We start from the raw sequence: 57,671 nt of genomic DNA, 5'->3' as shown, positions 1-57,671 counted from the left end.
TCCTTCGGCTGGGTCGATTTCTCGAAATTATGGATCAAACAATTCCCCCGTTAGTTGAGATAAGGCAGCCAATAATGGCTGCCTTATTTCAAGAAGTTGAACAGAGTCGACCAAGAGTAAAATAGCTGTCAGCCCATTCGAATATTTGGATGCAGCTTGACCAATCCCATCTCCATTCCTCCCTAGTAAGAAACAAACCAAAACTTCACCTTTTATGTAATGGAGGCTGGAGAGTTCCCTCCTGTAATCTCCGCCATCCGGTTAGATAATCTGCTTAGTAATTCACCGCCTTCTTCTCAATATTATTTCGAATAAATAGTGAGACCTGAGGAGATAATTTGGATATGGTTTATAGGTTTATTTTAAATGAATAGAGGCGGTTATATTTGTTGAGTATCATTGTTGGTTTGGTGTTATTAATGGCTCTAGCCTATTTTGGATGGTCGATTATTTGGGTAGCACCATTGGCAGCAGCCGTTGTAGCGATCATGAGTGGATTAGATTTTTTTGACATGTATACTCTGACCTATATGGATGGGTTGGTTGATTTCGTTAGGAAGTGGTTCCCTATATTCTTGTTGGGAGCAGTATTTGGTAAGTTAATGGAAGAAACCGGAGCAGCAAGTTCTGTTGCTAAGAAGGTAACCCAGCTCATAGGTAAAAAAAGAGCCATCCTGGGAGTAATCATTGCTTCAGCTTTATTGACGTACGGTGGGGTTAGTCTATTTGTAGTCGTCTTTGCTATTTATCCCATTGCACTGCAATTATTTCGTGAAGCCAACATTACGAGAAAATTACTCGTACCAGCATTTGCACTGGGAGCCTTTACCTTTACAATGACATCCGTGCCAGGTACACCACAAATACAAAATTTAATACCAATGGAGTATTTCCATACTTCCCCTACATCTGGGTTCCTTATTGGGATTGTAAGTACATTGATTATGGCAGTTGGCGGGTATCTCTGGTTAGCTTACAGAGCGAAGAGGCTTTCTGCAAAAGGTGATGTATATACAGAGCCTAAAAATGAATCTGCAAAGGATGCAAAGGAAGAAGATCATGTTCCTAACTGGATATTATCTATCATTCCGCTTGTCGTTGTAGTTGTGTTTCTGAACATTGTTAAATTAGAAGCTATATATGCTCTATTACTTGGAGTATTAAGTATTATGATTATTAATTTCAAAGATTATAAAAAGTTCGTGTTCTCTATTAATGAGGGCGGAAAAGGCTCGGTTATGGCAATTCTGAATACAAGTGCTGCTGTTGGTTTTGGGGCTGTTATAGCCGTGGTACCTGCTTTTGATCATATCACGACTTGGTTACTGAATATTTCAAGTAATCCATTAATTGCTGAGGGTCTATCCGTACAAATTATGTCAATCATTACGGGTTCTGCTTCAGGTGGTATGGGAATTGCACTTAGTACACTTGGCGATACTTTTTACAACGTTGCTCAAGAAACAGGAATTAGTCCGGATGCTTTACATAGAATAGCCGCTGTTGCTTCTGGTGCGTCAATATTCCCTAATAACGGTGCTCTATTAACGCTAATAGCTGTTACAGGACTATCTCATAAAGAAACATATAAAGATGTGTTTGTTGTTGCTTTTCTCATACCTACGATTGCATTAATAGTTAGCGTCATTATGGGTATTATAGGTCTAGTCTAAATGCAGCACGAGTGCAAGTGAAAATAATAAGGAGGAATTTTACATGGTTAACGATAAAGTTGTCATTATTACAGGTTCTGCTCGAGGTATTGGATTTGAGATTGGTAAAGAATTTGCTGCAAATGGAGCCAAAGTCGTTCTATCTGACATTAATGAAGAACAGGTTAAGGAATCGGCTAAGTCTCTTGGACAATTAGGTTTTGAAGCTATAGGCATTAAAGCCGATGTTACAAAAGAGGAAGACATCGAAAATTTAGTCAAAGTTGCGAAAGAAACGTACGGTACAGTAGATATTGTCATTAATAATGCTGGTTTACAATTCGTGTCTCCAATTGAGGAATTTCCAACAGCAAAATTTGAAATGATGCACAAAATTATGCTGATTGCACCGTTCATTATGATTAAAAACGTGTTCCCATTGATGAAGGAGCAAGGATTCGGTCGCATTATTAATGTTGCTTCGATTAATGGTTTAGTCGGATTCGCAGGAAAAGCGGCATATAATAGCGCTAAACACGGTGTAATTGGTTTAACAAAAGTGGCTGCATTGGAAGGTGCGGAACATGGTATTACCGTTAATGCATTATGTCCAGGATATGTAGATACACCACTTGTTCGTGGACAAATGGCAGATCTAGCTAAGACTCGTAATGTACCCCTTGAAGATGTGCTAGCAGAAGTTCTTCTTCCCTTGGTTCCTCAAAAGAAATTGTTAGAAGTTAGTGAAATTGCTGATTATGCTTTGTTCTTAGCAAGTGATAAGGCTCGAAGTGTCACAGGTCAAGCTGTTGTCATTGACGGTGGCTATACAGCTCAATAATAACTTTGATAAGGGCGCCTCCTCGGTGTCCTTATTTTTTTGCGTTAAGGGTATCAAACGGATAAAGAGAGTTGTATATGACCCCGTATTCAAGTCCGCGTATAGAGGGATTTACCTCCTCCCTGTCGAAAAAATGAGGAGTTGCCTGTGACGCTGATGATCAGGCAAGAAGGGAGCCATCATGTCTACGTACAGATTCTTTGAATCGTTCCTCTTTCCACCGCCATTGTTCAATGAGCACAAGTTGGAGCATCAATTGGAGGGGAAGACCGTTCTTATTACGGGCGCTAGCTCGGGTATTGGAGAGCAACTTGCATATTTATTAGCTGATATAAAGGTTCATTTAATCCTAGTGGCAAGGCGAGAAGACAAGCTTGTAGCTATGAAAGGTGTAATAGAGTCAAGAGCTGCTCAAGTTAGCGTGTTCTCAGCCGATCTACGAAATGAGGATGAATTGAATGGATTGGTTCACTTTCTTCATGGACTACCGGATGGGCTCGATATTGTTGTAAGCAATGCGGGACATTCCATTAAACGGTCGATTCATCATTCCTTGGATCGTTATCATGATGTTACGCGTACGATGGCGATTAACTTTTCGGCACCTGTTCAATTGCTTTTGTCGACGATTCCTCTTCTTGAGCAGAAGCAAGGGCATATCATCAACGTCTCGACAGTCAACGTTTTGTTGTGCCCGCTCCCCGAATGGGCAGCATATCAGGCATCCAAGGCAGCCTTCGACACGTGGTTTCTGTCGGTTGCTCAAGAACTGAACATGACGGGAATTTCCACGACTTCTATATACCTTCCCTTAGTTAGAACACCTATGATCTTGCCAACGACCTCTTATCAGAAGCTGCCCGCAATGTCCCCACAGCATGTTGCAAGAATCATAGGGAAGTCTCTCTATACCCATAAGAAAACCTACAAGCCTTGGTGGTTAATTTGTGGACAGTTGGCTTCCATTCTCTTCAGAGGTTACTTCGAATTCTCGTTGCCGCGAAGACTAAGAAAAGGGGAGAGATGATAGTGAGGATCTATAAGCTTCTCTATATTCTTTTTAAAATCAGACTGTTATCGCCCCTAGCCTTGTTTCGTCTGGCTGCTGCAATTTACATAAATGGAATCAATCTGATAACCCTTCTTCATTTCTCGGCTAAAACTTACGGAGACGCAGTCGCCCTTGTAGATGAGCAAGAAACGCTAACTTATAACCAACTCTTCGTGCAATCGAAAGAGCTTTCGGTATCTTTACGCGAAAGCTACCAGCTTGGGAGCGGAAAGAAAGTCGGCCTGATATGCAAAAATCACGCTTCATTAATAAAGACTATCTTTGCGGTTTCTGCAACGGGAGCGGATATATATCTGCTAAATGCCGAAATGAGTGAGATCCAGCTGAATGGTATTCTTGAGCATCATCATTTTGACCTCTTGGTTGTCGATGAGGAACGAAGCCATCTTCAAGAGCATTGTACACATACACAAGCGGTACTAATGAGTTATCATCATACGGCTCCAGCGATTAACAACATGACCCCTGCAACCTATAGCAGCAAACAGAAACGACGTAAGGCTACAGGGAAGCTAGTCCTTATGACGGGGGGAACCACTGGTCGTGCCAAGGAAGCGGTGCATAAGCCCTCGCTTTTCAATTATTTAGACCCATTCTACGATTTCCTTATTCGATTAAAGATCCTCAATTATGATACTGCGTATATTGCAACGCCCATCTATCACGGTTATGGTGTAGCGGTATTGCTTTTATTCAGCGCCTTAGGGAAAAAAGTGATTGTACGCCGTGGGTTTAATGCAGAAATGGCATGCGACCTGATTCGCGAGCATCAAGTGGAAGTTATAACGGTTGTACCACTCATGTTGCGTAGAATGTTACGAACGAATGTGAGTGATTTGAAATCACTAACTTGTATTGCTTCAGGGGGTGCTGAACTCAGTCCAAAGCTTACCCAAGAGACATTAAGTGAGTTGGGTGAGGTACTTTACAATTTATATGGGACGTCGGAAGCGGGCCTAAACATGATAGCAACACCACAAGATTTGTCCCATTCCGCAGGTACAATTGGAAGAAAGATTAAGGGTGTCGACCTCCAAATACTAGATGAGTACAAGAACGAAGTTAAGCTCGGAACAATCGGCCAATTCTGTATAAAAAACAGGTGGTCTATGAGAAACGGAGTGCAAACTTGGATCGAAACAGGTGATCTAGGTTACCAGGACGAGAAGGGCTATTACTATCTCTCTGGAAGGGAAGACAGTATGATTGTTTCTGCGGGTGAAAATGTGTATCCTCTAGAAGTAGAGCAGGTGCTTCTCACGCATCCCCAAGTAGAGGATGCGGGCGTGATAGGGGTTAGTGATGAGCATTATGGAGAGCGATTGAAAGCTTTTGTCCTTCTTAAACAGGACGTCGAAACGAATACAGAGGAGCTCATGGAATGGCTACGTCCTCGACTGGCAAGATTTCAGCTACCCAAGGAAATTGTTCTTGTCGACGATTTACCGTATACCTCATTAGGTAAACTGAATAGAAAGCTACTTAGATAGAGTCTTATCCGTTAAGTACATTAAAGTATGAAGGCTACCCCCTGTCATCTTTAAAGGACGACAACGTCGTTTCTTCTTGTTAAGCAGGATTGTATTGTTGTTTCTTTTTTATATTCGTTAGGAGGAAGGCCTACCTCTTGTTTGAAAAGTTTCGAAAAATAGGAGTAGTTGTTATATCCAACTTTGTTCGCGACGGTATATACAGACATACTCGTTGTTTCCAATAAATGCTTCGCAGCTGCGATTCGGACTTGGATGACATAGCTGCCTAATGAAACACCTGTCTCTCTCTTGAATATCCTTGCCAGATAATCAGGATTGAGATAGACAATTTCAGCCAAATCATTTCGTGTCAGATTATCTCCGTAATGCGAATGAATGTATTGTTTTATTTCTTCTGTGATGGAATTTGGTTGTGCTGCGAAATCCCGGTATTTCATTGCTGTATTTATTAAATATTCAAGGTATTCTTCCATATCCTCAATAGAATTTAAAGAATGCATAAATAATTTATCATTGGCTGTGCCGGAGTACAATTTGTGTGACCGTATTCCTTTCATGTTGAGAAACGAATACACAAGCTGAACTACATCTAATCGGAACAAGCTAAGAACGGAGGTTTCTAGTGATTTATTGTTAAGCATAACTTTTAAATATTGTGTGACTTCTTCAAGAAAAGCGGCAAGTTTATTTTGGTTAAGCAGTTCCTCTAAATGGGCAAGATCCGGTGGAATGTATACCGTTTTATTTTGACAGAGGTATGTTTCCACCAAAAAGGTTTGATTTCTGCATTTAGTAATATCTTCATCCATAAGAAGTGATTGTTTTAAAGTATTGCTGACATTATTTAGTTTGTCGTATAAACCGATATTGCAGCAGACGTCACATTTTAAATAAGGATTCGCCTTTTGAATAAATGAAGAACACAATTCTTTAAGTACTTGAGAGTCCGGTGCATGATTCCATTTTAATATGGCTATCCAGTTGTAATCTTTATATTCCAGAATACTCTCGATGGTAAAACAAGGATTCTGAAACAATTCGCACAGTACATTAACTAGGGCAAAATCATAAAGTCCCTTTTCTTCTTTACCCATACTACCATTATAGGGAAATAAGTTGAATATCAAAGGCTGTAGTGTATCGTTCATTTGATAGGACAGGTTTTGTTCTTCAATGGCATGAGTGATGTCTGCCGGTTTAATCGGGAATGATGTACTACCACTAACCAGCCTGCGCCAAAAATGCTCGAGATTTTTCGACTGATTTTTTTTCCAAAAGTATCCTCCTTGTATGGCTTTCTCGTTACTTTGTTGCTCCTTTGCCTGTATAACAGCCTTTTGAATGATAAGCATCAGCTTATCAAATTCGATAGGTTTGAGAAAATATTCAAAGCTTTGCAATTCAATCGCTTTCTGTGCATAGTTGAAATCTGCGTAATTGGTAAGGAGAATAGTCTGAATACTATAATTCCCCTCCCGTATCCACGCTAGAAGTTCGAGCCCGCTACCTTGAGGCATTTCAATATCTGAAATAAGAATTTGTATAGAATGGTTTTCTATGAGTTCACGTGCTTGAGCGACATTATTAGCGGTATAAACTGTTTCAATGTTTAGTAATTCCCAATCTATTTTCTTTTGCAATGCGGATACAACATAAAAGTCATCATCAACAAGCAGTACATTCATAAGTCGCACTCCATTCATATTGATTTATTCGGAAGATCCGGAAGATATAAGAGAACACTTGCGCCACCTCCCTCCAAATTGGAGAAGGTGACTGTAGCTCTTTTAAGATAGAGGTATTCCAGCCTTTTAAGAGTATTCATAATGCCGATTTGCGTACCTTTGGTTTGATCCAAGGGCTCTCCATGATTAAGTTTCTCCAGTATATTTGGTGGAAAACCGGGCCCGTTGTCAAAGAGATGGATAACGGTCACTTCGTCTTCCTCGATCTGGCAGCGTTTTACTGTAAGCCTGATATGTACTTCGTGTTCTCTGGATATCGCGTATTTAATCGAATTTTCGATGAAGGTTTGAAGTACCAGAGGTGGAATTTCCACGCTGCTTGCCTGATCTTCTTGTTCGATAAGGTAAATAAATGCATCCTGATAACGTTGTTTTTGAATCTCGAGATAGGTTCGGACATGCTCGATCTCATCCTCCAATCGGACAAAATTCTCACCGTTCTGAAAAATATATCGGAAATATTTAGACGTCGACATCGCCATATTTTCAATTTCTTTATACATTTGAATTTGTGCCATGCTGTAAATGCTAGTCAGACAGTTCAAGAAAAAATGGGGCTTAATTTGCAGTTTCATAAAATCGAGCTGTATTCTCTGTTTCTCCAGTTCCTGTTCGTACATAGCGATTTTGAAGGTTTTGATTTGTTCAACTAGGCTTTTAAACTGTGTATTCGCCTGTTCCAGTTCTATAATCTTACTGCTTTTGAAATCCGCCGGTTGCCCTTCCTCATTAATGAAGACAAGGTTTTCGGAGAAGCTTTGAATAGGGCTCAGTACCCTTCTTTTGAAAAACAGCATAACGATGCATAAAGTGGATGTAACGATGAAGAACAGAAGCATGATAAGCAGTTGGGCAATCATGATTTTCTCAAATATACCATATTTAATGACCATCTTGGTGCTGAACGTCGTGCCCGAAAACTCGCTGCTGATCGTTGTAGGGGATTGGAAAAGATTTGAGAGCCCCCCCTTGTCCTGTAACAACTTTTTATTGTTAGATATCGGACTGGTTAAAGTATGTTCATTCTCATCTACTAGAGAAACATAACCGTTGACCCCAAGGTTAATTTGGTTTAGGGGACTTATCAGGTTATCTGCCGAGATCAGTCCAATTAGATAGCGGTTGTGATAGGGAACGATGTTAATGACATAATAATGGTTGTTTACTAGAATAGGCGTCCATTTGGAATAAAATTTCTCATAAATCTCTTTGTCGTCTATATAAGAAATAATCTTCTTTTTTAGCTCCCTGTAATCCGTATAGGTTACGCTGATCGGTGCGCAATTCAGAAAATAGGACTCATTTTTTAAATAGTAAAAGAAGTTATACTCCTGTCCGTAATTTTTTTGCAGTTCGGTAAAACGTTTATGCAGGCTCTCATTCGACTTTAAGAACTCGATGCTGTCGACTCCGTAAGTATTCATCGTAAGTAGATTCTCATCGTTCGCAAGCGTCCAGCCCATATAGTGATTAATGTATGCAAAATCATGATCAATACGGTTGATGTAGAGTGACGCCGTATCCTGCAAATTTCGAGTAGACTGTTGCTTGACGATGGAAATGGAAGCGATACTGATTATTAAGTCCACAACAAGCACTGTGAATGATACCAGAATCATGACTTTTACATAATGACTAATAGGGTAGATTTTTTTTTCTGTTGTTTTTTTTTCCATAGCTTCTTGGTGCCGAGTCCTTTCCTGCGCATTCAGATCATGAATACGTTTTTATAGGTAACAAAATCATTATAAAACCTCTGCGTGAAAAAAACATAAGAACTCAGCACCGATTCACTTCAAAGTCCGGAAAGCGCAAAGAAAAGTCGGAATACTGTTACTAAATTTTCCACAGAGATAAATTTGGCCCCTTCATTTATTGTAAGCGGATTCAAAAGTCTGGATAACAGTCTTGAAGTGTCCGGAATGCGAAAAAACAAAAAGTTAATATAAAGATATTCAGATTCGCGTTCCACATATAGAAAGTGGATGAATCAAACGATTTGTATAAATGAAATGGGGGATTATGAAATGAGTGAACTCAGCAAGAAAATGAATGCAAAGAAATGGACTGTGGGTCTTCTGGTAGCAACGATGGTATTTGGAATCACCGGCTGCGGCGGAAACAATGCAAACAATGCCGCGACAAGCGAGACGAGCAGTTATAACAAAGAAGGCTTGCCGATTGTCAATGAGCCTGTGACGCTGAAGGTGCTGACCGTACGCTGGGGAAGCATGGGGGACACTTTTACTCAGAACCAGTGGTTGAAGGATCTGGAAAAGAATACGAATGTCAATATTGAATGGCAGGTAATGTCCTCCAATGACTGGGCAGAGCAGAAGTCCATTATGCTAGCAAGCGGTACACTTCCGGATATTATCTTAGGAAATCAGACCTTCTTAGATTCGGATATCGTCAATAATTTAAGCTTTTTCCGCCCGTTAGATGACTATATTGAGCAAAACATGCCTAATCTTAAAGCGGCCATGGAAGAAACGCCTGAAATGAAAAAAATCAGTACCTTTCCTGACGGCAAAATCTACTCTCTGCCAACAAGACTTCCAGCACGACCAAAAAGTTCGCGCCAGCCTGTAATTAACAAAACATGGTTGGATAAATTGGGTTTGGAGGTTCCTGAAACGATTGATGAGCTGTACAACGTACTTAAAGCTTTCAAAGAGCAAGATCCGAATGGAAACGGAAAGCAAGATGAAATTCCATTTATCGAAATAGGTAATGACTTGATTAGTCCCTTCGGGATTGCCGACTTGAATAATAACAGTATGATAATCAAGGACGGAGAAGCGATATACTATCCTGTTTCAGAGGAGTACAAAGAAGGTCTCAAATGGGAAAATAAGTTGTATGAAGAAGGCTTACTCGATAAAGAGGTGTTCACTCAGGATGAAACGATGAGATCGGCCAAGTTCCAAAATCCGGATGCTCCAATCGTAGGCTTCTCGTACCAGTGGACACCAGATGCTGTATTTGGCAAATGGAGTGATCAATATGTGACTATTCCACCGATTTCCGGACCGGATGGTAAGCGTTACACCATTGGAAATCCGATTGGTATGAGTGTTAACCGCAACGAACTGCTCATAAGTACTTCCGGCAAATACCCGGAGGTTGCCGCACGCTGGGCCGACCAGTTCTATACCAATGAAGCAAGTATTCAGAATTTCTGGGGAGCGATTGGCACCGTTATCCAGAAGAACGATAACGACACCTTTACTTTGATGGATCCACCAACCGGAACCAGCGCGGATGCATGGTACTGGGATCAGTCGCTCCGTGATTTCGGACCGAAATATGTGAGCCCGTCTTTTGAAGAGAAAATTGTTCTGAACACGGAGAGCGGAGATGGACTGAAGATACAGCTTGATAAGCTGGGCAGCGAATATGTAACAGAGCCTTTCCCTAACGTTATGTACACCGCAGAGGAGTTCCAAGAGCTTCCGACTTTGACCACGGATATCGACAGCTACATGAATACAGCGCGTGCCCAATTTATAAGCAAAGGCGGCATTGACGAAGGCTGGGATGCTTATGTCAAGCAGCTTAATAAAATGGGTCTTGAAAAGTTAGTCAAGATTCGTACCGATGCTTACAGCCGTTATGTGAGTGTGAATTAACTTATTTGTCTCCCAAAATGTGCTGCCCTGCAAATTGCTGTTGGGCAGCCTTTTCTCTATACTGCATTTCATCTCAAAATTTTCCTACATGATGCATAAGTTCACAAAACTTTAGGAGTGTACTAAATGGCAAAAACAATGTGTATTTCGCCTACAAGCAAGAGGTATGGTTAGCTTGTCTGACTCTGAAATCCTGCAGGTATTTGACGTCTGCTACGATTACGATGTCTACCCTTATTTCACGGGATATCTGGCCTGAAATAACACGCTGGCATGCTATATGAATAAGATCAATGCGCAAGAATCTATTTATCCGGACAACTATGTTAAACTGCGTTTTCTTGAAAATCACGACCGACCTCGTGCCAAAGCGCTTTTTCCAGATGAAAATGACCTTATCAACTGGACTGCGTTCTTATATTTCGAAAAGGGAATGCCTCTTATTTACGGCGGACAGGAAATGGGAAATGAGATTTGTCCTGATCTGTTCAACAAGAATACTGTCAATTGGAGTACGGGGAAGGACTTTCATGGCTATTCAAAGCCCTCTATCTCATCAAGAAAAAAGAAATCATGGCTCATAGTGTCTGCAATCTGAGAACCGTTGATGAGGCTGACATTATTGTGGGAACTCACATCTGGGGAGAACAAAGGCTGGTTGGTGTGTTCAGCATGAAAGGGAAGTCAGCAGAAGTAGAGGCTGATCTTCCTGATGGCGTGTACCTAAACCTGATTGACGGTAGTGAAGTCACAGTTACACAGGGCAAGCTGCACTGCAAAGCCGAGCCTATCATTATTGGTATTGAAAAATAAAGAAACGATCTGTTGGCTTTTAAAAAATGCCGTCCGGTGCTTCTGTCTTTGCCGGACGGCATCTCTTTGTAAAAGTCCGGAAAACGTCAATTAAAGTCCGAATAGCGTATTGTAGGCTGTTGATGGGGGGATGGTTCTGTATTTAGCCCCAGAACCGGACCCTAAAAGTCCGATTAACGCTTTTATAATGTCCGGTAGACGCGGAATCGAGACGATATACTAAAGATGTTCAACGGCCGGTATAACATATGGAACAATTAACAGATACGTTTATGCTTCAGAAGCCAGTTTTGTACGAAGCTGATCCAAGAAGCAGATGCTAACAAAACTTTTAGGAGGGGATGTCATGAAATCTGGTCGATTTAATTTAGGGCGGACATTCGGACAAATGAAACAAAATTGGGGTCTATATATATTGCTTTTTCCCGCTGTGATACTTACGTTATTATTCGCGTATAAACCGATGTACGGGGTGCTCATTGCATTCAAAGATTACAGCCCGGCGTTGGGAATTGGCGGCAGCCCATGGGTGGGATTCAAGTACTTCGAGAAGTTCTTTAATTCCTATCAATTTTCATCAACAATTAAGAATACACTGATCATCAGCGGGTACAGTCTGATTACGTTTCCGATTCCGATTATACTGGCGTTAATGGTTAACCAGATGAGACCCAACCGGTTTAGACGGTTTTTCCAGACTGTATCGTACATGCCTCATTTTATTTCTACGGTTGTAATGGTGGGTTTGATGATGATTTTGTTCTCCCCTAGCACCGGTTTGCTAGGGAATTTATATAGTCTGTTTGGAAAAGAGGCTCCCGATCTGATAGGCTCCGCTGGTTTATTCAGTAGTGTGTATGTCTGGTCGGATGTGTGGCAGCATGTCGGATGGGACAGCATTATCTTTATCGCTGCACTCTCTGCGGTCGACCCTAGCTTGTATGAGGCCGCAACCGTGGACGGAGCAAACCGGATGCATAAAATTCGTTATATCGATATTCCTATGCTGATGCCGACAGCGATTACACTACTTATACTGCGGGTCGGAAGTCTGCTCGGAGTTGGATTTGAGAAGGTATATCTAATGCAGAATGATCTGAATATAACTTCAAGCGAAATTCTTTCCACATATGTTTACAAAATTGGATTGCTCAGTAGTCAGTACAGCTTTTCATCGGCTATCAACTTGTTTAACACCGTCATCAGCTTTATTTTATTAATTATTGTCAATCAGATTTCTAAAAAATTAAGCGAAAACAGCTTGTGGTAGAAGGGAGGAAAATTGAAATGGGAGTATTAGAAACAGTGACAAAAGGGAATGTGGGGAAAATAAAGAAAAACCGTTCATCGGATACTGTTATGGAAATTATAATGTATGTAATATCAGCAATTTTTCTAGTTATCCTGATTTACCCGCTGTACTTTATCGTTATTGCTTCGTTCAGTGATCCTTCCGCAGTGGCAGGCGGCCAGGTATGGCTGTTTCCTAAAGGATTCACGTTCGATGGCTACAAAGAGCTGCTTCGTCATGAAAATATCTGGATCGGGTACCGGAATACCATCCTCTACACGGTGGTGGGGACCGCGATCGGTTTAGTAGTAAATATCTCGGCTGCCTATGCATTGTCAAGAAAGGACCTTGTGGGACGTAAATATATTTCGCTGTTTTTCATCTTTACGATGTTCTTTAACGGGGGGTTGATTCCAACTTTTCTAACGATCCGGGATTTTCATCTGTACGACACATTCCTGGTTATGGTACTGCCTTTCTCCGTTGGAGTTTTCAATATTATCGTCGCACGAACTTTTTTTCAGAGTAGTATTCCCGGAGATTTGTGGGAAGCGGCGCAGATTGATGGCTGTGGCAATCTTCGTTATTTTGTTCAGATTGTTTTACCGCTGTCGAAGGCAATTATCGCAGTGATCGGTTTATGGATCGCCGTTGGTTATTGGAATTCATATTTTAACGCCTTGATTTATTTAAAAGATACAAATATGTATCCTTTGCAGTTGATACTTCGTAATATTCTGATTACCAATCAGATGCAGTCTGGTATGGGAACAGGTGAAGCTGCGCAAATCGCGCTACGTCTTTCCAATATGATGCGCTATTCCGTCATTATTGTGGCAACAGTTCCAATTATGTGCGTCTATCCCTTTGTACAAAAGTACTTTAACCAAGGGGTAATGATTGGCGCTGTTAAAGAATAATGCTTTTACACTAAAAATGTGGGGGATCAAGAATGACAAATCAGCAAAGAAAGGGTCTACATAAAATACTAACTGTCACTCTTCTGGTAACAGCAATGCTGGCAAGCCTTACAGCGTGTAGTGGAAACAATGAGGATAACACCGTCGTAAGCGAAAAGAGCAATTTTAACACTGAGGGCCTACCGATTGTAAACGAGCCCGTGACATTGAAGGTGCTGACTGTCCGCTGGGGAAGTATGGGTGATACCTTTAGTCAGAATCAGTGGCTGAAGGATTTGGAGGAGAATTCAAATGTCAAAATCGAATGGTAGGTGATGTCCTCCAACGACTGGAGCGAACGGAAGCCCATTATGCTGGCAAGCGGTACGCTCCCGGATATCATCCTTGGAGATCAAACCTTAGGGGATTCTGATATTGTCAATAATCTAAGTTATTTCCGTCCGCTGGATGATTATATTGAACAATATATGCCTAATCTCAAAGCAGCCATGCAAGAAACGCCTGAAATGAAAAAAATCAGCACCTTTCCTGACGGGAAAATCTACTCTCTGCCCGCAAGATTGCCGTCGCGCTCTAAAAGTTCACGCCAGCCTGTGATTAACAAGATCTGGATAGATAAGCTGGGACTAAAGGTCCCGGAGACGATCGACGATCTTTACAACGTGCTTAAAGCTTTTAAAGAGCAAGATCCAAACGGAAACGGAAAACCAGATGAAATTCCTTATATTGAAATGGGGAACGACCTTATTAGTCCCTTCGGAATTGCTGACTTGAATAACAATCATATGCTGATCAAGGACGGAAAAGCGGTATATTACCCTATTTCAGAGGAGTACAAAGAGGCTCTCAAATGGGAGAGCAAATTGTTTGAAGAAGGATTACTTGACAAAGAATTATTCACTCCCGACTTTTGAGAAAAAGATTGTTCTGATCCCCGAGAGTGGGGACGGATTGAAGCTGGATCTTGATAAGCTGGGTAGCGATTACGTAACTGAGCCTTTCCCTAATGTTATGTACACCGTAGAGGAATTTCAGGAGCTGCCGACGTTGACCACGGACATCGACAGTTATGTGAATACAATGCGTGCCAAATTTGTGATCTTAGGCGAAATTGACGAAGAATGGGATGTCTATATCAAGCAGCTGAACGACATGGGTCTTGAACGGATGATTAAGATTCGTACCGATGCGTACAGCCGTTATATGAGCGTGAAATAAACTTCTCTTCGTAACCATCTAATAACAAGAAAAGAGGTTTATCGATGAAAAATGAAATTAAAGAGCTGAAGCCATTGTCGAAACACTTCGAGTTTCATTCCGAACCATACGCTAATGCTGACGCGATCATACAGGGAGAACGCTATCGTTTCACTGTATTAACCCCAGAGCTCATCCGGATGGAATACAGCGAAGAGGGCTCTTTTGAAGACCGGGCGTCACAGACTGTAGTGAACCGCAATTTTACGGTTCCAGAGTTTCGCGTGATAGATCTGGGAAACAAGCTTGAATTGATTACGGATCGTCTACACTTAACATATGACAAGAAGCCTTTCTCCAGGCATGGCCTCAGTGTGCGGGTGAGCAACATATCGGGTCACCTAATGAGTGTTTGGAATTAGCCGGCGGACCCAAAGACGGGCGTCGCAGAATTCAAAGCCTGGCTACCTGAGGGCGTTTGGATTGATTTATTTAATGGAAGCGTGTACGACGGTGGAAGAAAGCTCTCTCTATCGTAATATGGAAAATATCCCTGTACTAGCTAAAGCGGGTGCCATCGTTCCCTTGGTGGACCTGACGGTATATACCCCTTCGGTGGATAATCCTAAGCATATGGAGGTTCGTGTGTTTGCTGGGGGATGTGGTCATTTTCATCTCTGGGAGGACGAAGGCGATACTGCGGAGGACCGGGACGATCAATGGTGCGATACGGAAATGATACTGGATATGGGGGATGTAGCCAGCTTCAAGATTCTCCCTGCCCTAGGTAATACAAAAGTTGTGCCTGAGCGCGGTCATGGAAGTTATCCTTTGTCGGCTTTGCGGATACGATGGTCAAGGTATTCGCTGGCGGCGCAGAAATCGCAACAGACATGGGATATGACGGAAATACGCATACGCTTACGATCATTGTCCTGGATCAGGCAGTGGATAAGTCCCTGGAAGTAATGTTCACTGATGTTCGGATGGCTGTGAATTCGGTAGAAGCGGAGGTGTTTGCACTTCTGAACCGAGCGCAAATTCTTTTTCAATTGAAGGAACAAATTTACCATGTGGTCAAAGAATCAGCAACGCCGATGGCGGCACTCTCCTCTCTTGCCTCAATGAATCTTGAACATACGCTTTACGGAGCGCTATGCGAAATACTGACGGCAAGGCTTTAGAAGCTGTTTATCATCATTATATAAATTAGTGACGAGCATTATGGACAGCGATTGAAAGTATTTGTCCTTCTAATACCCGATGCCGAAACGAAAACAGAAGAGCTCATGGAATGGCTGCGTCCTCGACTGGTAAGATCTCAGCTATCCAAGGAAATTATCTTGTCGACAATTTACCGTATACCTCATTAGGTAAACTGAATAAAAAGCTACTCAGATAGAGTCTTATCCGTTAAGTACATAAAGTATGAAGGCTACCCCAATGGGAGGAAACAAAAAAAGACACAAGAATCTGGCTGCTCTAGTGTCTTTTTACTTGTTGTTCGATCTTTGTTTATTACCAGTTCACCCCTATTTAAGAAGTGTATTCATCATTAACATGATATCGACCTTTCGGTACCACCAAAGGAGATCCCGAAATGGGGTCTTCAATCACTGTAGAATTAAGCCCGAAAATGTCTTTAATCAATGTATTTGTAATAACCTCTGCTGGCTTACCCTCAGCGACCAGTTTTCCCTCTTGAAGCGCAAAAATATGGTCTGCATAACGAGCCGACAAATTGATATCATGAAGAACCATGACAATCGTAGTTCCGCGCTTTCGGTTAAGGTCTGTGAGCAGATCAAGAATTTCAACCTGATAGGTAATATCAAGAAAGGTCGTCGGTTCATCGAGAAATAGAATGTCCGTTTGTTGTGCCAGAGCCATTGCAATCCAGACGCGCTGTCTTTGACCGCCTGAAAGCTCATCGATATTATGATTAGCATACTCGATAATATCCATCGTGCTCATTGCTTCGGCAACAGCCTCATAATCCTTCTTTGTCCATCCACTGAGAAGTGATTGGTGTGGGAATCTGCCTCGACCAACCAAATCCGATACAGAAATCCCCTCAGGAACAATGGGTGATTGAGGTAACATGCCTACTACTCGAGCCAATTGTTTGGATGGGATTTTACTAATTGGTCTACCGTCAAGAGTTATATTTCCAGATGTTGGTTTGATAAGTCTGGCTAGCGTTTTAAGTAATGTAGATTTACCACAGCCATTGGATCCAATGATTACGCTTATTTTATTGCTAGGTATAACAAGATCTACACCATGGATAACTGTCTTATTCTCATAGCCTGCTACGAGTTGTTCGGCTTGAAAAGTATGTGCTGGTTTCATCATAGTTCCCCCTTTCGATTCATTCGGATTAACAAGAAGATCAGATAAGGTGCTCCGAGTAATCCGGTAATGATACCTACAGGGAATCTGTACTCAAAAGCAAATTGTCCAATTAGATCTGACGCCAGGACTAGATTAACGCCAACAAGGCCTGCCGGAATGGCGTTCGAAGAGCCAACTCCGACGAGTCTAGTTGCGATGGGTCCCGCAAGGAAGGAGACAAAGGCAATCGGACCCGTTGTAGCGGTAGCAATAGCAACCATACAGACGGAACTTACAATCAGTGCAATTCTTGTTTTGTCCGTGTTCACGCCGAGAGATGAAGCAGATTGTTCACCAAGTTCTAATATACTTAGATGTTTTCCCAGCACGATTAGGATAGGCGAACAGATCACCACGATGATGACAAGAGGCGGAAGCTCATCCATTTGAGAACCATTAAGGCTGCCAGTGAGCCAAGTGAGCGCGGATGGAATATCTCGCTCAGAACTAACTACCATGAGATAGGAGATTACAGCATCAAGCATAGCTTGTATACCTATTCCGATAAGGATTAATCGCCCAATTGAAAATGACTTCCCTCTGGATAGTATATAAATGACTAGGACCGTAACAAGACCAGCAATCACCGCAGCAAGGGAAACAATAGCTCCGCTTGTCTGAAGCACAAGTATGCAAAAAACAGCTGCCGCACTTGAGCCAGACGTAATCCCAATGACATTTGGGTTCGCAAGGGGGTTACGCAACATGGTCTGGAAGGTGTAACCTGCAATACCAAAAGCAAACCCTGCAAAAAGACCTGCAAGCATTCTTGGTAGACGGATAGTACTAACGGCAAAAGAAACGCCTTGGATTTGCTCTCCCGAAAGAGCTCGTAGTACATCTTGAACGGGATAAATGGTGTTCCCTAGTATAAGCATGGCACAGCAAAGAATGATTGCAAGTGCTGTAAGGAGGCTAGTAACAAGTATCCAACGGCGGCGTCTTTGACGTCTGCCCGCCATAATAAATTCAATAGATTGATTTCTCATAATGAACGCACTTTCGATCGCATAGCTAATATAATTAGGATTGGAGCTCCTATAAATGCTGTAACGATACCAACTTCAAGCTCTCCAGGGTTAGTAATAAGTCTGCCAGCTACATCGGATAAAGTCAGAATAATTGCTCCAGCGATGGCTGACATAGGAATAACATAACGTAAGTCGGGTCCAAGAATCAGGCGAACGACATGAGTAGATAACAGTCCGATGAAACCAATAGGCCCAGCCAGAGCCGTAGCCGCACCGCACAATATAACACCTGCAAAAGCGGCTATAAACCGCAGTATTCCTGTTCGGACGCCTAGGCCCGTCGCAACTTCGTCCCCGAGTGCTAGCGCGTTAAGTGCAGGGGCAGTAATAAAAGCGATAAGTATTCCGATAATCAGAAATGGAATGAAAGTACCAATAGCGCTCCACGTTGCGGAGCCTACGCTACCTACTTGCCAGAATCTGAACTGATCCATGACATAAGACCGTGGAATCATGATGGCTGTGACCAGAGAAGAAAGAGCAGCGCTTATAGCGGCTCCGGCTAGAACGAGCTTAATGGGCGTGGCTCCGCCACGCCCCATTGAGCCGATTCCGAATACAAACACTGCCGTAATCGCAGCCCCAGCCAAAGCTAGCCATATATATTGACTCGCGCTACTTATGTTCAAGAACGCAATACCGAAGACCACAAACAATGATGCACCTGTGTTTACTCCCAATATACTTGGGTCAGCAAGAGGGTTGCGAGTGACGGATTGCATAAGCGATCCGGAAACTCCGAGTGCTGCCCCACAAAGTAAACTGAAAACAGTTCGGGAGATACGTTTACGAACCACATTTGCACCGTAGGAGTCTACTTCCTGGTGAAATAAGCCGTCTATCAGTTCGTGAAATCTCACGGGTCGAGAGCCGTAGACCAGTGAGACAAACACGCTTATGCCTAACAGGATGAAACAAATGATTAGAACCAAGGTGAAATTCTTCGGAGTATGTGATTTTGTATGGTCGGTGTTCGGAATCGCTGAATTATTCATTGATCTTGTCAATAGCTCCAACGATTAACTTCAGGTAATCGTCTATGGTATAAGAAATGGACAGTGGATTTGGCGTTCCAGCAGCTACCAATGGTGTATCGCTCTCAATAAACGCTACAGAACCTCTTTGGACCGCAGGGATTTTGCCAAGTAGTGGATCAGCTTTAATAGCTTGATACAACGCATCATCACCATATCCAACGATTAAATCTGCATCGTTAAGGGCCTCAGCATTCTCAGCACTTAAATTTAATGAGTAGCTGTTAGGATCTGTAATTAGTTTAGTAATACTTTCAGGATCAACCATTCCCAACTCATGCAGGAAAGAGACACGAGAGTCTACAGGTGTATAAATATGTAGTTTAGACATATCTTCAGCAGAGAAGTTAACCCAAACCACCTTCTTACCTTTAATCTGAGGATATGCGCTTACCTTTTCGTTAATCATGTCCTCGGTGTCTTTAATAAGTTGCTCACCTTCGGATGCCATACCCATACCCGTTGCATTTAAAGTGACTTGCTCGCGCCATGTGGTTGTCCAAGGAGCAGTCGGATATGCTACAACTGGAGCGATTTGAGTCAGAAGATCGTAGTCTTCCTGAGTTATACCGGAGTAAGCCGCAAGAATAACATCCGGTTTGGAATCTGAAATAGCCTCGAAATCAAGACCATCTGTATCCATGAAAACATTTGGGTCCTTTACGTTAAGTTCATCTAGCTTCTTGGATGTCCAAGGCAATAGTCCGCTATCATCCTGAACCCCGAAGTTTGCCGCTGAGAAACCTACAGGAACAACACCAAGAGCGAGAACAACGTCGTGATTCGCCCATTGAATCGTAGCTACACGTTCAGGCTTGCTCTTAATAGTCGTCTCGCCAAAAGCATGCTTAATCACGATCGGATATTGGACATTGTTATCCGGAGTAGCAGGAGTTTCTGTTTGAGTAGTTTCTGTACTTGCTGAATTGCTCGCAGTCGGAGAGGGTGTAGGATTTGCATTGGATTGCTGATTAGAACAACCAACTAGTGTGATTGCAAGTAAACCGGAAATGAATAATGTAGCGAATGAGTACTTTCGTTTTGTGTTCATGTGTATACACTTCCTTATATGTAATATATTTTTTATTAATATTATGATAATGATTATCAATGTCATTAAATATATATCGTATTTAGATAGGTTGTCAATGAAAAAATTGGGAATTTCCTTTATAATGAAAGTTTACAGTCGCCTGGTGGCATTGGATTAACCTTATTTTATGATATATTCGAATGAAGAAGGATTTCATCCTGACGGATAATCTATCAAAAAGGAGTGCGAATAATGAATCTAGAATCAGTCATGCAAGAGCTTGAGGTTCTTGGAAAGGAACGAACCAAGAAGATATATCAAACCAACGGCGCGCATGAACCGCTCTTTGGCGTGGCTACTGGCCAGATGAAACCGATCTTCAAGAAAATAAAACGAAATCAGCCATTGGCTGAGCAACTCTATGCAACAGGGAATTATGATGCCATGTACTTTGCGGGGATGATCGCTGATCCGATGGCAATGTCTAAGGCGGATTTCGAACGGTGGATGGATGGAGCTTATTTTTATATGTTATCGGATTATGTGGTAGCGGTAACTCTGGCAGAGACGGATATTGCACAAGAGGTTGCCGATCAATGGATTACAAGTGATATCGAGCTGAGAATGTCGGGGGGCTGGAGCTGTTACTGCTGGCTGCTTGGCAGTCGTCCAGATCGTGAATTTGACGAAGAGAAAATCGCTGATCTATTGGAACTTATAAAAAAAACCATTCATGATGCCCCCGAACGCACGAAATACGCGATGAACAACTTTATATACACTGTGGCGATATCCTACCTACCACTTCATGATAAGGCGGTCAAAGTTGCGAAGGAAGTAGGGCAGGTAGAAGTGAATCAAGGTACCGCCAAAAGCAAAATTTTGAACGCTTCCAATAATATAAAAAAGGCAGTAGAAAGAGGGCAACTTGGCTTCAAACGGAAGCATGTAAGGTGCTAGTAGAGGAATAGAATGACTCTAACCAATACAACTTTAGTTGCTTGATAACCATCGTCATCCCCGTTAGATTAATATTAAGACTAATGGAGATGAGGTGATAACAATGCTAGAGAAGAACAATCAAGAAGTGAAACTGTGCTTCGTTGAATTGCAGGAGATAGGTAAAACGCTAACCGAACAAGAGATGAAACAAGTCTTGGGAGGTAACGGGCATTCGAGACAAGGTATTGCAACTACTACCCAAAGTCGGAACACCCCGATCTGTGGAAAAAAGGCCTATGCCCCATAGATTAGCTTAACTTATTTTTGATTTTTACGATCACCCCAAGATGTTGTTGAGGGGTGATTTTTGGTTCTATCCTATGAATATAAATGAGGTTGTGGATATGTCTCTACACAAGATAATTGCGATTACAATGGATGGACAGTCCATTAGCCTGAATGAAGTATTACGTCATGCTAAGAACCATCAGACATTTGATGTGGTACAGAGTAAAGTGAGACAAGTAATCATTGAACGATATGCTTCAGCTAATGCTATTTCGGTCAGTGGAGATGAGCTACAGCAGGGAATCGACGATTATCGGAGGAGTCATGGGCTATTACAAGTAGCCGCGGCAACGGAATGGTTACAGCGTAACAAGATGACTCTTGATGATCTTGCGGAATCGATTCGAGATCAGTTGATTGAATTCAAAGTGATGGAGAACGTTTGTCGAGATCAAGTTGAACAATATTTTTACGAGAATCGCCTTTCTTTCGATTCAGCCATCCTATCGCAAATCGTCATGAAGGAGTATGGAGCAGCGCGAGAGTTAATGTATCGGATTGAAGAGGGTAGTGACTTTTATACATTAGCCCGGCGCTATTCTATAGATGAAACTACGAGACGATCGGGTGGATATGCAGGCGAAGTGACACGATCATCCATGTCTCCGGTGGAGGCTGCTGCTGTGTTTGGTGCGCGGGCTGATGAGGTTGTTGGACCTATTCAGACAATCCAAGGATTTCATGTAATTAAAGTAGAGGAAATAAAGAGTGCCCGTCTCGATGAGCGATTGAAGAGGGACATAAGTTCTATTGTGTTCGAGGAGTGGGTCGATGAGCAACTGAACAAAGCCGCAATTGAGATTCCACTTTGGGATCAAGTATAATTCAACTCAAATTGGGATGAGAAGTATGGTGGACACGCTGTTAAATCAGATATCAATTTTGGATGTATTGAATGCAGAGGAGAAGAAACGCTTAGGGCAGAGACTTGTTTCTGAACAATATGAAATGGGTCAGACGATCGTTCGCACTGGTGAACAGATGCATGCCTTTTATTTCATCGTGTCCGGTAAAGTTAGAAGAATCAAAGAAAAGGCAAATGGTGATGAGATAAATCTGGGTCTACTCCATCCCGGTGAGCACTTTGGCGAAAGCGGGTTATTGAACAACTCAATCATTGATTTCACGATTAGGGCATCTACGGAACTGCAATTATTGAAGATGTCGAAGGAAGATTTTGTTCAAATGCTGACATTACACCCTGAGCTGGACAGATATATAAATCAATATGTAACTATGTATTCTAAGCGATTATTCTTGCAAAGCTCCACTGTGTTTGCCAATTTCGAAAACAAGGTGATAACTTCACTGATAGATAAAATAACGATTTGCCCCTATACAACGGGATCGTCTGTAGTGACGGAAGGAGAGCCCGGGAACGCTTTTTATATATTGAAGTCTGGGAAAGTGGATGTTGTAAAGGAAAGTAGTGGGGAATTGCTTAATAGATTGCAAGCGGGTGATTTCATTGGTGAAATGGCATTGCTGAATGGAGAACCACAGAAGGCTACTGTTAGAACGACAATGGATGCTATCCTATTTCGCCTGTCAAAGGAAGACTTTGACGAGTTGATTGGTAAATATCCACAAAACAAGGAAGCGATGCTTTCGATTTCCTCGAATGACAGTTTGAGAGGTAGGCATATTCCCGAAAAGAAGGACAAAGTTGTGGCTGAACCAAGTGTAGAACCGGTGAAGTTGTGAAGGGAAATATGACAGCAAATAAACGATTCCATGTTAAGAGAAGCATGCCGTGGAGAAGATATCCGGTCATTTTGCAGCAAAGCGAAACGGACTGAGGACCCGTATGTTTGAGCATGATATGTAAATATTACGGCGTATCGATTCCGATTAATCATATTAAGTCGATTACTCGTACCTCCAGATCAGGAACTTCGCTCCAAGGATTGAAGGAAACCGCAATAACGCTAGGGTTCGAAGTAGAAGGTATGAGAACGGATATTACGAATCTGCACGATGTTCATTTACCAGCGATTGCGCATTGGAAAGGAAATCATTATATAGTCGTGTACCAAGTTACGAAAGAGTATGTGTATGTGGGAGATCCTGCAATCGGCGTCGAGAAGCTGACCCATGAACAATTTGCTAAGAATTGGAATGGGTTGCTCCTAACGCTTATCCGAACGGCGGCATTAAAGGAATCAGGTTCTCGGGGTTCGACGTTGCAAAGATATGCTGCCTATTTGTGGCCGTATAAACGAATGCTGGTTTTCATTTTGTTGTTGTCTGTTGGAATTCAGCTTATCTCACTTTCTTTGCCTATTATTACTCAGATGGTCATTGATAACGTACTGGTTAATCGAAATGACCGCCTACTTACAGTTCTAATGTTAGCGATGCTGTCGATTTCATTGGTTAACGGTTTTTTTGTGTTCATTAGACAATGGATCACTTCGAAAACGGCGCTACAGATCGATATGAACATGGTTCATGCGTTTTACAAACATTTACTTGTCTGCCCTTATCTTTTTTCAACGAACGGACTGTGGGTGACATCCTCACACGGGTGAATGAAAATGAGAAAATACGTCAAATTCTCACTTCTGGGGCTACGAATTTCATTTTGGACCTGGTTACGATAGTCGTGTATGGATCGTTAATGTTGTATTACAATGTGGAATTGTTCTTCATGGCTTCTGTCATTTTCCCTCTATATGTAGTCTTGATTTATGTTATTTCTCCACGCATGCGAAAGAATAGCCGGAAGCAATTTCAAGCCCATGCTGATTCGGAGACAACGATGGTGGAGTCTGTGAGTTATATTGCAGCGGTTAAGTCACTCACTGCCGAGCAAAACGTATTTAATCAATTAAAGGATAAATTTAAAAAAGCAATGGAGCTTCGATTACAAGGAACCTTACTATGGGTATCTGCGGAGACAGGTGGGGAATGGATTCGGACACTTGGAACCATTTCTGTTCTATATTTCGGTTCGCGATTTGTATTGCAAGGCGATATGACGACAGGAGAATTGATTGCTTTTACCGTGTTATTAACGGCTGTAACCCAGGCGATCTCTTATATGATTCAAATGATGGACGATCTCATGGAAGCGCGAATTTCAATAGAAAGATTGGACGACGTGTTTCAAGCTTCTTTGGAGCAGCCTGATCTAAGTCAAATGCGGACACTTGTGGATGTTAAAGGTCAACTATCTTTTGAGAATGTTACATTACGTTATGATGCGGATGGGAATAACGTATTACAGAATGTTAGCCTAGACATATGGCCTGGAGAAACCGTTGCATTAATTGGACGAAGTGGTTCGGGGAAATCAACACTTGCTCACTTATTAATGAATTTATATCAGCCCTCAAGTGGGATGATCCGGTTGGACGGCAATGATCTGCGAACCCTTGACGCGATATCTTTACGCCGAAATATCGGAGTTGTACAGCAAGATACAGCGCTTTTTCGAGGAACAATCCACGATAATATTTCGTTTGGTCAGCCGGATGCCACTATGGATGAGATGGAAGCCGCGGCGATATTAGCAGGAGCCCATGAGTTTATCAGCTTTCTCCCTCTGAAGTATCATACGATGATTGGTGACGGAGGTATGCGTTTATCTGGAGGACAAAGCCAAAGAATTGCGATTGCGAGAGCACTTCTTGGCGATCCACCTCTACTTGTATTTGATGATGCAACGAGCGCGCTCGATACGGAATCGGAAAGAAAGATTCAGAATAATATGGATTCCATTGTTAAAAATAGAACCACGTTGATCATCGCCCATCGATTAAGCACAATTAAGCATGCTGATCGTATCGTTGTGCTGGACCAAGGCACAGTCGTAGAAAGCAGAACCCACGACGAGTTACTTCAAGCGAAGGGACTCTATTATTATTTAGTCAGCCAACAGATGTAGATTAATGCGTTGAAGTAATCTTATCTTAGATATGAAAGGATGTCGTAGCCAAAGGCAGTCCTACATATTCGCAATATCTCTCCGCAGCCTCGATGAGTCGTTGTTCTCTTTTCTTTTGAGGTGCAAATAGGCTGAATTCGATGTCGATCCCTTTATTCTTAAGAGTTCGTTTCCACGTCCCTGCAATTTGACTGTCGATGAGGATAGTCGGCATGAATACACCGTTATTACCGGGAACAATGTGATGGGCATATTCCGTCCTTAATACTGCGCTTCGATCTTTATACCCAAGCAGATATTCATCGTATCCCGGAAGCAGATAGACATTTGATTCTTCTTCCATTGCCCCAACGTGGAGGTGCTCAGTTCCCCAGTATTCCTGCCCTTGTATCTTTTCCATGATTAGTCGAGATTGAGCAGCTTCAACACCTTGTTTTGCATCCGAAAGCGTAATTCCAGCCCACCAAGCTAAATCTTGAACAGTTGCGAGACCATGGCCGGTAAAATAACGTTCCGCGAGCAAAGCGAGAGCTTCGCTCCTGGATAATTCTTTGGTGGCTGGCACCCACTCATCTAGTAATACGAAAGTCTGTTGCTTGCCCTCCCGCGGTCCAAGACAGATGAGACCGGACATCGCGATATACCACAGAAGATGATAACCCCGTTGATTATTGGTACTGATCCCATCTGCCTCTAACAATTGCATAATAGTGGGCCGGGTTATCCGCTTGTTCCCCCGTAATGCATCATAGAGGATCTGCTTGCAGTGTTCGATGATCTTCTGATCAAGTTCTAACTGTACAAGTCTTCGTTGATCCTGCGCTAGAAGGCGTGGAGCCAGAAGTTTTGTCATCCACCTTACATCTTCTGGTAACACGGAATGAATTGTGCCACGCATCAGCCAAGTCAGCAAGATCTTGTGCTCTTCGATGCTTTGCTCGATAGTACCTACTGTAGCAGAATTCATTCGTACTCCGATGGCCCACAGAGCCTGATGATAATCTTGTGATTGTAAAGCTCCAAGGTGTTGGACAACCTGTTCAGGTTTGTCAAACTTCCCACCAGCTATGTGCTGATTAAACATTCGTTGGTATGGAATACTTTGTCTCATCATGGTCGTGCCTCCTAGACAGGATTATGGTCTTGGATAAATCGCTAAGCTCTTTTAGCCTATTTTAACATCCGATCTTCAGAAGCGCATCTTCTAGGCAAAACGTACTAACATTGATATAGGCATTAGTTATTTAGTCTTGGTTTTTAGCAGGGGTTTTGATAAATCATGTCGAATAACAGTTGGAGTAGTGCAATAGAACCGGATGGAGGAGTGCGGCATAATGAAAGGGAAGAAACTTATGACGATTAGGAACAAGGTAATTCTAACGATCGTCGTTACGGTAATTACCAACCTTGTGATCGGAGGGGTTGGGATTTTCAATTTACAGAGGGTGCAATCCTCACTTGAGGCGAGCCTCAGTATCAGGGCGGAAGTCCTTGATAACATTCGTTCAGCGAATATCGACTTATATCAGATGCTGTTAGTAGAACGATCATTATACAATTATGTACCAGGGTCGAGTCAATTTACTGAGCAATTAGAAGAGCTTAACAAACAGAAGGACTCGGCAAAGAACAGATTCAATAAGTATAAGTCATTTGGTGCTATTTTTGATAATGAGGAAAAGATGATTCAAGACCACGAAGCAGCGGTTGTAGCGTATGACTCGGTTTCCAAAAAAGTAATTGACGGACTATCGTCAAAGGATTCAACTGTCCGTAAACGTGCAGAGCTTCTTTCCTATCAAGAGGGCAGTGTAAAGTTTGACCAGATGGAGGAGACGTTGGATCTTATAGGCGATATGTACTACGCTGATAATCAAATCATGTTGGACAACGCACAAAAGCAATATGGCTTCTTGCAATTGATTAGTATTCTATTAACATTATCAGGCATGATCGCTTCATCGTTTCTTGGTTATGTGATCATCCGTTCGATTCATCGACCAATTCGTTATTTACGCGGATGTGTACGAGAGATGGCAGAAGGTAATCTAGCGATCGATATACATACCTTCTCACAGGATGAACTTGGGGAATTAACCGCTGATTTTAATATCATGGCGTTGCGTATGAAAGAACTCATCTCGACAGTAGACCAATCGATTCGCCATGTGAATACTTCCGCTGAGGAACTTACTTCTATTGCGGAACAAATAACAGCAACCGGTGTGGAAATGACTTCGGGCATTAATGAAATTGCAGTAGGTGCTTCGGAGCAAGCGTCCTTAACAGAGGTGACGAGCAGTGAAACGATGGTGTTATCGGGCACGATTGAAAAGGTAAATCAAAGAAATAAAAAAATGACCAGCCTATCTTCAGAAGCTGAAATTATCTTAAGAGGCGGTATGGATAAAGTACTTAAATTGCAGGATCATAATTTACAGACGACTGAAGCAAACCAACGGGTCGTACAACATATTGAAGGTCTGGCAGAACAGATGCTTACCATTTCCACAATCGTTCAAACGATTAATGACGTATCTGAACACACGAAACTCCTCGCACTAAATGCGAGCATCGAAGCGGCACGTGCAGGCGAGTCCGGAAAAGGGTTTGCGGTCGTGGCTACAGAGATTCGCAAGCTGTCGACCATGACTTATGAATCAACAAGGAGCATAAACATCACGATCGAACGCCTCAAGGCAGGAGTCTCTCAAACGTTACAGGTTATGAATCAGACCGAATTGGTTGTCTCCAAACAATCGCTTATTGTTCAGGAGTCGGGAATAGTTTTTGAATCGATTGCGGATATGCTAAAGGAATTCATTAACTCGATTCAAGAAATGGATGAGGATATAGGGCAGATGAATGTGATCAGGGAACAGGTTGTTTCATCCATTACTAAGATATCTCATGTGGCTCGAGATGCAGCGTCTGCCACAGAGGAGATAAGTTCGGCTTCTTCGGACCAGATGCGTGCTTATTCCATGTTACATCTTGCGGCTGAACAAATGAAACAATCAAGCGAACAAGTGAGCGAAATGATCAGCAAATTTCGAATTGTACAAGAATAATGACTGATAAGCAAATAAAACAAGCGCTACTAAAAGTGGATCCACTTTTAGTAGCGCTTATTAAATTCATTCTTGTAATGACATTCAATCACTTGAAAAATTAAGCCATTCCTCCTATTTAGTCAACACTATTCTCATACCGATCTAGAGCCTTATTAGCCGACTCTAGCATCCGCTTTTTCAGATATGCACCTTCAACCACACGAACGCGTTTACCCAGAAAACGAAGCTTCGATAATACATATTCTGCCTCATTATTAGCAAAGGTTAGTAGAATCGTATAAGTGTCTTTCATCGAGTCATAAGATACTTCTTTTTCGAAACAAGAGATTGCATAGAGAATGCGTGAGAGCTCTGGATTATAGGGTCGTCCGACCTCAAGTAGGGCTTGTTGTTTACGTTTCTCAAGGATGTTCTCAATTCTTTTACTAATGTTGTTCACTTGCTCTTCGGACATTTCTAACTCGCTGATTGATTGAATATGTTCTAGCTTGGTGCTTATCAAAGAATGGTTAGCTATAGGGTACCACAGTAGATACCAGCTTCTCTTAATCATGGAATATTCCAACTTATACGGATAACCGATCTTGTTATCAAAGAGTCTTCCTCCCTTGGATGAATAGGTCATGTTTATTCCTGATTTATTCATAATCATACGACGTAGGCTACGAAGTAGAGGGTGGAATACTTGACTCTCTACACTACGTGCCTTTTCGATGATTGCTTCTGTATTCATTGATTTTTCCGTATGCAGAGTAGTTTGAAGTTTATGTAATGTGTTCGCTGAAAAAGCTTCAGATGCGACGGGAAGGTCCATCATCGTCTTTAGCCAAGATCTCTCCTGTGAAGTAATCATATAAGTTCCTGAGTCTTCTAATAAGGAGAGGATTTGATGGCTATATATTTTTTCAAATAAATTCATAATAGGTTCGAATCTCCTTCCATTCGGCAATCATTTCTTTACGTAGATTAATTGGCTTTAGTACTTCGCAGCTAGATCCGAAACTTCTGATCCATGGTTTGATCTCTGATGTCCCATTGACCACAATCTCATATACGAAAAAATCGTCATTTTCTTCTACAATTTGTCCCCATTGACCTTGTAGTAGCACACGCGCTTTAACGAAGTTTGAACTCGTATTGTTATCATTGGGATTATAGAATCTCATCTGAATGGTGACAGGACCGCTTGTATCTATTAACCAGCTGTATTTGATTTTACTTTCTAAATCGATCCTTTTCTCCCCATAGTAAGATGGGTCGACAGGCTCTTCTTGCACAAGTTGTGTCATCCCTTCCATCCGATACTTCCTAATCCCATGTCGCGTACAGTACGCTAAGAGATACCACCGTCCATATTGATGATCGTAGACGATCTTGAGTGGGAGTATAATTTCTTCTTTACCTGTGATTTCACGTTCATATCGTGGATTGGTATTACGAGACGTATAGCTTTGTGAAGACTTTGGTGAAAAATATAGAAAACGTATTTTACGATAACTATGGATGGCTTCTAATAGCGTGAATAAATGCGCTTCATCTAATATACGAGAGTAATAATGATATTTGTATAGATAAACCTCAAATTCTTGAGGGATAGATGAGCTTCTGTTTATTTGTTTTTTAAGTCCATCGCGAAGTAAATATCCTTGTACGGATGGAACCTGCGTATTTGCCATAATATCGATAAAATCATATAAATCGATTAATTCATCGGATGTGAGCTGTTGGATAAGTTCATTTTGGATACAGTAGCGATAGGGACGCTGTCCCGATTGTTTACAGATGACACCTACCTTTTCTAGATATTTCAGATCGCTGCGAATCGTTTTCTCATCGGGTGGTGTCTCTTCGCTTGTAAATGCTAAGGAGCATATATCAAGGAGTTCGAGCGCAGTGGATGCTCTTTCATGGATCGAGGCCATCAATATAGCTATTCTTTGACTTTCGGATTCCTTGAGGGATTTCCCTCGGAACAGGAATAATAACATCGGATCGGTTGATTCATAGTAGCTGTTATGCAATGAGCTAGTAAAATCTGGTCCGGCAATTTCTTTAAGTCGTCGAAGTGTCTTATCAAAGGTATGGACAGAGATGCCGAGCTTCTCTGCAAATTGTGTTCGGCTGTATGCTCCACTAGTTAGGACTAGCATCCTTAGGAACTGGATTTCTTTATCAAAGCTTTCTCGTGCCAAGGAAATCCCTCACTTTTCATATATGTATTTCAATATTGTACCAAATATTTAGGTGGTCGTAATACTTTCACCATGTTCGTAGCCGTTAAAATCAGCGATGATGAATTCAGATCAAGAAGAAACCTGGAGGTTACAAAATGGAAAGAATAGAAAAGTTCCACGGAAATAATCATTATGAAGTCGATCTACCTAATGGCAATCTGCACGTATTTGCTAATTCGGATATTTATCAATCGTTTGATTCGAGACCCTTTGAAATGGCCGATAACAACTTAAGAATTCCACGTAATGTATATATGAGCTATACGCCAGATGCTCATGTTGGTATTGGAACCTGTATCGGGACAACAGCGGTGTGGAATATGAAGGATGGATTTGTATCTCCCTCTATTGTGGGTGTAGATATTGGGTGTGGGATGCGTGTGCATACGACACCTCTACACAAGAAGGACATTCAGGATAAAGGTGTACGCAGAGCGCTAATTAAGACGATTGAGAAATATGTTCCGACGAATGAACGTACGAACTCTCATTATGCAGATATAGATATAAAGGAAGTCGTAAAGTATGGTCTGAATGGGCTTCCGAGTGCCTATGTTCCAAATGAGCAATGGCTGACACACGTTGAGCAGTCGACATTCAAGTTCGATCATCAACATCTTGATAAGCTACCAGATCATATTCACAAATACGCTCATGGTCAATTAGGAACATTGGGTGGTGGGAATCATTTTATCGAGATACAATACCTAGAGATCGAAGAAGTACAGAAGAATCTAGCGACACAATGGGGATTATTTGATGGGCAAGTTATCGTAATGATTCATTCGGGTTCTCGGGCGTGGGGTGCTAGACTTGGGCAAGAGTATACGAAGTTATTCCGAGCCTCCATGTTCAACTGGGGGATAGAGAATCCTGACCGTAATCTGATCTATGCACCGATCTCGAGCGATGAAGGGCAAAGCTATCTCAATCTGATGTACTCCGCTTTAAACTTCGCGGTAAGTAACAGACATATGATTGCCTTCGGTGTTCGCGAGGCTTTCCGTGAATGTTTCGGAGACGATATTGAGTTCCCTGTGCTGTATGACTTGATGCATAACTATGCATTGAAGGAACATCATCGGAATGAGGCGATGCTTGTTCATCGAAAGGGAGCAACACGTGCGTTGCCACCAGGACATTTCCTCAATACAGCGGCTTACAGAGAAACGGGACATCCAGCATTAATTCCTGGCTCCATGGGAACTTCTTCTTACATTATGATCGGTAAAGAAGAAGGGATGAAGAATTTCTATTCCATCTGTCACGGAGCAGGCAGAGCTAGATCAAGGAAAGCTACGAAGGAATTAGTGACTGTTGATGAATTCCAGCGTTCCATGAAAGTGGGGTCCGATGAAGAAATCCTGGTCAACCACCGTTCCTTAGCAACGATTCTAGATGAATGTCCTCAAGCATATAAAGACGTGGATCGGATTATTGATAGTGTGGTGGGTGCATCCCTAGCTGATGTAGTGGCAACATGCAAGCCTATGGCAGCGATTAAGGGAGTTTGAAGTCTATAATGGTGTGAAAGAGGGATTCCTTTCCGAAACAAGGCATATTCAATGAAGTTTTGTGAGCAGTTAAGCTTATGAATTTATTGATAATGAAAAGATTCACATGAAAAGAAGCAGTCCTATAAGTTTGTTTATAGGCTGCTTCTTTGCATTAGTTCATAGATATGAAGTATAGATCGTCCTTCGTATAACCTATTCATTATTTCAGCATACCTGCAATGTAAATATCGTTAGTTTCGATTTCTTTTGACCAATTGGTAAATCCAATTTTTAATAGTTTCTCTGCTGCTTCATAAGGGCTTATAACAAAAGAGTCTTTGAGCCAACGACTTAAGAAGCCAATGGTGCCATAGCTTGCAAAAATCGCATAATCTTGATCATCAAATATAAGCATTAATTGCGTTGTTAATCTGTCAGATAGATTCTGGATAGTGTTAGCATCATTAAATTCTACGTTATAAAATGAGCGATACTTAACAAAATGCTGACATAAATGTAGGATCATGGGCTGTTCCCAACCGGGGTGTTGGCTTTGATAGAAAGATAGAAAGCGATCATTTAATAACCTTCTTACATCGTCCATCAGGTCATACTTATCTACAAAATATAAATAAAATGTCGATCGAGAAATGTTTGCCGCATGAGCAATTTCTTTCACCGTCAAATCTTTGAAGTTGTTCGTGCTCAACAATTTCAAAAGTGCAACCCGAATAGTCTCCTTTGTAGTCTCCAAATGTGACACCCCTATGAACATATTTAATGAAAATGTCTCGTCCGTTCTAATATATTGGATTATATACTTGAATTATAACATGTCGAGGAGCGAAATGATAAATGACTAAATCCGTTTATGTGATTACTGGTGGTTCAGGTGGGATGGGAAAAGCAACGGCTGAATTGGTAGGAAAAAAGGGAACTGTATTATTGGCTGATGTCTCTGAAGAACGACTGATTCAAGCTAAAGAAGAATTGGCGGCTAAAGGGATTACAGATGTTTATTACCAAACCGTTGATATTACTTCACGAGAAAACGTTGCTTCATTGGCACAAAAATCTGCAGAGCTAGGAACCCTAAAAGGTTTGATTCATACAGCAGGATTATCACCATCTATGGCCGATTCTAGACGGATCACGGAAGTGAACCTATTGGGTACAGGAATTGTATTAGAAGCATTTCTCCCATATGCAACGCAAGGAACTTCAGTAGTATGTATTTCCTCAATGAGCGGTCATATGTTACCACGAGTAGGTCCATATTCTGACGTTCTAAAACAACCATTAGCTGACAATATTGTTGAAGCTGTGGAACAATTTGCTCAAGGGAATCCCGGGGCGGCATACACGTTTTCCAAATTGGGCGTGATATTATTTGTTGAAGATCAAGCTTGGAATTGGGGAGAAAAGGGAGCGCGAATTAATTCGATTTCTCCTGGCACAATCAATACACCAATGGGACGGCTAGAAGCTTCTCAACAAGTAGAAATGCAAGCTATGCTGGATATTACTCCATTACGTCGTGAAGGTGAACCCTCTGAAATAGCAACAGCTGTAGATTTCCTTCTTAGCGATGCAGCATCCTATATTTCAGGTATAGACTTACGTGTAGACGGTGGTACAATAGCTAATTTAAATAAAGTAGGCTTAGCATCAGGTAAATAAGTTGAATGTAAAAAGAGCAGAGTAAGTACCATTGGTTATTAATATATTTCTAGACACATCTCAAAGAGATGTGTTTTTCCGTCGTTAATTGTATAAACAGAACCAATACACAAGACTACCTTAGAACTTTTGATATACCAGTCCATAATTTTATTGCAACCGTTTCCAATAATGCTTAGGATATGGAATGAGGTGAATAATATTGGATAAAAAATGGCTGTCGTGTGTGGCTGTATTGCTAATATTTCTACTGGCTTATGAATTTATTGGATTTGGGCGTCAATCCGGTAAGATGGGCAGTATTGTTCAGGAATTACATGGTCATCCCGAGAATGTGGGACACAGGTATCATATCGTACTGATTGAACAGGAACGTTATCATCCTTACTGGGAAATGATTGAGAAGGGTGCGGAGAAAGCTGCGGAAAGGTATGGAATGGATATTGAATTTACCGGTCCGGTCCGCAACAACATGGACGAGCAGATTCATTTACTGGAAAAAGCGATTGCTGCCCGAGTGGACGGGATTATCGTCCAAGGTCTAAATGGTGAGCGATTTACACCGGTCATTGATAAGGCTGTGCAGCGTGGCATTCCTGTTGTGACCATCGATACGGATGCTCCGGCTAGTAAAAGACTGGCTTATGTAGGTACGGATAATGAGGCGGCGGGAGAAAACATGGGGCGTTTTGTTGCAGAGACTACAGGTGGATCTGGACAAATAGGTGTCATTATAGGGAGCGAGCTTGCCGAGAATCAGCTACAACGGTTACAAGGGCTACAAAACATAGTGAAGCAATACACAGATCTAAACATTGTGGATGTTCGCAGCTCCAACATTTCACATATGGAAGCGATTCAGCAAGCAGCGGGAATGCTAAAGGCACATCCAGACATTTCGATCATGGTGGGTACCAGTGCAACAGATGCTCTGGGTGTTCTTCAGGCTGCGAAGAGCTTGAAACGAGATTCTCTTACGATCGTTGGTTTTGATAATCAGGAAGAGACACTGGATGCCATTCTAAGGGGTGAGATTAAGGCAACTATAGCACAGCAGCCTTTTTTAATGGGTGATACAGCAGTCAAGCTACTTCATCAGCATTTTCAGGGAAAAGCCTTACGAACTGAATATTATACAGAGGTAATGGTGTTAGATAAGCATAATGCACAGAAGGGAGAAGGCCTGTGAGTATCCGCAAAAAGCTGTTGGTTTGTATTCCACTACTGGTGGTTTTGATGAGTACAGTTTCCTTTTTCTTATTCCAAAGCAGTAAGAATGTGCAGGAAAGCTATCATTTAATGATGAATCGTATCTTACTATATAAGGAAGTGTCCTATGAAGTTGGGGAGATTATGCGATCGATGAACCGGTTCATTATGCAGGTCGATGCGGATAGTTTTCCTGAAGTGGAAAAACACCTGAGCGGTATTCAGCGGCTGAGACAAGAGCTAGATGGATTGGAGACAATTGGTGGAAGTGACCTGCCGCTTGTAAATTACCGTAATATTATGGATACGTTTTTAGAGCAAGTCGAGACTATGATTGGCAAGATCGACGACCAAGATTCTAATACGATGGCAGGGGCTTATATCGAAGCGGAGAAAACCGAGCGTTTCATACGCGAGGAGGCTCAGGGATTAGTTGACATTGAGCTTGATCAATATAAGCCGATTTATCAGGAAATTATGTCCACCACAGACAAATTGAATAATATAGGGACGCAACTGGTCGTTACTGTTGCAGTTCTTAGCATCATTCTGGCCATATGGCTGTCGAATAGTATAACGGGACCGATCCGGCGGCTAGTGGCAACTGCCAAGCAAATATCAAAAGGTCGGATGGATACAAAGGCACCAGAAAGCATTAACAATGATGAGATTAGCATCTTGTGCCGAACCTTTAATAGCATGATCGATAACATTCAAAGTTTGATGGCTGATAATATCAATAGTCTGGAGAAGGACCGTCTAGTGAAAGAGTTAGAGCTCAAAATGCTTCAGAGCCAAATTAATCCTCATTTTCTGTTCAACACCCTTAATTCTATTGCCAAGTTGGCTTATATCGAGGGGGCCATAAGGACAAGTGATCTTACGGTATCGGTATCCCGTCTATTGAGATATAACCTGCAAAAGCTGGATCAAGCGGTGTCGTTACGTGAAGAAGTCGAACATGTGACCGAATATATCAACATTCAGAAGGCGCGGTTTCGTGATCGTATTTCTTTTGTCATGGATATTGATGAGAGAGCACTGGACGGCATGCTTCCATGTCTGACCCTGCAGCCTATTCTGGAAAATGCATTCGTACATGGGATAGAGCAGATGGAAGAGGGCGCAGAGTTAAAGCTCACTATCGGATATGTAGATGAAGGTGTAGGAATTGAGATTCGAGATAACGGTGTAGGGATGAGCAGGGAGACAGTTGAGCTACTTCTCAAATCTTTCCGCGAGGAGACGCCTAGCTTGGGTAGGAAAGGCCAATCCACTGGGCTGGGAACACATAATGTATTTAAAAGACTACATTTATATTTCAATGGAGAGCAGAGAATCGAAATTGATAGCACCCAGGGAATAGGGACAGCTGTCTTGTTCAAGATTCCCTATCACGCGGTAACCACATGACAAGAAAGGAGTGTGACTCATGTTCAGCTTACTTATTGCGGATGATGAAGCGCTGGAGCGGGAGGGTCTGGAGCTGATGATTAGGCATATTCTGCCGGACACCTTTCATTTTCTCCATGCGGAAAATGGACGCAAGGCCATTCAGATTGCGGAAGAGGAACGGCCTGATTTCATCTTTATGGATATTAAGATGCCTGGCATTCAAGGGCTTGAGGCTGTACGTCATATTTCGGCCATGGTTCCCTCAACCAAAATTGTGATGATAACAGCTCACGATTACTTCTCTTATGCGAAGGAGGGGCTGGCTCTGGGCGTACGGGATTATTTACTTAAACCAGCAAGACGTGAGGAAATCCTGCATGTACTAGAGTTGTTGATTAGCGAGAAGGAAGAAGAGAAACATCTGCGAAATGAGCAATTGGAGCTTCAAGAGAAGCTGTCACAGCTGATTCCGCTAGCCGAGAACGAGCTCTCTCTTATGCTTATGCTAGAGTCAGTGCAGGAGGTGGAACTCGAACAGCTGGCCAGTCTATTACATATCCAGTGGGATAAGGGTTATGCGATGGTATTATCTTTTTCTAGGAAATCCAAAAAGGAGTGGGACGATTTCCAACTGCTCAAGCGGGAAGTTTATGAAGCTGTTAAGCATTTCACGAAACCCAATCTGGCCTCGATCGTCGGACCTATCATTGGACATCAGATGGCCTTATTTATTCCTCTTCCATCGGGTAGGCATGGTTATTCTCAACGTATTATTTCCTTAGAATGGGGAGAGCGTATTAGGGGAGTTATGGAGGAGCGGTTCCAGTTGTCCCTCTCGGTAGGGATTGGATCAGTTCGGGAGGGCTGGGACGGAATTAGCCGATCCTATCGAGAAGCCGTTCGTGTATGCGCAGAGGATAACGTGTTATCGAATGTACGGCATTACGACGATATACCCCTGAGCTCAGGGCAAACGATGATCTCACTGGATGATGAGAAGAATCTACTGGATGCCCTGCTGCGACATAACAAACAGGAGAGTACGGAGAGATTTAGTTCTTTATATGAAATCTTGGAAGGAACTAGTTCGAGTTCATTTTCTACTTTGCGAGGAGAAGTCATAGGGCTACTGCTGTTTCTATGTCGTGCGATTCAATCCGGTGACGGTGCCAATCTGATTGAATCTTTGAGTGTAGTGGAAGATAGCGAAGCACTTCGTAAAGGTGCATTATTTTGGCTTGATTCCTTTATTGATAGTCTGAAGGAAGAGCGAGATCAGAATCGTTCTCAAGTGTTCCAGAGGGCTCTTCTCTATATTGATCAAAAATATAAAGAAGATATCTCTATGGAGCAAAGTGCGGAATATGTAAATCTTAGCCCACATTATTTCAGTAAATTATTCAAGCAGCATGCAGGAGAGAATTTCATCGACTATGTTACTCGGCTTCGAATTAAGGAGGCTAAGCAATTGATTGTGGAAGAACGTCTTAGTCTTAAAGAAATATGCTACGAGGTAGGTTATAAGGATCCTAACTATTTCAGTAGGGTCTTCAAGAAGGCAACAGGAATGACGCCAAGTGAATACAGACAGCAGATAGAGAACGAAAGTCCTTGTTAACCAACAAGGACTTTTTTGCGTTTTATAACCAAATTGTCCTGTGAAAGACTTGTATTTAGCTTTCATTACAGGAGGCAACAAGGTAATGCAGTTAGAGAGTAAAGAAGTGCTGGTATTGAACAGGCCACGGCATTTCGTCCCGTGCTAAGCTTGGTTTGTAAGCGCAATCAATTATTTTAAATGGTGAAAAGGGGCGATGAAAGAGTGAGAAAATACGGCAAAGTAGTTCGTTTAGGGGTAGCTCTATTATTGGCATCATCACTTGCAGGCTGTGGATTAGTCTCCAACGGGGATAATCAAAATAAGGAAAAAACAGCTGCGAAAGACGGAGACAAAATTGTCATTGGGATGTCTATGGATACATTGAAAGAGGAACGTTGGCAAAAGGATCGTGATATTTTCACTGCGAAAGTAGAAGAGCTTGGAGGCGAAGTGAAGGTTCTTGCAGCTAACGGAGATGATGCTACGCAGATGAGTCAAGCAGAGCAATTAATTTCCCAGGGCGTAAACGTACTTGTTGTCATTGCTCACAATGCTGAAGCAACAGCACCGATTGTGGAGAAAGCACACAAAGAAGGTATCAAAGTGATTGCATACGACCGTCTGATTAATAATTCAGATGTGGACTACTATATTTCTTTTGACAATGTACGTGTAGGAGAATTCCAGGCGACAGCAGTGATCGAACAGGCGCCAAAAGGCAACATCGTTTATATCGGTGGAGCGGACACAGACAACAATGCTCATATGTTCAAGGAAGGCGCAATGAATATACTGAAACCGCTGGAAGAGAAAGGCGATATCAAGATTGTGTATGACCAGTTCTCCAAGGATTGGAAGCCAGAAGAGGCTCTTAAAAATATGGAAAATGCCCTAACTGCGAACAACAATGATGTGCAGGGCGTGGTTGCAGCTAACGACGGTACTGCTGGGGGTTCAATTCAAGCCTTAACCGCTCAAGGGATGGCTGGCAAAATTCCAGTATCCGGACAGGATGCAGATTTAGCTGCTGTACAACGCATTGCAGAAGGAACACAGTTGATGACGGTGTATAAGCCGATTAACGCGATTGCAACTAAAGCTGCTGAGATGGCTATGGCTGCTGCCAAGGGCGAAAAAATTACGACGGATAAGACGGTAAATAACGGAAAGGTTGATGTCCCTTCCGTACTGCTCGATCCCATGGCGGTTAACAAGGATAATTTAGATGTTCTGATCAAAGATGGCTTCCACAAGCTGGAGGAAGTGTATAAGAACGTTCCTAAGGACCAGTGGCCTAAACAATAACCTACTAGAATGGCGGGTGCGGAACCTTTAGGTTCCGCTCTCTGCTGATTCATGGTCAGAAAGGGTGCTTGAATCATGTATGTATTGGAAATGGCAGACATCAGTAAGGAGTTTCCCGGTGTTAAGGCGCTAGATCATGTGAACTTTAAGGTTAGGGAGGGAGAAATACATGCCCTATGCGGGGAGAATGGTGCTGGGAAGTCAACCTTAATGAAGGTGCTAAGCGGTCTCTATCCGACCGGAACCTATAGCGGTGAGATTATCATTGATGGACAGAGCAGGCAGTTCCACCAAATAACGGACGCTGAGCAAGCAGGGATTGCTATCATTCACCAGGAACTCGCACTCGTCAAGGAGATGACGGTAGGTGAGAATATTTTTCTGGGAGCTGAGCCGTGCAGACGCGGATTAATTCAGTGGGATAAACTGTACCATAATGCCTCCGTATGGTTGAAAAAAGTGGGGCTGAATATTTCTCCAAACGTCAAAATTGGTCATCTTGGGATTGGTCAGCAACAACTGGTTGAAATCGCCAAAGCACTTTCCAAGCACACCAAAATACTGATTCTAGACGAACCAACAGCTGCTTTAACAGAAAGTGAAGTCTCCATTCTCATGGGAATATTGAATCAGCTGCGCAGTGAAGGTGTCTCCTGTGTATATATTTCGCATAAGATGCCTGAAGTTTTTGCTCTAGCAGACTCCATCACAGTACTGCGTGACGGGCGAACAATAGCGACGCTTGATCGTAAGGAGACGGATGATGACGAGGTTGTATCCTTGATGGTTGGTCGGGAATTGACAGAAAGATACCCACGAGTAAATCATAACCCAGGAGAAATGGTGCTTGAGGTTAACCATTATAACGTGTGGCACCCTGAAAAGCGTAATCAGAAAGTGCTTCGAGATATTCATTTTCAATTACGTAAAGGTGAGATTCTGGGAATCGCTGGACTTATGGGTGCGGGACGAACAGAGTTAGTCAGTAGTCTTTTCGGAGCTTATGAAGGCAGAGCTGAGGGAGAAGTACAAATCGATGGAAAAACGGTAAAGATTAAATCCGTTGCTGAAGCGATTAAAGCAGGAATTGCTCTAGTGACGGAAGACCGTAAACGTCAAGGACTCGTGATGGGTATGGATGTGAAACGAAATACGACGATGGCTACGATGGGTAAAGTATCGAAGCTCGGTTTCATTAACGAGAATGAAGAGATTAAATGGGGACGCCAGTATGTGCAGGATCTAAAGACGAAAACAGCTTCGTTGGAAACGTTGGTAGGTACACTTTCGGGAGGGAATCAGCAGAAGGTTGTACTTGGTAAGTGGCTGATGTCTGATCCCAAAATCCTGATTATGGACGAACCTACCCGGGGAATTGACGTTGGAGCGAAATACGAAATATATAATTTAATGAATCGATTGGTAGATCAAGGTGTAGCCATTCTGATGATTTCTTCGGAGTTACCAGAGGTACTTGGTATGAGTGACCGGATTATGGTGATGTGCGAAGGAGAATTCGTTAAGGAATTTCATTGGCGTGAGGCTACTCAAGAAAATATAATGATCGCCGCTACGGGAGGTAAATAATATGCAACTTCAAAAAGAACCTCAAGATCGGATAGATATCCCTGCGAACCGAAAATCGCTCTGGAGTAGCTTGTTTGGTGAAATGGACGTACGTGCATACACCATGGTAGGGGCGCTGGTATTCCTATGGGTACTGTTTGGAATTCTCAATCCTACCTTTTTGACCTCACGAAATTTATCTAATCTATTCACACAAATGTCTGTTACCTCCATATTAGCTATTGGGATGGTACTCGTCATTGTGGCGGCACATATTGATCTTTCCGTAGGTTCTATCGTAGGGTTGACCGGAGGAATAGCCGCTATACTGAGTAATTGGATGGAGCTTCCAGCGATCATTGTTATTCTTGGTACACTGGTGGCTGGCGCGGTGCTTGGTCTACTTCAAGGATGGCTTGTTGCTTACAAGATGATTCCTGCCTTCATTGTTACATTGGGTGGCATGATGGTGTTCCGCGGTGTGCTAATGGGCGTTACCCAGTCCAAAACAATTCCAGTATCCGATCCGTTGCTTGCCATGTTGGGGAATGCTTATTTTGCTAAAGGGTTTGGTATCATTATTGGGTTGCTGGCCGTGGCCTTTCTTCTATGGAGCGCCTATACGAAACGTCGTTCCCGACAAAAATATGGCTTCGAGATCACACCACTCGGAGTAGATATTATGAAAGTCTCTGTTCTTGCCTTACTGGTTGTGTCATTCGTAGTTGTTATGAACAATTACAAAGGGATTCCTTTTCCTATTATCTTCGTTATTGTATTGGCAATTATTTTTTACATTATTTCAACGAAAACTACGTTTGGCCGTCATATTTATGCCATTGGGGGTAATATGGAAGCTGCCCGTCTATCGGGTATTCATATTAAGCGGAAGACGATGCTGATCTTTGTATTTAACGGACTACTCGCTTCGATTGCAGCCATCGTTCTGACTTCTCGCTTAGCATCTGCGACAATCACTGCCGGGAATATGGCGGAAATGGATGCGATTGCCGCTTGTGTTATCGGTGGAACATCATTGATGGGCGGTGCAGGGACAATTATAGGTGCCATTATAGGCGCATTGGTTATGACCACCCTTGATAACGGGATGTCACTGATGGGATTAGAATCATTCTGGCAATACGTAGTTAAGGGCTCCATTCTTGTTGTTGCTGTTTGGCTGGATATTTCTAACCGACGAAAGGGTGTAAAGTGAGAATTTTATTTTGCTAGAAGATGTAATTTGATGAAGACCCATAGACCATAGCCAACCAATTAGATTCTTCTAAATGGCTGGCTGTTTTTATATATATTATCTATAATTATTAGAGTAAGTTCTTTAGTATGAGTATTGGAGAAGTGAGCAGGATAGTGTAAACTAAAAGTGAAATTTGTAAGCGATTGCAAATGGATGTTCCACACGATCTTATTATGGATAATAGAATAAGCTAAAAGGAGTAAACTATGAAACCATACACTAAACCAAACCAACCATTAGTGAACCACATTTTTACCGCTGATCCGTCTGCTCATGTATTTGAAGGTAAAATCTATATCTATCCTTCACATGACCTTGATCATGATGGACCAGATAACGATAATGGGGACCAATATGCTATGGAGGATTACCATGTATTATCCATGGAGAACTTCGATTCTCCTGTAGTAGATCATGGTGAAGCTCTTCATCTACGGGATATTCCATGGGCTTCAAGCCAACTCTGGGCACCAGATGCCGCGTACAAGAACAATGTATACTATCTGTTCTTCCCAGCACGCGATCAAGACGGAATCTTCCGAATTGGGGTTGCTACATCATCCGCACCTGCTGGACCATTTAAGCCAGAGCCTAATTATATCAAGGACAGTTATAGCATCGACCCTGCTGTGTTTATTGATGAAGATGACCAGGCTTACATGTATTTCGGTGGTCTCTGGGGAGGGCAATTGGAAAAGTGGCAGACAGGCAGCTTCGAGTCGTCGCAAACGGAGGGTCCCGCAGCAGATAAGCCTGCGTTAGGTCCAATCGTGGCAACGCTAAGCGAGGATATGCTGTCATTTAAGGATAAACCGGTTGAAATCTCGATACTGGACGAAGAAGGAAACCCAATTCTTGCAGGCGACGAGGAGCGGAGATATTTCGAAGGACCATGGGTACATAAATACAATGGATACTACTATCTATCTTACTCGACGGGGACTACGCACAAACTGGTTTATGGAATTAGTAAGAACCCTCAGGGTCCGTACACATTCAAAGGGACAATTCTTACGCCTGTTATAGGCTGGACCACGCATCATTCCATTGTCCAGTTTGAAGATAAATGGTACCTCTTTTACCATGATTGCTCGCTATCTGATGGCGTCAATCACAAACGTTGCGTGAAATATACGGAACTAAAATATAATGCTGATGGAACCATTCAAACGATCGATCCTTATGCAGAAGTTGAATAAGGAATAGCAAAATAAATCTAAACCGTTCACGATCACAAAGATCGTTGAACGGTTTTTTAACGTTGAATGGTGGCAATATGCCTGAAGCGGGGTGATCAAGTCTCTCAGAGCTCACAAATGATTCAAAATACCAACTTTAGTTGTCTTGATAATACCGTTTCTATAATGGAAGATTAAAGAATTACTTCTAAATCGAAATAAGGATGTGTGATTATCGAATGAACGAATGCTCATTGAGTTGGCGAAAGATAGGGATCTCCATGACTGTTCTACTTATGATATTGCTGAGAGCATGGCCCGGTACGGTGATTAGTGAGGTAAGGGCTGCTGAATCCAATGGTTTTGGATATGACGACAATAAAGACGGAACGGCTACGATTACAGGTTATATGAGAATAGACAAAGAAATTGATATTCCTTCAGAGATTGGACCATCAGATTTGAAGGTAACCAGCATAAGTAATTTTGCCTTTGGGAATAACCAATTGAGCAGCGTAATCATTGAAAATCCATCTCTAACAGCTATTGAAGCCAATACATTTTTAAATAACGATTCTTTGACACTTATCGGTTATGACAATATACGGGGATATGCTAATACGAATAACTATCATTTTAAAGATATCTGGACGGGTTTAATCGATCCAAACGAAAATTCCACATGGGACAAAGCACATTCCGGTGTTGTAACAGCCTCACATTCTATCGAGGGATCACTAGCCAGAATGTTGTGGTTACGGCGGCTATAAATGATACGCACAGCGGAATTACAATGACGAAATGGGCAAGTGGCGATCAGTCTGCGACTTACTTTGGAGCAGGAGGAACATTATTTGACCAAAGCTTCGAGGTAGGTGAGAACGGTATCTATACGGTTTATGCGAAGGATACTGTGGGCAACGAGAGCGTAGCAACAATTCAAGTTGGGAACATCTATACGGATAAACCTAGCATACAACTGTCGATTGACCCATTAGCACCGACGCAAGGGAACGTCTCGGTTACAGCCTCCGTGTATGCACAGAGCGGGATTGAAGTGTTAAAAGTGGGGCAAGGCCAGCAGGATATAAGCTATTTCACTTCTGGAGGAACGTCATTAACGATTATGGATGGTGAAGCAGTTGGAAGTGACGAATATTGACCGTGAGAAGCCAGTTATCATCTTGAAAGGCGATGCGGTGGTCGAAGTTCGTCTTGGAACGTTATATACGGATGCTGGCTACAGCGCTGTGGACAATTATGATGGTGATATAAAACCTCGCAAGTGATTGTATCGTCTAGTCGTGTAGATACGAGTAAGGCTGGACAATATACGATTGATTATGACATCAGCGATCGTGCGGGGAATGCGGCTGAACGTGTTAGTCGCACGGTTAAGGTGGTGGCAGCAGAGGAAACTGTTGTTGTAGGGAAAACTCCTGCTGTAGGGGGAGGAGGAAGTCAGCAATTGTCTGGCAATACTGAACTCAACAAGCTGGAAATATGGGCGAAGGACCAGATGATCTCGCTCGGCAAGTCAGGGGGAACATCCTACACGGCGGAGACGGAAGCCAGTCAGATCGAAGTGAAGGCTGAAACAGCGCAAGCGTCGGCAAGAATAACGCTTACGCTTAACAGAGAAACCGTGAGTAGCAATAAACCAATGAACTTAAAATCAGGCAATAATCGACTTGAACTGGTAGTTCAAGCGGAAGACGGGACGAAAAAGACATATACAATCACGATTCATCGGAGTATGGCGAATTCGGACGAAATGCCTGAATTGTCCGATATCTCTGGGCACTGGGCTGAGAAGCTGATTCGGCAAGCTTTAATGGGCAATATGGTGAGCGGCTATCCAGACGGAACGTTCCGTCCCAATGCACCGGTGATGCGGGCGGAGCTAGTGGTGATGCTTATGAAGGTGATTGGGCAAAGTGGGGATGGAGGTACGAGTCCAAGCTTCACTGATGCGTCCACGATCGGAGACTGGGCGAAGTCAGCGATTGCACAAGCTGCGGCAATGAACATCGTGAGTGGTTATCCGGATGGCAGCTTCAGACCCAATGAACGAGTTACGCGAGCAGAGATGGCAGTTATGGTCGCCAGCCCAGGGCGTTCGGGATTGACCCATCGAAGAAGATCTCAAGCTTCGCAGACGATGCGATTATACCGACATGGGCAAGAGGCACAGCGGAAGCACTCAGACAGATGGGCGCGCTACAAGGACGCAGTGGCGGTAAGTTCGCACCGAGCGCAGAAGCATTGCGGCCGGAAGTGTTGACGATGATCATGCGGTTGTTGGATATGAGAATGACCTAATTGCATTTGGTTGACCTAAATATATATGGGATTTCAGACACATCTCTTACGATGTGTCTTTTTGTCGTAACTTGTGCAAACACAACCTATACACAAATCTCATTCCTCAGACGGAGGAGGTATCCACCTGAAGCCAGTTATATCAATCGCGATACTACAATAAAATAAAGCTAGCAAAGGGAAGCACTCTTTTAAATTGTACGGGAGAGGAAGGTTATGAAGTGGAGAAAATTATTGAAGTAAGAGGTATTAGCAAGGCGTATGGGAAAAGAAAATCGAAAGAGAAGATCCATGCCGTTCGTGATGTTTCTTTTGATGTGAATCGTGGAGAGGTACTCGGTTTATTAGGGCCCAATGGTGCTGGCAAAACATCAACCATCAAGATGCTCTGTGGTTTGTTAGAATCGGATGCTGGATCTATATCCATTAATGGCTTAGATATTTGTAAGAAGAGGCTTAAAGCGCTAGAGCATATTAGTGCTGTATTAGAGGGGAATCGAAATTTATATTGGCGTCTTACCGTTCGGGAAAACCTAGAATATTTTGCAGGAAACCGGGGTTACTCTTGGAAGCAAGTGGCTGAACAAGCGGATAAATTATTAGAGCAATTCAACCTTAAAGAAAAGGAGAATGAGCTTGTCAATGGTTTATCCAGAGGGATGCAACAAAAGTTGGCTATCGCGGTAGCCCTATTAGCTAATACGGATGTCATTTTGCTGGATGAGCCTACGCTTGGTTTGGATGTTGAGGTTAGTTATGAATTACGTCATATATTGAGCAGAATTGTTAAGGAAGAAAAACGCACGATTATCATTAGTTCACATGATATGCCCGTCGTTCAGGAATTGTGTGACCGTGCCATTATCATAAATAAAGGTGAAGTTGTAGTTGACGACAGGGTGGAGAATCTACTGAATTTATTTGAAACAAGGGCGTATTCCATTAAGTTGGGTGAGCAGTTAAGCGTAGAACAGGAGAATAAACTGTTGCGTACATTTCCTTTGAGTACTTATCAAGCAAGCTCCCATGAAACGATCGTGGAAGTGAATTTAGAGCATGGCCAGGACATTTACGAGTTGTTTGATCTTCTGAAAGAGGAAGGAACGATCGTGGAAAGTATAGATCGTATAACCATCGATTTTGAACAAGTATTCATTCAGATTGTTAAGGGAGGGAAGACTCATGAAATGGCTCCATTTATTCAATGCTAATTTTCGTAAAGAATATATTGAGATGAAACGCTATTTACCGAACACGATTGCGTTAGTATTTACGTTTTATATTATATTTCTGGCTGCATTCTTTGGAATTATGTTCGTAGGTGATCCATCCAGTTTTGATAGTAATGTTCAATATTCCATTGTAAGTGTCATCTTCTGGAGCTTAACGATGATGACGATGAACTTTATTGGTTTCTCGGTAATAACAGAAGCGACGCGTGGAACATTAGAACAAATATATATGTCCCCATTGGGTGTGTGGAAAATCATGCTCACGCGGATCCTCAGTCAATGTGGTTTACAGTTTGTGATTATGGTCCTTTTGCTGTTTGCCGCGATGCTAACCTCTGGACAGTGGTTAAGTCTTAACCCCATGACCACGATCCCTATCATTGTAGTGACTATCATAAGTATGGTAGGTATTAGCTTTATGATTGCTGGTTTAGCTATTATCGTGAAACAAATTCAAGCCTTTCTACAGATCTTTCAATTTGTGTTGATGGGGCTTGTATTTGTTCCACTAAATGTAGCTCCATTTCTAGCATTCGCCCCATTCGTTAAAGGTGTGAATATGGTGAGAACCGTGATGATCGAGGATCTGACGTTGACACAATTGCCTATGTCAGATTATGGGGTACTATTATTGAATTCGCTGGTGTATTTAATTTTAGGACTTCTTGTATTCCATGCTTGCGAGAAGATAGCCATGAAGAAAGGTTTGCTAGGGCAATACTAGCGTTTGTAATTTAATGATCATCGTTCCGTCCAGAAGACCACATGCGAAATGGTCAACTCAAACCGGGTTACAATGTACAGATTGGGACTGAAAATCAGTTTATTTTGACCTACAGTCTACACCCAAGACCTACCGATACTCGCTGCTTAAAGCCGCACATGGAGAAAGTAAGACAGATGCTTGGCAAACTCCCACGAACGGTCATTGCGGATGCAGAATATGGTAACGAAGAAAACTACGCATATCTGGAAAAAGAAGAAATTCAAGCTGTAGTGAAATACGGCAGCTATCACAAAGAGAAGAGCAAGGCTTGGAAAGAGAATGTCGGTAAGATTGAGAACTGAACGTACAACGAAGCTGAGGATACGTGGATGTGCCCTACTGGACAAACGTTACATTTCCGAAAAACGAGCAAAGAAACTCAACCTAGTGGATATGAAATTCGAAAACGACATTACCGAAGCGAGGAAGGTTACGACTTATCCGTACGCCGAATGACGGAACCAGAAAGTGTATTTGGACAACTGAAAAACAACCGGGGATTCCGGAGATTTCTGCTTCGCGGCATGGAAAAAGTGACGCTTAAGGTCTGTTGGCTTTCACTTGCCCACAATCTACTGAAACAAGCCGCAAATGATCAAAAACGCAGAGCAGCGATCTTCCAATAACGGGAGAATCGCTGCTCTTTTAACTTTTACTGTTTTGAGATTGAATAGTGTCTGCCTCCGTTCGTAGAAAATCTACTTATGGGACAGCCCCCTAGTCTAGCTATTAATCGATATTATAATATCCACAAACTACGGTTCCCACTGCTTTGGCTGCTACTAAAAGAGCATCTTCATCAATATCGAATTTTGGATGGTGGTTGAAGTATGGTTTTTCAACGCCTTTTGGTGAACAGCAGATATAGAAAAAGCAGGCTGGAATTTTTTTAGCGTAATGGGCAAAGTCCTCTGAAGGTGCCATAGGTCCGAATTCCTGAACGTCCACAATATCTTTATCGTTAGCATTTTTCAGGTAAGAAGCAACTTTTGCAGTTAATTCAGGGTTATTGTAAAGCGGTGGATAGTCTGGTGTATAGGTTAACTCGCAGGTTACATTGAATTCTTCTTCAATTCCATGTGCGATCCGGCGAACTTCCCGTTCAATCGTTTCACGTGTTTCTTCCGTCATGGCGCGAACATCGCCTTCGATTTCAACGCTGTCTTTGATGACATTAAAAGTGCCTTTTCCATCAAAGGAGCCAATGGTTACGACCCCCATATCAAATGGATTTAATCGGCGGCTAATCACAGTTTGAATGGCTGTGACAAAATGAGCGCCTGCAACAATCGAGTCATTTGCCAGATGAGGGGAAGACCCATGACCGCCCACACCTTGAACTTTTAGTTTAAAGTAAGCACGACCCGGGAATACATAACCACTATTATACCCAACTATACCGGACTCTCCAAGCGGCAGTAAGTGAATCCCAAAAATGTTATCCAAATCATCCAATAAACCAGATGCAAGGATGCCGATTGCACCACCCGGCGGAACTTCCTCTGCGTGTTGGTGAATAATCTTGATCGTACCGGGAATTTCATCTTTTAATTGAATTAGACAATCTGCAAGAACTAACAGGTAAGCGGTATGACCATCATGTCCGCAAGCATGCATAACCCCAGGATTCTTAGATTTAAAAGGGAGATCTATTTCTTCTTGGATGGGAAGTGCGTCGAAATCTGCTCTAAGCCCAATGGTTTTTCCTGGTTTTCCTCCTTGAATGGTAACAATAATGCCATAGCCTCCGCCTACATTAGTGTCTAAATGAACATCTTTTCCTTTATAGAAATCTTCAATAAATTTACTTGTTTTTTCTTCTTTAAAAGAAAGCTCAGGATTTTCATGAAGGTGGCGGCGGATCTGAATGATTTCTTCTTTGCGTTCTTCAAGCATTTGCATTAATTTGTTTTTCACTATAATTCCTCCCATATTGATATTTCTCTTATGCGGTTCTATCTTCTTTACCAGCATTGTTAGGAACCATGAAGACGATCGAAAGAATTGCTAATAGTCCAAAGATAACGTTGGTAATAATCCCCCACGTTGCGCCAATCTCCAGGCTGTTAGCGGACATGATACTATATACAGTAGCAGAGATTGCTACTCCAAAAGAGCTTCCTAAGGAACTTGCCATTTTATAAATCCCAGCTGCTTCACCGACTTTATTAGATGGGGCATTGGATACGGAAGTATCTGTAGAAGGAGTTGCATAAATACCTAATCCAAGGCCGAATAAAGCATAACCAATGAACACCACAATTGTGTAAGGCGAATCTGGCAGGGAGGTTAAGCTCATAATGGCTACACCAACGGTTGTAATCAATGCACCCCAGATCATTGGCTTTTTAGCACCGATTCTCTGCAGAATTTTTTCACCTACACGAATCATTGCCAGAACAGCCACTAAATAACCCAGTGATAGCAAACCGGACTGGAAGGCGCTAAATCCGCGACCTACTTGTACATACGTATTGGCGACGACCATTGTACCTGCAATGGCATTCAGCAAGAAATTTGAGAATGTGGCACCGGCATAAGGTTTGTTTTTGAATAGAGAGAAGTCAATAAGCGCTACTACTTTCGCTTTTTCTACTTTAACGAAGATAACTACTCCAGCAATAGTCACTATCGCCAAAATAATTGAAGTCAGGCTTGTCCAGCCTAAATCAGATCCAAAGTTAATTAAGATGTTCAGGGCAAGCATGACAACAATAAAGATCGATAATCCAACATAATCGAATTTAAATTTTCCTGAAGTTTCTGCTTTGCTCTCTGGCGTACCTTTAATTAAGAACATGGCGAGAAATGCAAAAACTATAGAAAAAACGAAGATCCATCTCCAGCCTAAATAGGTAGCAATTAAACCGCCAGCGAATGAACATACACCGGAACCACCCCAAGAACCAATGGACCAGTAACTTAATGCACGTTGACGATTAGCACCTTGATAATAAGTTTTAACCAAAGCGATTGTTGCAGGCATAATACAGGCTGCTGAGAAACCTTGAATGATACGGCCAATAATGAGGAGGGCAGCTCCATTAGCGAAGACTAAACACAGAGAACCAATGATACTTAATATTAGCCCGATATTAGTAATCTTTTTTCGTCCTATTCTGTCCGCTAAACCACCCATGGCTACAATGAAAATTCCTGAGAATAATGCGGTCAGACTAATACCAATGTTTAATGTTCCAAGAGAAATTCCTAAATCTTTTTGAACTGCAGGGACCACATTGACTAAAGATTGTGCAAATAGCCAGAATGTGATAACCCCAAATACAATCCCTGTAATTAATTTATTTGTACCTTGATAGCTAGTTTCCACGTTGTTACCCCCCTGAGAAGTGTCTGTCTTATGTTTTCTATTACAAAGTGTATTTATTCACGAAAAGATTGTGAAACTACCGGTATTTTTCTTTTCGTTGATAATTATAAAAAAAAACTCCCTTTAAAGGGAGTTCATAATTGTTGTGTTTTATGGATTAATCGATGAAATTCTTAACGCTCTATCCATGAAGATGAAAATCAACCGTCTTTTTTTTACTTGATCCGACTAGAAGAATACCTTCCGTATTTCGAAAAAGTGAATAGCATTTACCGTTAGGTATGAGTAAAAGGACCATTCCTCCTCAATGGTTTCATCAAAGACCTCTAGTGACGGGTGACTTGAACGTGTGATATGGTCAATAATTTCTCGGTCGATCCCATACTGACTGTTGTTCTTCCACCACATTTTATATAAGGCACCATGATCTTTATCAAAAATCAACTTTCGGATCTGATATTTACCGCTAGGAATACCTTTAATAGTAACTCTAATTTCCTTGATTAATTTCTGGAGAAAAGTATCTTCAATCGATAAAAAAGGGTTAATAATCGTTGAGTTCATTAACACAAGCTGATAGCCTAATTCGTTCTCTGTCATAATAAATAAGGGTCCTTTGGCTATGATGTTTCCACGTAATCTATTAAAAAATGACATTGCAAAAAACACAGGTCGTTTGCCGTTGAAATAATGGAACATTTCCATACTCTCTAGGGGAATGCTATTCATATCCAAACTCCGCTCATGGGTTTCCGTGTTGATCCAGAAACCAAGAGCTTCAATCATATCGGAAATATTAATAGCGTTATTGAAAACTAAAGCTCCGCGGAAAAAGGTCCCATTGGTATAACGGGTATTCCCCGAAACTGTATTCCATGTAATTAGATGTAAGGGTTTCTCAATGGAATGATTTTTTAAGAATCTTTTTAATTTTTCTGTTTTTACTTTAATGAAATCTTTGGATAAATCAAAGTTGGTTTCACCCAGATCGTTATAGTCGATGACTTCATGAGTATTTGCTTGATAGGCAATAAAGTTAACATAGTTACTCTGTTGCAGTACCCAATTATATTTACTGGGTATAGCTCCTTTTTCAAAAGAGAAGGGTAAAAGAAAGCCTATTTGCAGGTTGGGTGAAATTGATTTTAACAATCCGTAAATCTTTAAATAGAATATTTCCAGCTCATTCTTATCAGCATGGGTATCTAAAGCATCGGCAATCAAAATGCACCAAGACTCTACATAACTGTATCCAAATACGATGATGCAGTGTTGAAAAAATTTCTGTAATTTATCTAGATATCCTTCTTGCTCTGTATTCATTTGATTATATCTAACATGAACATATAAAGATAAATGATTGGATTTCAGAAATTCAATGGCCTCATCGGAATTATAATACGGCGACGTAGTGGGGATTAACTCATCTGTTTCTACTTCAGGAGCAATCGTCCTCCCCGTAAGCAGTCTATCAATTCCGATATATTTGATCTGCAAATCCTCTTTAGCCATTAATACTTGATTCCGTATACTCTCCTTCTGTAATTCCCGAAGTTCTCCGATCATAAGGATATTGTCCGGGTGATGTAATTTTCGTGGAGTAGGCGAATGAATATCAATACTTAAGGCCTCATAATTGGTTTCAATATCACTAATCGTTTTGGTGTATTCCCCTTGTGTGATTAAAATGTTGAGTTTTATTAAGATTTCAGGGGAACTTAGAAAGGTTTCTTTATCCTCCAACTGATAATTTTTAACTACATTCACAGGTTCTTTCGCATGTTTCTCACGATACGAGAAGGGCGTTTCACCAAATGACTCCTTAAATAAATTTGAGAACGATTTGGTGTTAGGGAACCCATTTTTCAAAGCAATATTTGTAATGGAGTCTTTCGTATATAATAGATCCTTTAAGCTATGGTTTAATCGGATATTCATAATATAACGAGTGAACCCAATCCCAAATTGCTGTTTGAAATAACGGGAAAAGTAACTAGGCGATAAATAAAATTTGTTTGCTACTTCTTCTAACATAAGTGGCTCGTCGTAATGCTGTGCAATAAAAGCGATAATTCCTTTTAACCGGTCATCTTCCACATTTACATCTACAACCATGGTTCCGACATCTTTAAATCTCCTAATTAAGATAAGCAAAGTTTTAGAAATCCTTTCACTCATTTCTAGTTTATAGGTTTCTTCTTTACGCAAATAGATGATCATCATTTCAGCTAGAAGCTTTTGTAATTCTTTGATCATATATTCTTTACCCCGGTCGATTTGTGGAGAGAATAGATTAAATGTATGGAAGCGATATTCCGGATAAAAGTAGGATAAAAAATAATCTGGAATACTAACCTTCAGTACGGCATTTTTTGTATTTCCGTGAATTTCGTAAAGTTGATTACGATTAATGACAAATAAATCATTTTCGCTTAACTGATGTACTGCGCGATCCGTTTCAACAGATAGCTCACCATCTAATACAAGCAAAATTTCAAGTCCAGAGAATAGGGTAGGGGATGAGTATTGGATATTCTGTAAGTGCAGCTGAATATCGCTTATTGAGGGCATTGATTTCACTCCTAAGCATTAGTTTCACTATGTAGATTATTCTCAGTTTACACTATAACCAATCAAAAACCTGAATGGTGAGTATTTGATATGGGGATGAAGGTCTGTACTCCTGGGTATCTTAGAACAAGACATTGAAGGGAGTGTAGCAAGATGGCAAGAAGAAAGAGAAGATACGCGGTGCCCGGGGTGGAACAAGGGATGCAGGCTTTTAAAGCAGACGTAATGAAGCGCGAAGGTTATGCAGTTGATCCGAATCGACCCGACGATGTGAAATACGAAGTGGCTAAGGAGCTTGGTGTAGCTCTGCAACCAAGCGACAATGGGGGTCTGACTACAGAATCCGTTGGACAAGTTGGCGGTAAAATAGGAGGAGCAATGGTACGGGAAATGATCCGTCTCGCACAAGAACAATTAGCAAACAGAGAGTGACCGAGTGACCTGAAGACTTCTAAGGATATGGTACTGGCTAAAAAAATATAGAAATTGACATCATTTTCAATCTTAACTATAGACATAGAAAGTCATACTGAGTGCGTCTATTCAGTATGACTTACCTATGACTAGATATTAGTATGAGAGGGCTACCTTCGCTAGAGCCTTCAGTTGAGCCCAGCAGACGATGGCTGAGAATATTAAAACGAGAGTAAAGAACAGAAGCAAAGCACCTTTCATGATTTGCTTCTGTCTTCCGTCTCGTTTTTCCAAAATTATGATTGAGCCGTTCATCGGATTAAAGAGGGCTCGCGTTCCTACCAAACAGCCGAAAATTGATCCACAGTGGTCAAGTACTACCATCTCTAGTCCTCTTCTGGAACAATTACCTCGAATTGTTTAGGCAAAATACTGAGCTTGATGGGCAGTGGCGGTCCCTCTTCGCCATCTACATTAGTCCTAACCGCTTCTCCTGAACTTACACTTACATTTTGTGCAGTAAAGTAAACAACATCCTTATGATTTTTCAGTTTGCCAAGTAGTAAGGAGATACTGACTGTTAGGGTATTGAATATATTGAGATCTTTTATAATAAAGCAGTGAAGTAGACCATCGTCAACTTCAGCATTAGGGGCCAGTTGCTCAAATCCACCTACTGAGTTCGTTAATGCGACCACAAAAAGCGGAGATTCCCCAACCCATTAGGTGATTTACTCGGCCTATATCTACTGTTTTTACTCTAGATGAAGTGAGTGTCTGGATCGCCTTTTCGGGATCCAATGGAATTTGTAAAGCGCGAGCAAAATCATTGACCGTCCCAAGAGGGACCACACCTATTTTCGGGTAGTGTTCCTGATTAACGAGTCCATTAATGGTTTCGTGGAGGGTACCATCCCCTCCAATGGAAACGACCAGATCAAAACATTCTTCGCATGCAGTGACACAAAAACGGGTTGCATCCAATTCTTTTTTCGTCTCATTGACGGTCACAATATATCCCTTATTCTGTAGTATTTCTTCTACGCTGCTGACATGTTTAAGTGCCTCTTCCTTACCGGAAGAGGGGTTAATAATGATCATGGCTCGCATCATACACATATTCCTCTCTATAATGAATTAATGGGAACTCGGGTTTTTAATGAATGATAAGGATAGTAATTTTGGCAATGGAGCTGTAGTACTTACTATTAACCCAAAAAACGACCTATGTATTCTATTTTTTGATAAAGTCCGGAATAAGTTCTTGATCCAAGTATTTATTTACGTCTTGTTAAAGATCACTTTGATTTAGGACTTACGAAGATTTGAATGATAGGCAAAAGTGGTTACAGGCTATAACCTCCATTCATATCCTATCTTATAGAATAGGAGGTATCTAAATGAATTATAGGAGTACTACAATTAAAAGTAAGTGGAAAAAAAGTAGTTGGCTATTGAAGCAATCGAATTTGAAAAAATACGTTCCACGAACGATGCTTTTTAATAAAAAGAACTTGATCTCGATGCTTTCTACTTATCATACTGTTTATTTCAAACCCACAGGAGGTTCAGGTGGGGTTAATATTATTCGGATCAAAAGAAAAGAGAAGGGCTATCAAACCCAGCTCAATACAGTCAAATCTACGTATTCTACTATTCATCGTTTGTACGATGAGCTGTGCCGCTTTTCCAACAAGCAATCATTTTTACTCCAGAAAGGAATTGATCTGGCTAGAACGAAAGGAAAACCCTTTGATATTCGCGTTATGGTCCAGAAGACGAACAAAGGAGCATGGGTTAGCACTGCCATGTTCGCAAAAATAGGGAAGACTGGTAAAGTTGCGACGAACTATAATCAAGGCGGGAAAATCGGTTATATTCATGAAACAATGTCAGGCGCAGGATACAATACAGTCGAGATTAAACGTATGGAGACAAGATTGAAGGACTTGGGTATCTCTGTTGGGAATAACTTCGATCAGTATAAAAAAGGGTTCAAGGAACTAGGGTTGGACGTCGCTTTGGATTTTATGGGCAAACCGTGGATTCTGGAAGTGAATACGAGGCCCCAATTTTACCCCTTAAAGAACATGAAGGATAAAAAGTTATATAAACGAATCGTTTCATATGCGAAACAATATGGGAGATCAAAGTAAAACTGAAAAATATAATTTGGTCTTTGTAAATACGGAATACAGGGATACTCCGGTAGGACAACTGTTTCAAAAAGAAAATGTACATTTATCTAGATGAAATAGAATAGACATTAGTTATTAAAAGTAATACGGAGAAGCCGGTTTCCAGACGAATCTGGAGGGCCGGCTATTTAGCACCTTTGGATGGCATATCCCAGAGTTTTATTTTATTCATACCTGTTATTCAGCGTGAATAACAATCAATCTGTACAAGAATCTAAATTTATAAATATTATCTTTTTTATAGTGTAATTTAATGACATTCAAATCAAAAGGAGACCTTTTAATGGAACGTTTAGTAGGTAAAGTAGTTATTATTACAGGTGGCGCACGTGTATGGGAGAATCTCATGTCCGTAAATTTGTAAGTGAAGGTGCAAAAGTTGTTTTTACCGATCTGAATGAAGAGGGCGGACAAGCCTTTCCTCTCCAAATCTATCGTTTATTGACTGCGGTCTCATGTTTGTTGACTGGATTAGGCGGGTAATATCTTTTACAATGATAATAGATAAACCGAGTTGGTTGCGCTATATGCAAAGGATCCCATCCATTGGAAAATTTCCGAGTGAATTCCGCATAATTGAGAGCGTTAACGACGACGTTGAATCGCAATTTGTTCGAGTGCAACGCGATGACAGGAATGCGGTTTCTGATATTTGGAAGCGCATACACGGAACACAAACAAACAAAAGGAGTGGCTAATATGGACAAGAAAAGCGAGCGAAAACGCATGCGAAGGCGCTGGCGCACACAGGATACCGAACTGACGCTTTTGGCCTTACCGACGACCATCTGGTATATCTTGTTTTGTTTCTTGCCTATGTTCGGCGTCATTATAGCCTTCAAAGATTTCAAGATTCATGGGGGCTTCCTGAGCAACGTTTTTCATAGCGAATGGTCTGGCTTCAAAAATTTTGAGTTTCTATTCAAGTCTAACGATGCTTGGATCGTCATCCGCAACACGCTGGGGTACAATTTGATATTCATTATCCTGGGCATTGCGGTGCCTGTCATCTTAGCGTTGATGATCGGTCAACTGCACAGCCACAGGGCGAGAAAAGTCTATCAGACTATGATGTTCTTGCCTTACTTCCTATCCTGGGTCGTGGTATCCGCCATCATCTGGTCATTTCTAAGCTTCGATAAAGGAATCGCCAATCAATTCCTCGCCGAGTTGGGCAAGGATCCCGTGAACTGGTATATGGAGCCACAATATTGGCCGTACTTTCTCATTTTTATGAATATGTGGAAAGGCTTGGGCTATGGCATGGTTGTCTACTTAGCGACCATCTCCGGTATCGACACCACTTATTATGAGGCTGCCGTGATTGATGGTGCTTCGAAGTGGCAGCAAGCGCGATATATTACGTTGCCCCTTATGAAGCCTGTAATCATGATGATGTTCATATTGGCTGTAGGCCGCATCTTCTACACCGATTTCGGGTTGTTTTTCCAAGTGCCGCGGGATTCCAACTCGTTGTTCAACGTGGCGACCACCATTGACGTTCTCGTGTACAAG

At 41.9% G+C, this 57,671-nt stretch carries 55 protein-coding genes and 2 pseudogenes; 41 read left to right on the top strand and 16 right to left on the bottom strand.

The features are described 5' to 3' along the window. Positions 1-27: 27 nt before the first annotated feature. Complete coding sequence (locus AC1D7X_RS23675; RefSeq protein ID WP_495476224.1) at positions 28-201, bottom strand: hypothetical protein; 174 nt, start codon at positions 199-201, stop codon at positions 28-30. Between the two features lie 185 nt (positions 202-386). Here AC1D7X_RS23675 and AC1D7X_RS23670 point away from each other — a divergent pair, with 185 nt between their 5' ends. The 4 genes from AC1D7X_RS23670 to AC1D7X_RS23655 all read left to right on the top strand — a co-directional run bounded on the left by AC1D7X_RS23670 (position 387) and on the right by AC1D7X_RS23655 (position 5,055). Further along, positions 387-1,673, top strand: coding sequence for a GntP family permease (locus tag AC1D7X_RS23670; RefSeq protein ID WP_495458570.1), 1,287 nt, complete (start codon positions 387-389; stop codon positions 1,671-1,673). Positions 1,674-1,716: 43 nt separating this feature from the next. Next, complete coding sequence (locus AC1D7X_RS23665; RefSeq protein WP_495458571.1) at positions 1,717-2,493, top strand: 3-hydroxybutyrate dehydrogenase; 777 nt, start codon at positions 1,717-1,719, stop codon at positions 2,491-2,493. A 181-nt stretch (positions 2,494-2,674) separates the two neighbouring features. Next, positions 2,675-3,520, top strand: a complete 846-nt coding sequence (locus AC1D7X_RS23660; protein ID WP_495476223.1) for an SDR family NAD(P)-dependent oxidoreductase — start codon at positions 2,675-2,677, stop codon at positions 3,518-3,520. Then, positions 3,517-5,055, top strand: coding sequence for an AMP-binding protein (locus tag AC1D7X_RS23655; protein ID WP_495476222.1), 1,539 nt, complete (start codon positions 3,517-3,519; stop codon positions 5,053-5,055). Before AC1D7X_RS23660 ends, AC1D7X_RS23655 begins: the two co-directional genes overlap by 4 nt. A gap of 50 nt (positions 5,056-5,105) precedes the next feature. On the opposite strand, the gene AC1D7X_RS23650 is transcribed toward AC1D7X_RS23655, so the two are convergent. Both AC1D7X_RS23650 and AC1D7X_RS23645 read right to left on the bottom strand, forming a co-directional pair. Further along, positions 5,106-6,743, bottom strand: a complete 1,638-nt coding sequence (locus AC1D7X_RS23650) for a response regulator transcription factor (RefSeq protein WP_495476221.1) — start codon at positions 6,741-6,743, stop codon at positions 5,106-5,108. A gap of 14 nt (positions 6,744-6,757) precedes the next feature. Next, positions 6,758-8,479 carry a sensor histidine kinase gene (locus tag AC1D7X_RS23645; protein WP_495476220.1) on the bottom strand — a complete coding sequence of 574 codons (1,722 nt, stop codon included), beginning with the start codon at positions 8,477-8,479 and terminating at the stop codon, positions 6,758-6,760. A 351-nt stretch (positions 8,480-8,830) separates the two neighbouring features. On the opposite strand from AC1D7X_RS23645, the gene AC1D7X_RS23640 reads away from it, so the two are divergent. The 10 genes from AC1D7X_RS23640 to AC1D7X_RS23595 all read left to right on the top strand — a co-directional run bounded on the left by AC1D7X_RS23640 (position 8,831) and on the right by AC1D7X_RS23595 (position 15,840). After that, the gene (locus tag AC1D7X_RS23640; RefSeq protein ID WP_495476219.1) at positions 8,831-10,435 is read left to right on the top strand and encodes an extracellular solute-binding protein; all 1,605 of its coding nucleotides are present in this window, start codon (positions 8,831-8,833) and stop codon (positions 10,433-10,435) included. Between the two features lie 280 nt (positions 10,436-10,715). Beyond that, positions 10,716-11,033, top strand: a complete 318-nt coding sequence (locus AC1D7X_RS23635) for an alpha-amylase family glycosyl hydrolase (RefSeq protein WP_495458576.1) — start codon at positions 10,716-10,718, stop codon at positions 11,031-11,033. 26 nt (positions 11,034-11,059) lie between these two features. Continuing rightward, entirely contained in the window at positions 11,060-11,248 is a 189-nt protein-coding gene (locus tag AC1D7X_RS23630; RefSeq protein WP_495458577.1) for a hypothetical protein, read from the top strand. Between the two features lie 346 nt (positions 11,249-11,594). After that, on the top strand, positions 11,595-12,518 hold the full coding sequence (locus tag AC1D7X_RS23625) for an ABC transporter permease (protein WP_495458578.1): 924 nt from the start codon (positions 11,595-11,597) through the stop codon (positions 12,516-12,518). Positions 12,519-12,535: 17 nt separating this feature from the next. Further along, positions 12,536-13,459, top strand: a complete 924-nt coding sequence (locus tag AC1D7X_RS23620; RefSeq protein WP_495458579.1) for a carbohydrate ABC transporter permease — start codon at positions 12,536-12,538, stop codon at positions 13,457-13,459. A gap of 32 nt (positions 13,460-13,491) precedes the next feature. Beyond that, positions 13,492-13,770, top strand: coding sequence for a hypothetical protein (locus tag AC1D7X_RS23615; RefSeq protein ID WP_495458580.1), 279 nt, complete (start codon positions 13,492-13,494; stop codon positions 13,768-13,770). Positions 13,771-13,809: 39 nt separating this feature from the next. Continuing rightward, the gene (locus AC1D7X_RS23610) at positions 13,810-14,373 is read left to right on the top strand and encodes a type 2 periplasmic-binding domain-containing protein (protein WP_495458581.1); all 564 of its coding nucleotides are present in this window, start codon (positions 13,810-13,812) and stop codon (positions 14,371-14,373) included. Next, on the top strand, positions 14,342-14,677 hold the full coding sequence (locus AC1D7X_RS23605; protein ID WP_495458582.1) for a hypothetical protein: 336 nt from the start codon (positions 14,342-14,344) through the stop codon (positions 14,675-14,677). Before AC1D7X_RS23610 ends, AC1D7X_RS23605 begins: the two co-directional genes overlap by 32 nt. Positions 14,678-14,721: 44 nt before the next feature. After that, positions 14,722-15,078 (top strand): hypothetical protein, encoded by a 357-nt coding sequence (locus AC1D7X_RS23600; RefSeq protein WP_495476218.1) that lies wholly within the window; start codon positions 14,722-14,724, stop codon positions 15,076-15,078. 429 nt (positions 15,079-15,507) lie between these two features. Continuing rightward, positions 15,508-15,840, top strand: coding sequence for a hypothetical protein (locus AC1D7X_RS23595; RefSeq protein WP_495476217.1), 333 nt, complete (start codon positions 15,508-15,510; stop codon positions 15,838-15,840). A gap of 352 nt (positions 15,841-16,192) precedes the next feature. On the opposite strand, the gene AC1D7X_RS23590 is transcribed toward AC1D7X_RS23595, so the two are convergent. The 4 genes from AC1D7X_RS23590 to AC1D7X_RS23575 are packed head-to-tail and all read right to left on the bottom strand — an operon-like array spanning position 16,193 to position 20,166. Further along, positions 16,193-17,008, bottom strand: coding sequence for an ABC transporter ATP-binding protein (locus tag AC1D7X_RS23590; RefSeq protein WP_495476228.1), 816 nt, complete (start codon positions 17,006-17,008; stop codon positions 16,193-16,195). Then, positions 17,008-18,039, bottom strand: coding sequence for a FecCD family ABC transporter permease (locus tag AC1D7X_RS23585; RefSeq protein WP_495476216.1), 1,032 nt, complete (start codon positions 18,037-18,039; stop codon positions 17,008-17,010). The genes AC1D7X_RS23590 and AC1D7X_RS23585 overlap by 1 nt, the downstream gene beginning before the upstream one ends. Continuing rightward, positions 18,036-19,076: a FecCD family ABC transporter permease gene (locus AC1D7X_RS23580; RefSeq protein WP_495476215.1), complete on the bottom strand. Its 1,041-nt coding sequence runs from the start codon at positions 19,074-19,076 to the stop codon at positions 18,036-18,038. The genes AC1D7X_RS23585 and AC1D7X_RS23580 overlap by 4 nt, the downstream gene beginning before the upstream one ends. Then, the gene (locus tag AC1D7X_RS23575; protein ID WP_495458587.1) at positions 19,069-20,166 is read right to left on the bottom strand and encodes an iron-siderophore ABC transporter substrate-binding protein; all 1,098 of its coding nucleotides are present in this window, start codon (positions 20,164-20,166) and stop codon (positions 19,069-19,071) included. The genes AC1D7X_RS23580 and AC1D7X_RS23575 overlap by 8 nt, the downstream gene beginning before the upstream one ends. 234 nt (positions 20,167-20,400) lie before the next feature. Here AC1D7X_RS23575 and AC1D7X_RS23570 point away from each other — a divergent pair, with 234 nt between their 5' ends. The 6 genes and pseudogenes from AC1D7X_RS23570 (at position 20,401) to AC1D7X_RS23545 (ending at position 25,327) form a co-directional block, all read left to right on the top strand. Next, entirely contained in the window at positions 20,401-21,108 is a 708-nt protein-coding gene (locus AC1D7X_RS23570) for a DNA alkylation repair protein (RefSeq protein WP_495476214.1), read from the top strand. A gap of 103 nt (positions 21,109-21,211) precedes the next feature. Next, complete coding sequence (locus AC1D7X_RS23565) at positions 21,212-21,397, top strand: hypothetical protein (RefSeq protein ID WP_495476213.1); 186 nt, start codon at positions 21,212-21,214, stop codon at positions 21,395-21,397. 97 nt (positions 21,398-21,494) lie between these two features. Next, on the top strand, positions 21,495-22,262 hold the full coding sequence (locus AC1D7X_RS23560; RefSeq protein WP_495476212.1) for a peptidylprolyl isomerase: 768 nt from the start codon (positions 21,495-21,497) through the stop codon (positions 22,260-22,262). A gap of 25 nt (positions 22,263-22,287) precedes the next feature. After that, the gene (locus tag AC1D7X_RS23555) at positions 22,288-23,142 is read left to right on the top strand and encodes a cyclic nucleotide-binding domain-containing protein (protein ID WP_495476211.1); all 855 of its coding nucleotides are present in this window, start codon (positions 22,288-22,290) and stop codon (positions 23,140-23,142) included. 107 nt (positions 23,143-23,249) lie between these two features. Continuing rightward, a pseudogene (locus tag AC1D7X_RS23550) lies at positions 23,250-24,412 on the top strand (ABC transporter transmembrane domain-containing protein); the annotation flags it as partial. Positions 24,413-24,415: 3 nt separating this feature from the next. Further along, positions 24,416-25,327, top strand: a complete 912-nt coding sequence (locus AC1D7X_RS23545) for a peptidase domain-containing ABC transporter (RefSeq protein WP_495476227.1) — start codon at positions 24,416-24,418, stop codon at positions 25,325-25,327. Positions 25,328-25,352: 25 nt separating this feature from the next. Here AC1D7X_RS23545 and AC1D7X_RS23540 read toward each other — a convergent pair whose 3' ends face one another. Further along, complete coding sequence (locus tag AC1D7X_RS23540; protein ID WP_495458594.1) at positions 25,353-26,441, bottom strand: winged helix DNA-binding domain-containing protein; 1,089 nt, start codon at positions 26,439-26,441, stop codon at positions 25,353-25,355. 220 nt (positions 26,442-26,661) lie between these two features. Here AC1D7X_RS23540 and AC1D7X_RS23535 point away from each other — a divergent pair, with 220 nt between their 5' ends. Beyond that, on the top strand, positions 26,662-28,398 hold the full coding sequence (locus AC1D7X_RS23535) for a methyl-accepting chemotaxis protein (RefSeq protein WP_495458595.1): 1,737 nt from the start codon (positions 26,662-26,664) through the stop codon (positions 28,396-28,398). 118 nt (positions 28,399-28,516) lie between these two features. On the opposite strand, the gene AC1D7X_RS23530 is transcribed toward AC1D7X_RS23535, so the two are convergent. Together AC1D7X_RS23530 and AC1D7X_RS23525 are read right to left on the bottom strand one after the other, a co-directional pair. Continuing rightward, positions 28,517-29,320 (bottom strand): WYL domain-containing protein, encoded by an 804-nt coding sequence (locus tag AC1D7X_RS23530; protein ID WP_495458596.1) that lies wholly within the window; start codon positions 29,318-29,320, stop codon positions 28,517-28,519. After that, the gene (locus AC1D7X_RS23525) at positions 29,307-30,593 is read right to left on the bottom strand and encodes a helix-turn-helix transcriptional regulator (protein WP_495458597.1); all 1,287 of its coding nucleotides are present in this window, start codon (positions 30,591-30,593) and stop codon (positions 29,307-29,309) included. The genes AC1D7X_RS23530 and AC1D7X_RS23525 overlap by 14 nt, the downstream gene beginning before the upstream one ends. Positions 30,594-30,730: 137 nt before the next feature. Here AC1D7X_RS23525 and AC1D7X_RS23520 point away from each other — a divergent pair, with 137 nt between their 5' ends. Continuing rightward, a complete protein-coding gene (locus AC1D7X_RS23520) occupies positions 30,731-32,149 on the top strand; it encodes an RtcB family protein (RefSeq protein WP_495476210.1) in 1,419 nt (472 codons plus the stop codon). A 202-nt stretch (positions 32,150-32,351) separates the two neighbouring features. On the opposite strand, the gene AC1D7X_RS23515 is transcribed toward AC1D7X_RS23520, so the two are convergent. Continuing rightward, the gene (locus AC1D7X_RS23515) at positions 32,352-32,885 is read right to left on the bottom strand and encodes a TetR/AcrR family transcriptional regulator (protein WP_495458599.1); all 534 of its coding nucleotides are present in this window, start codon (positions 32,883-32,885) and stop codon (positions 32,352-32,354) included. A gap of 101 nt (positions 32,886-32,986) precedes the next feature. Here AC1D7X_RS23515 and AC1D7X_RS23510 point away from each other — a divergent pair, with 101 nt between their 5' ends. The 15 genes and pseudogenes from AC1D7X_RS23510 to AC1D7X_RS23440 form a co-directional block, all read left to right on the top strand. Further along, entirely contained in the window at positions 32,987-33,811 is an 825-nt protein-coding gene (locus AC1D7X_RS23510; RefSeq protein WP_495458600.1) for an SDR family oxidoreductase, read from the top strand. 202 nt (positions 33,812-34,013) lie between these two features. After that, on the top strand, positions 34,014-35,000 hold the full coding sequence (locus tag AC1D7X_RS23505) for a sugar-binding protein (protein WP_495458601.1): 987 nt from the start codon (positions 34,014-34,016) through the stop codon (positions 34,998-35,000). After that, a complete protein-coding gene (locus AC1D7X_RS23500) occupies positions 34,997-36,433 on the top strand; it encodes a sensor histidine kinase (RefSeq protein ID WP_495458602.1) in 1,437 nt (478 codons plus the stop codon). Before AC1D7X_RS23505 ends, AC1D7X_RS23500 begins: the two co-directional genes overlap by 4 nt. 19 nt (positions 36,434-36,452) lie before the next feature. Next, positions 36,453-38,033: a helix-turn-helix domain-containing protein gene (locus tag AC1D7X_RS23495; RefSeq protein WP_495458603.1), complete on the top strand. Its 1,581-nt coding sequence runs from the start codon at positions 36,453-36,455 to the stop codon at positions 38,031-38,033. A gap of 180 nt (positions 38,034-38,213) precedes the next feature. Further along, positions 38,214-39,320 (top strand): D-xylose ABC transporter substrate-binding protein, encoded by a 1,107-nt coding sequence (gene xylF / locus AC1D7X_RS23490; protein WP_495458604.1) that lies wholly within the window; start codon positions 38,214-38,216, stop codon positions 39,318-39,320. A 75-nt stretch (positions 39,321-39,395) separates the two neighbouring features. Beyond that, a complete protein-coding gene (locus AC1D7X_RS23485) occupies positions 39,396-40,907 on the top strand; it encodes a xylose ABC transporter ATP-binding protein (protein WP_495458605.1) in 1,512 nt (503 codons plus the stop codon). 1 nt (position 40,908) lies between these two features. Beyond that, positions 40,909-42,102, top strand: coding sequence for a sugar ABC transporter permease (locus AC1D7X_RS23480; protein ID WP_495458606.1), 1,194 nt, complete (start codon positions 40,909-40,911; stop codon positions 42,100-42,102). Between the two features lie 248 nt (positions 42,103-42,350). Next, positions 42,351-43,343, top strand: coding sequence for a glycoside hydrolase family 43 protein (locus AC1D7X_RS23475; protein WP_495458607.1), 993 nt, complete (start codon positions 42,351-42,353; stop codon positions 43,341-43,343). A 218-nt stretch (positions 43,344-43,561) separates the two neighbouring features. Next, on the top strand, positions 43,562-44,092 hold the full coding sequence (locus AC1D7X_RS23470; RefSeq protein ID WP_495476209.1) for a leucine-rich repeat domain-containing protein: 531 nt from the start codon (positions 43,562-43,564) through the stop codon (positions 44,090-44,092). Positions 44,093-44,115: 23 nt separating this feature from the next. Continuing rightward, on the top strand, positions 44,116-44,484 hold the full coding sequence (locus AC1D7X_RS23465) for a hypothetical protein (RefSeq protein WP_495458609.1): 369 nt from the start codon (positions 44,116-44,118) through the stop codon (positions 44,482-44,484). After that, positions 44,465-44,611 carry a hypothetical protein gene (locus AC1D7X_RS23460; RefSeq protein ID WP_495476208.1) on the top strand — a complete coding sequence of 49 codons (147 nt, stop codon included), beginning with the start codon at positions 44,465-44,467 and terminating at the stop codon, positions 44,609-44,611. Before AC1D7X_RS23465 ends, AC1D7X_RS23460 begins: the two co-directional genes overlap by 20 nt. Continuing rightward, positions 44,608-45,606: an S-layer homology domain-containing protein gene (locus tag AC1D7X_RS23455; RefSeq protein WP_495476207.1), complete on the top strand. Its 999-nt coding sequence runs from the start codon at positions 44,608-44,610 to the stop codon at positions 45,604-45,606. The genes AC1D7X_RS23460 and AC1D7X_RS23455 overlap by 4 nt, the downstream gene beginning before the upstream one ends. A gap of 259 nt (positions 45,607-45,865) precedes the next feature. Next, the gene (locus AC1D7X_RS23450) at positions 45,866-46,855 is read left to right on the top strand and encodes an ABC transporter ATP-binding protein (RefSeq protein ID WP_495476206.1); all 990 of its coding nucleotides are present in this window, start codon (positions 45,866-45,868) and stop codon (positions 46,853-46,855) included. Next, positions 46,827-47,600, top strand: a complete 774-nt coding sequence (locus AC1D7X_RS23445; protein WP_495458613.1) for an ABC transporter permease — start codon at positions 46,827-46,829, stop codon at positions 47,598-47,600. The genes AC1D7X_RS23450 and AC1D7X_RS23445 overlap by 29 nt, the downstream gene beginning before the upstream one ends. A gap of 32 nt (positions 47,601-47,632) precedes the next feature. Next, a pseudogene (locus AC1D7X_RS23440) lies at positions 47,633-48,268 on the top strand (transposase); the annotation flags it as partial. A gap of 103 nt (positions 48,269-48,371) precedes the next feature. On the opposite strand, the gene AC1D7X_RS23435 reads toward AC1D7X_RS23440, so the two are convergent. From AC1D7X_RS23435 to AC1D7X_RS23425, 3 genes are all read right to left on the bottom strand, one after another. Next, positions 48,372-49,559, bottom strand: coding sequence for an amidohydrolase (locus AC1D7X_RS23435; RefSeq protein ID WP_495458614.1), 1,188 nt, complete (start codon positions 49,557-49,559; stop codon positions 48,372-48,374). A gap of 28 nt (positions 49,560-49,587) precedes the next feature. Further along, complete coding sequence (locus tag AC1D7X_RS23430; RefSeq protein WP_495458615.1) at positions 49,588-50,973, bottom strand: MFS transporter; 1,386 nt, start codon at positions 50,971-50,973, stop codon at positions 49,588-49,590. A 228-nt stretch (positions 50,974-51,201) separates the two neighbouring features. Then, positions 51,202-53,544 carry a helix-turn-helix domain-containing protein gene (locus AC1D7X_RS23425; protein ID WP_495458616.1) on the bottom strand — a complete coding sequence of 781 codons (2,343 nt, stop codon included), beginning with the start codon at positions 53,542-53,544 and terminating at the stop codon, positions 51,202-51,204. A gap of 153 nt (positions 53,545-53,697) precedes the next feature. On the opposite strand from AC1D7X_RS23425, the gene AC1D7X_RS23420 reads away from it, so the two are divergent. Next, positions 53,698-53,976, top strand: coding sequence for an alpha/beta-type small acid-soluble spore protein (locus AC1D7X_RS23420; RefSeq protein ID WP_495458617.1), 279 nt, complete (start codon positions 53,698-53,700; stop codon positions 53,974-53,976). A gap of 368 nt (positions 53,977-54,344) precedes the next feature. On the opposite strand, the gene AC1D7X_RS23415 is transcribed toward AC1D7X_RS23420, so the two are convergent. Together AC1D7X_RS23415 and AC1D7X_RS23410 are read right to left on the bottom strand one after the other, a co-directional pair. Continuing rightward, positions 54,345-54,656: a diacylglycerol/lipid kinase family protein gene (locus AC1D7X_RS23415; RefSeq protein ID WP_495458618.1), complete on the bottom strand. Its 312-nt coding sequence runs from the start codon at positions 54,654-54,656 to the stop codon at positions 54,345-54,347. Then, the gene (locus AC1D7X_RS23410; protein WP_495476205.1) at positions 54,622-55,071 is read right to left on the bottom strand and encodes a diacylglycerol/lipid kinase family protein; all 450 of its coding nucleotides are present in this window, start codon (positions 55,069-55,071) and stop codon (positions 54,622-54,624) included. Before AC1D7X_RS23410 ends, AC1D7X_RS23415 begins: the two co-directional genes overlap by 35 nt. A 287-nt stretch (positions 55,072-55,358) precedes the next feature. Between AC1D7X_RS23410 and AC1D7X_RS23405 the strand changes: the two genes are divergently transcribed. The 3 genes from AC1D7X_RS23405 to AC1D7X_RS23395 all read left to right on the top strand — a co-directional run. Next, positions 55,359-56,114 carry a YheC/YheD family protein gene (locus AC1D7X_RS23405; RefSeq protein ID WP_495476204.1) on the top strand — a complete coding sequence of 252 codons (756 nt, stop codon included), beginning with the start codon at positions 55,359-55,361 and terminating at the stop codon, positions 56,112-56,114. A 375-nt stretch (positions 56,115-56,489) separates the two neighbouring features. Continuing rightward, on the top strand, positions 56,490-56,639 hold the full coding sequence (locus AC1D7X_RS23400; protein ID WP_495458620.1) for a hypothetical protein: 150 nt from the start codon (positions 56,490-56,492) through the stop codon (positions 56,637-56,639). Between the two features lie 216 nt (positions 56,640-56,855). Beyond that, positions 56,856-57,671 (top strand): ABC transporter permease (locus tag AC1D7X_RS23395; RefSeq protein ID WP_495476203.1); only part of this gene is annotated, 816 nt, incomplete at its 3' end.

This window comes from Paenibacillus sp. Y568, from assembly GCF_059445545.1.
The sequence above is the reverse complement of the archived record's forward strand: the minus strand, read 5'-3'. Positions and strand labels throughout refer to the sequence as shown.

Bases quoted from the DNA above. Each gene is read 5' to 3' on its own strand.
- AC1D7X_RS23665 (WP_495458571.1), top strand. From the start codon at position 1,717: ATGGTTAACGATAAAGTTGTCATTATTACAGGTTCTGCTCGAGGTATT.
- AC1D7X_RS23660 (WP_495476223.1), top strand. From the start codon at position 2,675: ATGTCTACGTACAGATTCTTTGAATCGTTCCTCTTTCCACCGCCATTG.
- AC1D7X_RS23655 (WP_495476222.1), top strand. From the start codon at position 3,517: ATGATAGTGAGGATCTATAAGCTTCTCTATATTCTTTTTAAAATCAGA.
- AC1D7X_RS23650 (WP_495476221.1), bottom strand. From the start codon at position 6,743: ATGAATGTACTGCTTGTTGATGATGACTTTTATGTTGTATCCGCATTG.
- AC1D7X_RS23645 (WP_495476220.1), bottom strand. From the start codon at position 8,479: ATGGAAAAAAAAACAACAGAAAAAAAAATCTACCCTATTAGTCATTAT.
- AC1D7X_RS23640 (WP_495476219.1), top strand. From the start codon at position 8,831: ATGAGTGAACTCAGCAAGAAAATGAATGCAAAGAAATGGACTGTGGGT.
- AC1D7X_RS23635 (WP_495458576.1), top strand. From the start codon at position 10,716: ATGAATAAGATCAATGCGCAAGAATCTATTTATCCGGACAACTATGTT.
- AC1D7X_RS23625 (WP_495458578.1), top strand. From the start codon at position 11,595: ATGAAATCTGGTCGATTTAATTTAGGGCGGACATTCGGACAAATGAAA.
- AC1D7X_RS23620 (WP_495458579.1), top strand. From the start codon at position 12,536: ATGGGAGTATTAGAAACAGTGACAAAAGGGAATGTGGGGAAAATAAAG.
- AC1D7X_RS23615 (WP_495458580.1), top strand. From the start codon at position 13,492: ATGACAAATCAGCAAAGAAAGGGTCTACATAAAATACTAACTGTCACT.
- AC1D7X_RS23610 (WP_495458581.1), top strand. From the start codon at position 13,810: ATGCTGGCAAGCGGTACGCTCCCGGATATCATCCTTGGAGATCAAACC.
- AC1D7X_RS23600 (WP_495476218.1), top strand. From the start codon at position 14,722: ATGAAAAATGAAATTAAAGAGCTGAAGCCATTGTCGAAACACTTCGAG.
- AC1D7X_RS23595 (WP_495476217.1), top strand. From the start codon at position 15,508: ATGGTCAAGGTATTCGCTGGCGGCGCAGAAATCGCAACAGACATGGGA.
- AC1D7X_RS23590 (WP_495476228.1), bottom strand. From the start codon at position 17,008: ATGAAACCAGCACATACTTTTCAAGCCGAACAACTCGTAGCAGGCTAT.
- AC1D7X_RS23585 (WP_495476216.1), bottom strand. From the start codon at position 18,039: ATGAGAAATCAATCTATTGAATTTATTATGGCGGGCAGACGTCAAAGA.
- AC1D7X_RS23580 (WP_495476215.1), bottom strand. From the start codon at position 19,076: ATGAATAATTCAGCGATTCCGAACACCGACCATACAAAATCACATACT.
- AC1D7X_RS23575 (WP_495458587.1), bottom strand. From the start codon at position 20,166: ATGAACACAAAACGAAAGTACTCATTCGCTACATTATTCATTTCCGGT.
- AC1D7X_RS23570 (WP_495476214.1), top strand. From the start codon at position 20,401: ATGAATCTAGAATCAGTCATGCAAGAGCTTGAGGTTCTTGGAAAGGAA.
- AC1D7X_RS23565 (WP_495476213.1), top strand. From the start codon at position 21,212: ATGCTAGAGAAGAACAATCAAGAAGTGAAACTGTGCTTCGTTGAATTG.
- AC1D7X_RS23560 (WP_495476212.1), top strand. From the start codon at position 21,495: ATGTCTCTACACAAGATAATTGCGATTACAATGGATGGACAGTCCATT.
- AC1D7X_RS23555 (WP_495476211.1), top strand. From the start codon at position 22,288: ATGGTGGACACGCTGTTAAATCAGATATCAATTTTGGATGTATTGAAT.
- AC1D7X_RS23545 (WP_495476227.1), top strand. From the start codon at position 24,416: ATGACGACAGGAGAATTGATTGCTTTTACCGTGTTATTAACGGCTGTA.
- AC1D7X_RS23540 (WP_495458594.1), bottom strand. From the start codon at position 26,441: ATGATGAGACAAAGTATTCCATACCAACGAATGTTTAATCAGCACATA.
- AC1D7X_RS23535 (WP_495458595.1), top strand. From the start codon at position 26,662: ATGAAAGGGAAGAAACTTATGACGATTAGGAACAAGGTAATTCTAACG.
- AC1D7X_RS23530 (WP_495458596.1), bottom strand. From the start codon at position 29,320: ATGAATTTATTTGAAAAAATATATAGCCATCAAATCCTCTCCTTATTA.
- AC1D7X_RS23520 (WP_495476210.1), top strand. From the start codon at position 30,731: ATGGAAAGAATAGAAAAGTTCCACGGAAATAATCATTATGAAGTCGAT.
- AC1D7X_RS23510 (WP_495458600.1), top strand. From the start codon at position 32,987: ATGACTAAATCCGTTTATGTGATTACTGGTGGTTCAGGTGGGATGGGA.
- AC1D7X_RS23495 (WP_495458603.1), top strand. From the start codon at position 36,453: ATGTTCAGCTTACTTATTGCGGATGATGAAGCGCTGGAGCGGGAGGGT.
- xylF (WP_495458604.1), top strand. From the start codon at position 38,214: ATGGTGAAAAGGGGCGATGAAAGAGTGAGAAAATACGGCAAAGTAGTT.
- AC1D7X_RS23485 (WP_495458605.1), top strand. From the start codon at position 39,396: ATGTATGTATTGGAAATGGCAGACATCAGTAAGGAGTTTCCCGGTGTT.
- AC1D7X_RS23480 (WP_495458606.1), top strand. From the start codon at position 40,909: ATGCAACTTCAAAAAGAACCTCAAGATCGGATAGATATCCCTGCGAAC.
- AC1D7X_RS23475 (WP_495458607.1), top strand. From the start codon at position 42,351: ATGAAACCATACACTAAACCAAACCAACCATTAGTGAACCACATTTTT.
- AC1D7X_RS23470 (WP_495476209.1), top strand. From the start codon at position 43,562: ATGAACGAATGCTCATTGAGTTGGCGAAAGATAGGGATCTCCATGACT.
- AC1D7X_RS23465 (WP_495458609.1), top strand. From the start codon at position 44,116: ATGACGAAATGGGCAAGTGGCGATCAGTCTGCGACTTACTTTGGAGCA.
- AC1D7X_RS23445 (WP_495458613.1), top strand. From the start codon at position 46,827: ATGAAATGGCTCCATTTATTCAATGCTAATTTTCGTAAAGAATATATT.
- AC1D7X_RS23425 (WP_495458616.1), bottom strand. From the start codon at position 53,544: ATGCCCTCAATAAGCGATATTCAGCTGCACTTACAGAATATCCAATAC.
- AC1D7X_RS23420 (WP_495458617.1), top strand. From the start codon at position 53,698: ATGGCAAGAAGAAAGAGAAGATACGCGGTGCCCGGGGTGGAACAAGGG.
- AC1D7X_RS23410 (WP_495476205.1), bottom strand. From the start codon at position 55,071: ATGATGCGAGCCATGATCATTATTAACCCCTCTTCCGGTAAGGAAGAG.
- AC1D7X_RS23405 (WP_495476204.1), top strand. From the start codon at position 55,359: ATGAATTATAGGAGTACTACAATTAAAAGTAAGTGGAAAAAAAGTAGT.
- AC1D7X_RS23400 (WP_495458620.1), top strand. From the start codon at position 56,490: ATGGGAGAATCTCATGTCCGTAAATTTGTAAGTGAAGGTGCAAAAGTT.